At 47.6% G+C, this 57,671-nt stretch carries 52 protein-coding genes (1 of these 52 cut by a window edge); 34 read left to right on the forward strand and 18 right to left on the reverse strand.

From position 1 onward, the window contains the following. Positions 1-80 carry the beginning of an AzlC family ABC transporter permease gene (locus ACJJI8_RS02530; RefSeq protein WP_444934162.1) on the reverse strand. It extends 643 nt beyond the left edge of the window, so 80 of the gene's 723 nt are visible here — the first part of the coding sequence; it begins with the start codon at positions 78-80; the stop codon falls past the left edge of the window. A 598-nt stretch (positions 81-678) separates the two neighbouring features. Between ACJJI8_RS02530 and ACJJI8_RS02535 the strand changes: the two genes are divergently transcribed. Continuing rightward, positions 679-3,696, forward strand: a complete 3,018-nt coding sequence (locus ACJJI8_RS02535; protein WP_444934163.1) for a DUF2339 domain-containing protein — start codon at positions 679-681, stop codon at positions 3,694-3,696. 145 nt (positions 3,697-3,841) lie between these two features. After that, positions 3,842-7,042 (forward strand): DEAD/DEAH box helicase, encoded by a 3,201-nt coding sequence (locus tag ACJJI8_RS02540; protein WP_444934164.1) that lies wholly within the window; start codon positions 3,842-3,844, stop codon positions 7,040-7,042. Positions 7,043-7,246: 204 nt separating this feature from the next. On the opposite strand, the gene ACJJI8_RS02545 is transcribed toward ACJJI8_RS02540, so the two are convergent. After that, a complete protein-coding gene (locus ACJJI8_RS02545; protein WP_444934165.1) occupies positions 7,247-8,116 on the reverse strand; it encodes an alpha/beta fold hydrolase in 870 nt (289 codons plus the stop codon). 373 nt (positions 8,117-8,489) lie between these two features. Here ACJJI8_RS02545 and ACJJI8_RS02550 point away from each other — a divergent pair, with 373 nt between their 5' ends. The 12 genes from ACJJI8_RS02550 to mnhG all read left to right on the forward strand — a co-directional run bounded on the left by ACJJI8_RS02550 (position 8,490) and on the right by mnhG (position 18,614). After that, complete coding sequence (locus ACJJI8_RS02550) at positions 8,490-9,227, forward strand: OmpW/AlkL family protein (RefSeq protein WP_444934166.1); 738 nt, start codon at positions 8,490-8,492, stop codon at positions 9,225-9,227. 172 nt (positions 9,228-9,399) lie between these two features. After that, positions 9,400-9,834, forward strand: coding sequence for a DoxX family protein (locus ACJJI8_RS02555; protein ID WP_444896104.1), 435 nt, complete (start codon positions 9,400-9,402; stop codon positions 9,832-9,834). A 39-nt stretch (positions 9,835-9,873) separates the two neighbouring features. Next, complete coding sequence (locus ACJJI8_RS02560; RefSeq protein WP_444934167.1) at positions 9,874-10,845, forward strand: glutathione S-transferase family protein; 972 nt, start codon at positions 9,874-9,876, stop codon at positions 10,843-10,845. Positions 10,846-10,946: 101 nt separating this feature from the next. Further along, complete coding sequence (locus tag ACJJI8_RS02565; protein WP_444934168.1) at positions 10,947-11,849, forward strand: LysR family transcriptional regulator; 903 nt, start codon at positions 10,947-10,949, stop codon at positions 11,847-11,849. Positions 11,850-11,958: 109 nt separating this feature from the next. Then, the gene (locus ACJJI8_RS02570; protein WP_444934169.1) at positions 11,959-12,651 is read left to right on the forward strand and encodes a pirin family protein; all 693 of its coding nucleotides are present in this window, start codon (positions 11,959-11,961) and stop codon (positions 12,649-12,651) included. Positions 12,652-12,870: 219 nt separating this feature from the next. Further along, positions 12,871-15,156 carry a hydrogen gas-evolving membrane-bound hydrogenase subunit E gene (gene mbhE, locus ACJJI8_RS02575; RefSeq protein ID WP_444934170.1) on the forward strand — a complete coding sequence of 762 codons (2,286 nt, stop codon included), beginning with the start codon at positions 12,871-12,873 and terminating at the stop codon, positions 15,154-15,156. Further along, on the forward strand, positions 15,153-15,572 hold the full coding sequence (locus ACJJI8_RS02580) for a Na+/H+ antiporter subunit B (protein WP_444915528.1): 420 nt from the start codon (positions 15,153-15,155) through the stop codon (positions 15,570-15,572). Before mbhE ends, ACJJI8_RS02580 begins: the two co-directional genes overlap by 4 nt. A 1-nt stretch (position 15,573) precedes the next feature. Beyond that, positions 15,574-15,948: a Na+/H+ antiporter subunit C gene (locus tag ACJJI8_RS02585; RefSeq protein ID WP_444907269.1), complete on the forward strand. Its 375-nt coding sequence runs from the start codon at positions 15,574-15,576 to the stop codon at positions 15,946-15,948. Continuing rightward, positions 15,945-17,450 carry a Na+/H+ antiporter subunit D gene (locus tag ACJJI8_RS02590; RefSeq protein WP_444934171.1) on the forward strand — a complete coding sequence of 502 codons (1,506 nt, stop codon included), beginning with the start codon at positions 15,945-15,947 and terminating at the stop codon, positions 17,448-17,450. The genes ACJJI8_RS02585 and ACJJI8_RS02590 overlap by 4 nt, the downstream gene beginning before the upstream one ends. 21 nt (positions 17,451-17,471) lie before the next feature. Next, a complete protein-coding gene (locus ACJJI8_RS02595) occupies positions 17,472-17,945 on the forward strand; it encodes a Na+/H+ antiporter subunit E (protein ID WP_413663317.1) in 474 nt (157 codons plus the stop codon). Beyond that, positions 17,945-18,280: a cation:proton antiporter gene (locus tag ACJJI8_RS02600; protein ID WP_413663318.1), complete on the forward strand. Its 336-nt coding sequence runs from the start codon at positions 17,945-17,947 to the stop codon at positions 18,278-18,280. The genes ACJJI8_RS02595 and ACJJI8_RS02600 overlap by 1 nt, the downstream gene beginning before the upstream one ends. Further along, a complete protein-coding gene (gene mnhG / locus ACJJI8_RS02605; protein WP_444896096.1) occupies positions 18,267-18,614 on the forward strand; it encodes a monovalent cation/H(+) antiporter subunit G in 348 nt (115 codons plus the stop codon). The genes ACJJI8_RS02600 and mnhG overlap by 14 nt, the downstream gene beginning before the upstream one ends. 3 nt (positions 18,615-18,617) lie before the next feature. On the opposite strand, the gene ACJJI8_RS02610 is transcribed toward mnhG, so the two are convergent. The 4 genes from ACJJI8_RS02610 to ACJJI8_RS02625 are packed head-to-tail and all read right to left on the reverse strand — an operon-like array spanning position 18,618 to position 21,379. Next, positions 18,618-19,718, reverse strand: a complete 1,101-nt coding sequence (locus tag ACJJI8_RS02610; RefSeq protein WP_444934172.1) for a 5-(carboxyamino)imidazole ribonucleotide synthase — start codon at positions 19,716-19,718, stop codon at positions 18,618-18,620. Between the two features lie 12 nt (positions 19,719-19,730). After that, positions 19,731-20,222, reverse strand: a complete 492-nt coding sequence (gene purE, locus ACJJI8_RS02615) for a 5-(carboxyamino)imidazole ribonucleotide mutase (RefSeq protein ID WP_282931253.1) — start codon at positions 20,220-20,222, stop codon at positions 19,731-19,733. 6 nt (positions 20,223-20,228) lie between these two features. Beyond that, positions 20,229-21,158 carry a sodium-dependent bicarbonate transport family permease gene (locus ACJJI8_RS02620; protein ID WP_444934173.1) on the reverse strand — a complete coding sequence of 310 codons (930 nt, stop codon included), beginning with the start codon at positions 21,156-21,158 and terminating at the stop codon, positions 20,229-20,231. Between the two features lie 2 nt (positions 21,159-21,160). Continuing rightward, positions 21,161-21,379 (reverse strand): hypothetical protein, encoded by a 219-nt coding sequence (locus ACJJI8_RS02625; protein ID WP_444934174.1) that lies wholly within the window; start codon positions 21,377-21,379, stop codon positions 21,161-21,163. 113 nt (positions 21,380-21,492) lie between these two features. Between ACJJI8_RS02625 and ACJJI8_RS02630 the strand changes: the two genes are divergently transcribed. The 3 genes from ACJJI8_RS02630 (at position 21,493) to ACJJI8_RS02640 (ending at position 26,022) form a co-directional block, all read left to right on the forward strand. Next, positions 21,493-22,422, forward strand: coding sequence for a LysR family transcriptional regulator (locus ACJJI8_RS02630; RefSeq protein ID WP_444896093.1), 930 nt, complete (start codon positions 21,493-21,495; stop codon positions 22,420-22,422). Between the two features lie 323 nt (positions 22,423-22,745). Further along, positions 22,746-23,510 carry an OmpW/AlkL family protein gene (locus ACJJI8_RS02635; protein ID WP_444934175.1) on the forward strand — a complete coding sequence of 255 codons (765 nt, stop codon included), beginning with the start codon at positions 22,746-22,748 and terminating at the stop codon, positions 23,508-23,510. A 151-nt stretch (positions 23,511-23,661) separates the two neighbouring features. Beyond that, complete coding sequence (locus ACJJI8_RS02640; protein ID WP_444934176.1) at positions 23,662-26,022, forward strand: autotransporter family protein; 2,361 nt, start codon at positions 23,662-23,664, stop codon at positions 26,020-26,022. Positions 26,023-26,102: 80 nt separating this feature from the next. Here the strand turns inward: ACJJI8_RS02640 and ACJJI8_RS02645 are convergent, their stop codons facing one another. Beyond that, positions 26,103-27,020, reverse strand: a complete 918-nt coding sequence (locus ACJJI8_RS02645) for a glycosyltransferase family A protein (protein ID WP_444934177.1) — start codon at positions 27,018-27,020, stop codon at positions 26,103-26,105. Positions 27,021-27,231: 211 nt separating this feature from the next. Further along, positions 27,232-28,134: a bile acid:sodium symporter family protein gene (locus tag ACJJI8_RS02650; RefSeq protein WP_444892036.1), complete on the reverse strand. Its 903-nt coding sequence runs from the start codon at positions 28,132-28,134 to the stop codon at positions 27,232-27,234. Positions 28,135-28,397: 263 nt separating this feature from the next. Between ACJJI8_RS02650 and ACJJI8_RS02655 the strand changes: the two genes are divergently transcribed. The 11 genes from ACJJI8_RS02655 to katG all read left to right on the forward strand — a co-directional run bounded on the left by ACJJI8_RS02655 (position 28,398) and on the right by katG (position 42,507). Next, positions 28,398-29,351 (forward strand): DUF1853 family protein, encoded by a 954-nt coding sequence (locus ACJJI8_RS02655; protein WP_444934178.1) that lies wholly within the window; start codon positions 28,398-28,400, stop codon positions 29,349-29,351. 125 nt (positions 29,352-29,476) lie between these two features. Next, positions 29,477-30,034 carry a GbsR/MarR family transcriptional regulator gene (locus ACJJI8_RS02660; RefSeq protein WP_282931244.1) on the forward strand — a complete coding sequence of 186 codons (558 nt, stop codon included), beginning with the start codon at positions 29,477-29,479 and terminating at the stop codon, positions 30,032-30,034. Positions 30,035-30,351: 317 nt separating this feature from the next. Continuing rightward, the gene (locus tag ACJJI8_RS02665) at positions 30,352-31,740 is read left to right on the forward strand and encodes a cytochrome ubiquinol oxidase subunit I (RefSeq protein WP_444934179.1); all 1,389 of its coding nucleotides are present in this window, start codon (positions 30,352-30,354) and stop codon (positions 31,738-31,740) included. Next, positions 31,737-32,756: a cytochrome d ubiquinol oxidase subunit II gene (gene cydB, locus ACJJI8_RS02670; RefSeq protein WP_444918195.1), complete on the forward strand. Its 1,020-nt coding sequence runs from the start codon at positions 31,737-31,739 to the stop codon at positions 32,754-32,756. Before ACJJI8_RS02665 ends, cydB begins: the two co-directional genes overlap by 4 nt. Before the next feature lie 205 nt (positions 32,757-32,961). Then, positions 32,962-33,654 (forward strand): TetR/AcrR family transcriptional regulator, encoded by a 693-nt coding sequence (locus ACJJI8_RS02675; protein ID WP_444934180.1) that lies wholly within the window; start codon positions 32,962-32,964, stop codon positions 33,652-33,654. 314 nt (positions 33,655-33,968) lie between these two features. Then, positions 33,969-34,220: an HP1242/YdcH family protein gene (locus tag ACJJI8_RS02680; RefSeq protein WP_282931240.1), complete on the forward strand. Its 252-nt coding sequence runs from the start codon at positions 33,969-33,971 to the stop codon at positions 34,218-34,220. Positions 34,221-34,303: 83 nt separating this feature from the next. Beyond that, on the forward strand, positions 34,304-34,906 hold the full coding sequence (locus ACJJI8_RS02685) for a glutathione S-transferase N-terminal domain-containing protein (protein WP_444934181.1): 603 nt from the start codon (positions 34,304-34,306) through the stop codon (positions 34,904-34,906). A 291-nt stretch (positions 34,907-35,197) separates the two neighbouring features. Further along, positions 35,198-36,781: an ethylbenzene dehydrogenase-related protein gene (locus tag ACJJI8_RS02690; protein WP_444934182.1), complete on the forward strand. Its 1,584-nt coding sequence runs from the start codon at positions 35,198-35,200 to the stop codon at positions 36,779-36,781. Then, a complete protein-coding gene (locus ACJJI8_RS02695) occupies positions 36,781-37,422 on the forward strand; it encodes an Lcl C-terminal domain-containing protein (RefSeq protein WP_444934183.1) in 642 nt (213 codons plus the stop codon). The genes ACJJI8_RS02690 and ACJJI8_RS02695 overlap by 1 nt, the downstream gene beginning before the upstream one ends. An 87-nt stretch (positions 37,423-37,509) precedes the next feature. After that, a complete protein-coding gene (locus ACJJI8_RS02700) occupies positions 37,510-39,858 on the forward strand; it encodes a DNRLRE domain-containing protein (RefSeq protein WP_444934184.1) in 2,349 nt (782 codons plus the stop codon). Positions 39,859-40,233: 375 nt separating this feature from the next. Further along, on the forward strand, positions 40,234-42,507 hold the full coding sequence (gene katG / locus ACJJI8_RS02705; RefSeq protein ID WP_444934185.1) for a catalase/peroxidase HPI: 2,274 nt from the start codon (positions 40,234-40,236) through the stop codon (positions 42,505-42,507). 71 nt (positions 42,508-42,578) lie between these two features. On the opposite strand, the gene ACJJI8_RS02710 is transcribed toward katG, so the two are convergent. Next, on the reverse strand, positions 42,579-44,786 hold the full coding sequence (locus tag ACJJI8_RS02710) for a S9 family peptidase (RefSeq protein ID WP_444934186.1): 2,208 nt from the start codon (positions 44,784-44,786) through the stop codon (positions 42,579-42,581). Positions 44,787-45,198: 412 nt separating this feature from the next. Between ACJJI8_RS02710 and ACJJI8_RS02715 the strand changes: the two genes are divergently transcribed. After that, entirely contained in the window at positions 45,199-45,636 is a 438-nt protein-coding gene (locus tag ACJJI8_RS02715; protein WP_444934187.1) for a hypothetical protein, read from the forward strand. Between the two features lie 135 nt (positions 45,637-45,771). Here the strand turns inward: ACJJI8_RS02715 and fghA are convergent, their stop codons facing one another. From fghA to ACJJI8_RS02735, 4 genes are all read right to left on the reverse strand, one after another. Next, positions 45,772-46,629, reverse strand: coding sequence for an S-formylglutathione hydrolase (gene fghA, locus ACJJI8_RS02720; protein ID WP_444934188.1), 858 nt, complete (start codon positions 46,627-46,629; stop codon positions 45,772-45,774). 14 nt (positions 46,630-46,643) lie between these two features. Continuing rightward, complete coding sequence (locus ACJJI8_RS02725) at positions 46,644-47,777, reverse strand: S-(hydroxymethyl)glutathione dehydrogenase/class III alcohol dehydrogenase (RefSeq protein ID WP_413663342.1); 1,134 nt, start codon at positions 47,775-47,777, stop codon at positions 46,644-46,646. A 174-nt stretch (positions 47,778-47,951) separates the two neighbouring features. Continuing rightward, on the reverse strand, positions 47,952-48,326 hold the full coding sequence (locus ACJJI8_RS02730; protein ID WP_444934189.1) for a helix-turn-helix domain-containing protein: 375 nt from the start codon (positions 48,324-48,326) through the stop codon (positions 47,952-47,954). 35 nt (positions 48,327-48,361) lie between these two features. After that, positions 48,362-48,964, reverse strand: coding sequence for an AraC family transcriptional regulator ligand-binding domain-containing protein (locus ACJJI8_RS02735; protein ID WP_444934190.1), 603 nt, complete (start codon positions 48,962-48,964; stop codon positions 48,362-48,364). Positions 48,965-49,197: 233 nt separating this feature from the next. Here ACJJI8_RS02735 and ACJJI8_RS02740 point away from each other — a divergent pair, with 233 nt between their 5' ends. Continuing rightward, positions 49,198-49,440: a DUF6868 family protein gene (locus ACJJI8_RS02740; RefSeq protein WP_444911533.1), complete on the forward strand. Its 243-nt coding sequence runs from the start codon at positions 49,198-49,200 to the stop codon at positions 49,438-49,440. Between the two features lie 144 nt (positions 49,441-49,584). On the opposite strand, the gene ACJJI8_RS02745 is transcribed toward ACJJI8_RS02740, so the two are convergent. The 3 genes from ACJJI8_RS02745 to ACJJI8_RS02755 all read right to left on the reverse strand — a co-directional run bounded on the left by ACJJI8_RS02745 (position 49,585) and on the right by ACJJI8_RS02755 (position 51,352). Next, positions 49,585-50,160 carry a PhnA domain-containing protein gene (locus ACJJI8_RS02745; RefSeq protein ID WP_282931227.1) on the reverse strand — a complete coding sequence of 192 codons (576 nt, stop codon included), beginning with the start codon at positions 50,158-50,160 and terminating at the stop codon, positions 49,585-49,587. Between the two features lie 272 nt (positions 50,161-50,432). Beyond that, complete coding sequence (locus tag ACJJI8_RS02750; RefSeq protein WP_108734525.1) at positions 50,433-50,849, reverse strand: CBS domain-containing protein; 417 nt, start codon at positions 50,847-50,849, stop codon at positions 50,433-50,435. A 74-nt stretch (positions 50,850-50,923) separates the two neighbouring features. Then, the gene (locus ACJJI8_RS02755; protein ID WP_282931225.1) at positions 50,924-51,352 is read right to left on the reverse strand and encodes an Hsp20/alpha crystallin family protein; all 429 of its coding nucleotides are present in this window, start codon (positions 51,350-51,352) and stop codon (positions 50,924-50,926) included. 315 nt (positions 51,353-51,667) lie between these two features. On the opposite strand from ACJJI8_RS02755, the gene ACJJI8_RS02760 reads away from it, so the two are divergent. Further along, complete coding sequence (locus ACJJI8_RS02760) at positions 51,668-52,105, forward strand: host attachment protein (RefSeq protein WP_413663346.1); 438 nt, start codon at positions 51,668-51,670, stop codon at positions 52,103-52,105. 52 nt (positions 52,106-52,157) lie between these two features. Here ACJJI8_RS02760 and yihG read toward each other — a convergent pair whose 3' ends face one another. Further along, complete coding sequence (gene yihG, locus ACJJI8_RS02765; RefSeq protein WP_444934191.1) at positions 52,158-53,060, reverse strand: 1-acylglycerol-3-phosphate O-acyltransferase, YihG family; 903 nt, start codon at positions 53,058-53,060, stop codon at positions 52,158-52,160. A 570-nt stretch (positions 53,061-53,630) separates the two neighbouring features. On the opposite strand from yihG, the gene ACJJI8_RS02770 reads away from it, so the two are divergent. The 3 genes from ACJJI8_RS02770 (at position 53,631) to ACJJI8_RS02780 (ending at position 55,615) form a co-directional block, all read left to right on the forward strand. Next, the gene (locus tag ACJJI8_RS02770; protein WP_444934192.1) at positions 53,631-54,299 is read left to right on the forward strand and encodes a hypothetical protein; all 669 of its coding nucleotides are present in this window, start codon (positions 53,631-53,633) and stop codon (positions 54,297-54,299) included. A 134-nt stretch (positions 54,300-54,433) separates the two neighbouring features. Further along, positions 54,434-55,039, forward strand: coding sequence for a cytochrome b (locus ACJJI8_RS02775; protein ID WP_444934193.1), 606 nt, complete (start codon positions 54,434-54,436; stop codon positions 55,037-55,039). A 12-nt stretch (positions 55,040-55,051) separates the two neighbouring features. Continuing rightward, positions 55,052-55,615: a YceI family protein gene (locus tag ACJJI8_RS02780; protein ID WP_444934194.1), complete on the forward strand. Its 564-nt coding sequence runs from the start codon at positions 55,052-55,054 to the stop codon at positions 55,613-55,615. A gap of 49 nt (positions 55,616-55,664) precedes the next feature. On the opposite strand, the gene ACJJI8_RS02785 is transcribed toward ACJJI8_RS02780, so the two are convergent. Further along, the gene (locus tag ACJJI8_RS02785) at positions 55,665-57,059 is read right to left on the reverse strand and encodes a cytosine permease (protein WP_444934195.1); all 1,395 of its coding nucleotides are present in this window, start codon (positions 57,057-57,059) and stop codon (positions 55,665-55,667) included. Positions 57,060-57,671: the final 612 nt, after the last annotated feature.

Here is a 57,671-nt window from a genome sequence, read left to right on the forward strand (position 1 = left end):
GCTAATGGCAAAGTATCAAGTATTGCTGCCATTACAAGTGAATGCGGTCTTTCTGTGGGAATGGCTCTTTGAACATCCATAATAATTACTGACAACTTTTACAATTTGGGAATATCTACTGTTCTACCTGATACAAAATCACAAAGTTACTTGAGGGATACACAATCGAGCATATGAAATTGACAACAACAAATGATTAACAACATGCGATATCTAGATCTTTGAAACCTAGCTTTCATATTTTCCGTGAAATATTTAAAGATGTTTAATCTTTTATCTGGTGGAACTTATATATTTTGAATTACAGGGGGTCAAATGATTTTTCCACATTGAAATATTAAGTGCAAAAAAGTAAAAATATAGAAAAAGTAGTTTTGGTAAGCGCTATACAGTGAAAGAACTATCTTATCGAGACCTATCAAGTTTCTTGGTTGAGTGACAACAAACGATCTCCCCTGCCCCAATCACCGTAAAACAGACAGAACAAAAATAGCAATCTTCACTGTACTTAATCTTCCTACGATTTTACTAGTTGCCAATAAGGCAGTTAGCGAACACTTACCTTAAAAACAGTGATACATTTATCAAAACTAATTGAATAGATAGCCACAAACCTATAAATACTTGTTCCCTCAGTCAGGCCCAGGTAGCCTCGGAAAAAAGCATTTAGAGCAAGTTATGGAAAGTGAACTGCAATCACTTCGCGCGGAACTAGCCCTGCTGGAGAGAGACAATCGCCGTCGCATTGAGATATTCGAACAGCGGTTATCGGCTCTAGAAGCGCAGATACAGCAAGATACTGTGGATCAGTTGGCAAGTCAGCTCCCGACAGTGGATGAGCCAGAAGATGAGCTATCCCAATTGATGGGTACTCATCCCTCCAGATCCCCGTCGATAGAGCAACCTACTCCCCCTCCTCCTGAAACTCCAACCCAGCCAGCAAGCACTATTACCACTGCTTCTGACACAGCCAGGAAGCCTAGTAGACAGGCTAAATGGCTATCTGAGGAGCTACCGAGTCTATTGGAACCTGCTCTGGAACCCATTAGCCGAGTATGGGGCTCCCTGATGAGTTTCTACCGGCACTATCAAAGCCAAGGGAAGGCTCCTGTCTTCTTTATGACCGCTGCCGGCATCCTGGCGCTGGTGTTTGGCTTTGCTTACCTGCTGCAGTTTTCCTTCAATGCCTATTTGGGGCCTGTGGGTAAAGTGACTTTGGGCTTCCTGGTAGCAGCGGCGACTACTACTGGTGGGGTAATGTTCAGGCGGCGCATGCCCAACATGGCAGATTACGGCTCAGGACTGATCGCTCTCGGGGTCATACTGCTTTACTTATGTGGTTACTTTGCTGGGCCTTACTATCAGCTGGTTCCGATTCCTATCGGTGTGGGGCTGCTTATAGTAACTACCGGAGTTGCTTATTTACTCGCCCTACTATTCGAGACCCGGGTTGTTTCCATGGTGACTCTGCTGGGTGGAGCCACGATGCCCTTGGTGGCCAATCATTTTGATCCATCCGCAGTTATTTATCTCAGCTACTTGTTGGTACTCGCGCTCGCAATGCTGCGTTTGTCCAAGTTGATTCAATGGCCTCAGCTGGCAGTGGTCACCATGGTGCTCAGCGCAGGGATGTTCGAGTTTTCAGTCGCAAACTTGGGCGAGTCTAGCTCAAACTGGGGTCTGTTACTGATACTGCATGGTTTCTTCTACGGGTTTGCCCATTACATACTGGGTGGGCTTAGTGGCAAGGAAATGGATAGGAGGCGCCTCGGTTTGCTGGTAGCAACTCTGGTGCTATTTATTCATCTTAGCTGGTCTCTAGCACCCACTGCTAATGCACTAGGTGTGGTTTGGTTACTCAATCTAATACCCTGGGCCGCGCTCGCCATCTACTCACGCCACCTGTTCGGCTACGATGTTAATAGTGCTTCGGCCCGCAGTATCCTCGCAATAGCTTTACTCCATGGGGGCTTGTTAACAGGTCTGGCAATTCTGGCACTTTGCAGCCCTGAATTTTTGGGCATTGTGTGGTGCCTGGAAGGCCTCCTGCTGATTTACCTTGGAATACATTTTGGTTTTGTCAGCGTGCGAACTGAGGGCTATATCGCTCTAGCCCTCGCCGGCGTAACCATATTCTTGCAAGCTCTCATATGGGTGGCTGAGAGCTTGGTTCCTGCTCCACTACTATTATCCTTAGAGGTGAGTGCAGGCTGGACTAACTGGCTGACCCTCAGTGCTGGGGCCTTTGCGCTCACCCAGCTATTACGCCGTAGTGCCGGTAAAATCACTTCAGCAGAACAACGTTTCACTTATATCGCAGATAATGCTTTCGGACTGCTTTTATCTGCGAGCTTCCTGCTATCGGTGGGTATTATCTGGCCGCAAGGGATGTGGTTGCTGGCACCACTGCCAATGACTTTCCTGATCTGGCGAAGCCAGCGCATGAATTCAGCATTTAGCGAGTGGCTCGGTCTCTGGCATTACCTTCTGTTGTTTGTCCCACTGTTAGCCAGTGCATCGGTTGTAGGCAACCTTCATTTCTACGATCAAATCCCCTACGGAAAAATCGCCAGTATTGAAGCTTTCCTGGGACTTTGGTTGCTTGCGGAGCTTTATCACCAGCTGAAAATACAATCACCAGGGCAGAAGCTGGCATTGGCACTGCGTAAACTCTTTTACGCTTTACTACCCATTATTGCCTTACCTACCATACTGTATAAAGCCAGTGACTACTTCACTGTTGCTATGTGGTTCTCGTGTGGTATTGCCTTATTCCTCTACACATGGCTGCGGATGGAACATCTAAAACAAGAAGTTCGCATTTTGATTTCTGCTGCAAGCCTTATCACTATCGGCGGTTGTCTCCTACAGGAGTTTGTCGGCTGGCAGGGCAAGGCGATGGAGGGGCTATTACTGGGAGTCGCCAGCTTCATAGGGCTCATATGGCTTGGCCAGGGCTTAAAGCGATACCCCGCAGGTAGAGAGTGGCAGCATGCTATTCACTGGGCGCTGAAGCCTGTATTCCCGATGGCCTTCTACTATTTTGCGGCAGTGCTGATAGCTGTCAGTTACACTTTAACTCATGACTTTGTCCTGTCATTACTACTCACCCAGCTCTATTTTGGAAGCCTCTTTTTCAGCCAACCCAAGCTGGCACCAGTACGCAACCAGCTTACGCCCTTCTACATGCTGACACTGGGTATTTTTGAATTAATCACACTGATTCAAGTCGGAGCTGTCATTGTGAAATCGCACAATGCAGAGTGGATTGGAGCCTATAACCTGGTCTCTCTTGGCATCGCTGTCCTGCTGGTTTACCACAAAACCCTGCCTACAAGAGCCGTTTGGTCTGGTCATCGAATGGCAAATATGTGGCTGGTGCATGTTACCGCGATTATTGTTTACGTAGCTCTACTAGCACAGCTATTTGATGCCATGTGGCTACCAGCAGTTTCCTTCGCTCTCGTTGTCCATGCAACCCTACTATTGTTCCAGACATTAAAGCCCGAAACCCAGAAACTACTTAAGTTGTCACTAATTATCTACAGCATAGCTGCACTGAAGATTGTGCTCTGGGACATGCAAGACTTCTCACTAATACAGAAGATAGTCGTATGTATGTTAGTGGGATTGTGTATGCTGGGGGCGGCCTATCAATACCAGAGATTCCTACCAAATAAAAGGCTGCCTGAATAGGCAGCCTTTTTTCCTTATCGACATAAATTTATTCAGAAATCCCTTAGCTATTAGCAAATTAAGCTCCTTAAAAGAGGGTATTATTAGAGCAAAGAATATTCTTCAAACCTCAACCGCCAGCCAGTAGTCATTACACAACCCAAAAATGAACAACCCTATCGATTTCAGTAGTATTTCCAATCAACTTCCCACTAATAGCCTGTCTAGAGGGAAAAATTACTTCCGGAATGGTTTTGTCGAAAGATTCAATATTTCTCAGGATGGCAAAACGATCACCGGGAAAGTGAAAGGCTCCTACTCTAGTCACTACCATCAGTATATATCGCTAACTGAAAATCCAATTTCGGGAACCTTTGAAATTGATGGAGAATGCTCCTGTCCAGTAGGGTACAACTGTAAACATGTAGCTGCAGTGCTAATAGCGGTAATTGCTGAGCATAAACGTCCATTAGGGCAACCATCAGTCAGTCGTACTTGGGACAACTGGCAACAAGGTGTAAAAGAAAAATATCGTGACTCCGAGCAGGACACATCATCTAATCGCGACCTGCTATACACCTTGGACTGGAGTGATCAATATACCCCAGCTCATGCCCGAATTAGCGTATATTCAGCTCGACGCCTCAAGAAAGGCGGCTATGGAGCGCCTCAGCGAGAATACTTCCATATCAACAGTAGCCTCGCCACTTCAAAAGTCGACCAAAAAATATTCGGCCTTCAACAGCTGCTCTCCCAGTCCTCGTTCAAAAAGAGTATTTCAGGAGAAGAAGGCGCAATGCTGTTGAAAAACCTACTAGCCAGTCAGCGTTTCTTCAGCGATATCGATTCCCTAACCCCGATTCATTGGGGAGAGGCAGTTAAATTGGAACTAAGTTGGAAGGAAAGTAAGAGTAGTGCACAGTTGCAATTAGATGTACCTGACCTCCCCGATGATTGGAAGCTCATACCTACCGAACCACCTTGCTATTATTCACCACAGGAAGACATCATTGGTCCCATCATCAGCCCGGTGGATGGGGAAGCGCTTAATGACTTTACAACCATGCCCGCCATTTCTAAAGATGAAATAGGCAATGCTATTACTTTCCTCAATAAACAATATGGCAGTGAACAATTACCCACGCCAAAGTCGGTGCCCATCATACCTGTAGATGATTTGTTACGGCCGGTATTAACCCTTAACTCAATTTCTATTCGAGAAGGGGCTGAAAGTCTCCATACAGCAAGTTTTCTTATTAAATATGGTCCGGTAGTAATCCGCGCGGAAGAAATTCTTACAGAGAATCGTCCTGAGACTAATATCTACCCCCAAAAAGATAAACTATATAAAGTAGAGCGAGACTTCAAACATGAAGCCGCCGTACTGAAGGATCTCTTGCAGTGGCAATTTAGCTTGGGGGCGGACGAAACTGGTGAACCCGTTTTATTCTTCTCCGATAGTGGGCCAGGCCAAACTCCTATTGAGCGCTGGCATGAATTCCTCAATGAGGGTATCCCAAGACTTGAGGAATCTGGCTGGATAGTTGAATTCGAGGATAACTTTTCTTTAAAAGTACACGAGATTGAAGATTGGGAATGGCAAACAAAGCAATCTTCCAGCGACTGGTTTTCCCTTTGTGCAACTGTAGATATTGAAGGGCAGTCTATTCATTTAGCACCATTATTATTGCAATATTTGGAATCGGGGTATGTGGCTACAGACGAAGAAGACATATTGGTTCCTCTTGGTTCAGACCAGTATATCCGCCTACCCAGTGCTCTATTCCACAACTTATACGCAATTTTAGAAGAGTGGTATGACAGCGAATCCCAAAGCCTCAAGGTACCCAGATTTGCTATGCCGGAGCTGCCGAATGCCGATTCAGCCTGGCAGGGCAATAAAGATCTAAAAGCCCTGGCCAAGAATCTACAAAAGGGTCCGCAAAGTGTAAAACCCCCCAGGGCACTGAAAGCACAATTACGCCCCTACCAGCAAGCGGGTTTTGAATGGCTGCAACACCTGCGCAAGCTCGATATGAATGGTATTTTGGCCGACGACATGGGCCTGGGTAAAACCTTGCAGGGATTGGCTCATATTCTCAAAGAAAAAGAGAGCCGCCGCTTAACCGCCCCCGCCCTGGTGGTTGTACCCACCAGCTTGGTGGGTAACTGGCTCAACGAAGCCCTGCGCTTTACTCCAACATTAAAAGCACTACTACTTCACGGCAGTGACCGGCATGAGAATTTCTCACTCATTCCCGAGTCTGATCTGGTCATAACCACCTACCCGTTGATTGTGCGGGATAGTGAAATATTAAAAGAGTATGATTTTCATCTATTGATTCTCGATGAAGCCCAGGTGATTAAAAATCCCAAATCAAAAGCGGCACAATTACTCCGTACTCTAAGTGCAAAGCACAAAATGTGCATGACAGGTACGCCACTGGAAAACCACTTGGGCGAGTTGTGGGCACTATTTGACTACCTGATGCCCGGTTTTCTGCACAGCCAGAAAAGGTTTAATGGTCTTTATCGCACCCCCATTGAGAAGCAGGCTAATGAGCACAAGCAACAGATTCTGAACCAGAGAATCTCCCCATTTATTTTACGCCGCAGCAAACAAGAAGTGGCCACTGAACTGCCGCCGAAAACAGAAATTATCCAACGGGTGACTTTCGATACCGCCCAAGCCGCGCTTTACGAAACCGTACGCTCGGTGATGGAGAAGCGGGTTAGGGACCTGATGAAGAAGAAAGGTCTAAATCGCTCTCATATTGAAATCTTGGATGCCCTATTAAAGCTGCGACAAATCTGCTGCGACCCCGCACTGGTCAAACTGGACAAGGCAAAAAAGGTTAAGCAATCGGCCAAGCTGGAAGCGCTGATGGATATGCTCCCGGAGATGGTGGAGGAAGGCCGCAAGATACTTTTATTCTCCCAATTTACCGAAATGCTGGGCAAGATTGAAACCGCCCTTGAAGAACAGGCAATACCCTATGTAAAACTGACCGGGCGCACGCGCAAACGTCAGGAAGCGATTGACGCTTTCCAGAATGGCGATGTTCCTGTATTCCTGATTAGCCTAAAAGCCGGCGGTGTAGGCCTAAACCTTACCGCTGCCGATACGGTAATACACTACGATCCCTGGTGGAACCCTGCAGTAGAAAACCAGGCTACCGACCGCGCATACCGAATCGGCCAAGACAAGCCAGTCTTTGTATATAAATTTATCTGTGAGAATACCGTAGAAGAAAAAATAGTCGATATGCAGGCCCACAAGCAAGCCCTGGCTGATGCGATTTACAGTAAAGATGGGAAAGATATAACTATGGATTCAGAGCATTGGTTATCATTGTTTGAGGGGTGATTTACGCGATAAAAAAATGAGTGGCAAGGTATGTCGTAGATAGAACCCCATCAGTCATATAATTTCGGTTTTATTGTCGGCGTCCATAAGCTTATTTATAACCAGCCCTCACAATAGGGTAGCCTACAGCAGCTTTGAAAAAAATATTCAAGCGGAATTAGGGTAACCTAATCCCGCTATGCCTACTAATTTACAGTAAATTCGCTAGCTTACAAGTTTGGCTAAACCAGCTTCTTTTGTGCTTTCTTTACTCTTCTCGTAGTCCAAAAAATCCGTCACAGACTCTACTACCGAGGTATCCCAGACTATTTTCCGGTGTCCCACACCACTAATTTTGATCATCTCCGCTGCTGGCCAGGTTTTGTGAATTCTCTCTCCGTGAAAGATCGGCACTTCATCATCTTCAGTATCGTAAATCATCAGAAGCGGAGTCTCTTCCGGGGTATACATTTTACACTGTAACAATTCCTGCCAAGAGTATCCTATCTGGTCGGCAATCTTGTCTTGGCATATCTCTATAGTTTCAGAGCTTACCTTCAACAAATTTTTCATAATTTCAAGAATCGGCAGAGGTGCACTCGGTGAGCCGAGTACAGCATAACATTGAGCTTTAAGCCCAAATTCCCGTGCTCTCATCGTCATCATTCCACCCATCGAGTGGCCGACGACGGCAAATATTTCCGAAAACTGACTGGCCAGAGAATAAATATCTTTCGCCATAATATCGAAATTACAAACCTTTCCCTCGGAGTGACCATGAGCAGTAGCATCTATGGCCACCGCTTGGAAGCCTTGCTCGGCAATTGCCATCGCCATAGTGGCCATTTTTGCGGCTTTGGCCTCCCAGCCGTGGCAAAGAATCACTACAGGGCCCTCACCCCAGGACCAGGCCGTATTTTCTGTACCTAAAGCACCCCGGTAGGTAATCTTCCTGGCTTGGGCTAACTGCGCTTTCTCGCGTTCTGAATCTGGATAGTGCCTGGGCCGGGAGGCCATATACATCGCTATATTTGCTGATAATTTGGGGGATAGTCGCCCTGTGAGTTGCATTATTCCCTGTATTATCTTAAGCATATTATTAAATCTCTGATATCCCGTTTTATATGATCATTGATGGTGTTTAATACGCAATAGGAAAATTACACTGATCAATGGTCTCTGATGAGATTTCAACCTAAAAACATCCAATAATACAGGGCAATTTCATCCAACAGATTAACCGATTCGATGATTACTCTTCTTCTGAAATTTTTTCCTAACGAAATAGGAAGTTTTTCCCAGAAAAGATCTTTAGAGTTATATCAATAAAATATTGCGCCACCGCTTTTGTCATCTACATGCCCAATCCCCCAAGACATCTACACTAATAATCTGGCAGTAGATTAGGGTTCTCCTACCCCTATCAGTTCTCCTACTTATATTCCATCGAATCTCTGGAAAGTTGGACATGAAAGGGATCAATCTGACATTAGTTTTCTGCACGGTACTATTGCTTACCGGCCAGTCGGTTGCGGACTATAAAAAGGGAGATTTTATCGTTCGCGTTGGCGCTGCTGCGGTCGATCCAAACGACGACTCTGGCAGACTCCGCCTAAATGGCACCCCCTTGGACTACACCCGGGTCTACGTGGATACAGGCTACTCCGCTAGCATCACTGGTACCTGGTTATTTGCAGACCATTGGGGGCTGGAATTACTGGCAGCTGTACCTTTCCGACACGATCTTGATGTTCGCGGTTTACCGGACCCGGATACCGGTGATCCACTGGGTCGGGTATCCCTGGGTGACATCAAGCACCTTCCCCCAACCCTCAGCGTACAGTGGTATCCGGTATGCACCGAGTCCTGGGTACAGCCTTATATTGGTGTGGGAATTAACTACACCCATTTCTTCGATGAAGATATCAGCCGCACGGCACAAAACTACTTCGAGACGGCCCTGGGTGCAGACTCAAGAGCATCCCTGAGCCTGAGCAATTCCTGGGGCCTGGCAGGGGAAGTGGGCATAGATATTGCCTTTGGACGAGAGAGCAACTGGCTGTTTAATGCGGCCATCTGGTACTTGAGCATCGATACCAAGGCCAAAATTCGCTTCCGTACAGAAGATAACGACTACGACCGCATCAATGTCGATGTGGATATCGACCCTTGGGTTTACTCGGTGGGCATCGGTTACCATTTCTGAACTAAGGCCCTATTGCGCCTAATGATAAGATAGGCTCAACAACCATTCTATTTTTTCGAATGGTTTGGTCGAATTTAACCAATTTTCATTCTATCGATCCTCTGTAAACTGCCTCTTACTCACAGCAGCGACTACTGAGTAGCGCAAAATTCACAGTTTTAGGAGCGATACCATGAGCACATCCACTTTATCCACAAGCGCCAATATCGACGGCAGCTCCCTGTTTTCCGCAAGTGCTGACTTGGCTGGCCGTATCAGCTTGGCGGCGATCTTCCTGTTGGCGGGAATGAACAAGATCCAAAATTATGAGGGCAGTGCACAGTACCTAGCCTATGGCGGTCTGCCAGAATTTCTGCTGCCCCTTGTTATTCTGTTTGAAATAGGTGGTGCGCTCGCACTAGTCGCCGGCTTCCAGGTTCGCCTGACCGCCTTGGCGTTTGCTGGCTTTAGCTTAGTTACTGCCGCCTTGTTCCATAACAATCTGGGCGATCAGATGCAGTTTTTGATGTTTTTCAAAAACCTGGCGATTGCCGGCGGCTTTTTGGTAGTGGCAGCCCATGGCGCCGGGCGTTTCAGCTTGGATCACCGCAAAAGCACCAAGCAATAAATTCCTCTGGACCAGAAAATACCGATTGTGGAGTAAAAAATGGGACTGTTAGTCAATGGCCAGTGGCACGACCAGTGGTACGACACCGAGAATTCCGGTGGGAGCTTCAAGCGCGAAGCGGCGCAACTGCGCAATTGGGTGACTGCTGATGGCAGTGCAGGTCCCAGTGGTGACAGCGGCTTTAAAGCGGAATCTGGCCGCTATCACCTATATGTTTCACTGGCTTGCCCTTGGGCCCATCGCACCCTTATTTTCCGCAAGCTGAAGAAACTGGAAGAGCATATCGATGTTTCGGTAGTAAGCCCCGATATGCTCGATCAGGGATGGAACTTTAACGTCGGTGAAGGTAGCAGCGGGGACACTCTGTTTAGCTATCAGTTTATGCACCAAGTATACACTCGTAACAAGTCTGACTACTCGGGCCGGGTGACGGTACCAGTACTCTGGGATAAACAAAAAAACTGTATCGTTAGCAATGAGTCCTCTGAAATTATCCGCATGTTCAACAGCGCGTTTAATACCATTACCGGCGATACACAGGACTTTTTCCCCGAAGAGAAGCAGCAGGATATAGATACCATTAATCAACTGGTCTATGAGAACATAAACAATGGAGTTTATCGCTGCGGCTTTGCCACAACCCAGGAAGCCTACGAGAGTGCTTACTATAATTTATTCTCTGCTTTAGACCAGGTTGAGAAAATTTTAGGGGAACAGCGTTTTCTGGTCGGAACAGAAATTACCGAGGCAGATTGGCGACTGTTCACTACCCTTATTCGCTTTGATGCTGTCTATCATGGACACTTCAAGTGCAACCGCCAGCGACTGGAGGACTTTCCTAATCTGCGTAACTATGTACGCGAGCTATACCAGTGGCCGAAAGTTGCTGAAACAGTAAATTTCCACCATATTAAACGTCATTACTACTTTAGCCATACATCGATCAACCCAACCCAGGTTGTACCTGTAGGGCCGGAAATCGATTACAACAGCTCTCACAACCGCAGCTAAAAACCCTTGCCTATCCAGCCTGGGCCAGTCAGGATATTCAGGGCTGCCCCAGGCTCCTTAAACCTTGGAACAGCCCTTCGCAGCCTTCAAAGAGTACCCAGATGCAAAAAACCACTCTGGAACAGTGGCGAATGTTTAAAGCTGTCGCAGATGCCGGCGGCTTTAGTCAGGCCTCTTCCCACGTTCACAAAAGCCAGTCCAGTATTCACAATGCAGTTAGCAATCTGGAAGCTGCACTCGGCGTAAAATTGTTTGAAGTCTCGGGTAGAAAAGTGGTAATTACTGAAGCCGGTAATTTAATGCTACGCCGGGGCCAATACCTGCTGGATGAAGTCTCACGTATTGAGGATATTGCCGGCTCCCTTAACCAGGGAGTGGAATCCGAGCTGCGTATTGCCGTAGATGGCGCCTTTCCCCAAAGTGTCGTTTTTCAGGCTCTGGAGAGAGTTTCCGCAATTTATCCACAAGTGAATATTGATATCGTTGATACCGTACTATCCGGCACTAATGAGTTGATTCAGGAGGGGCTGGTAGATCTGGGACTTTCCGCCTTCCGCATGAAGAATGCCCTCAACGATGAGATTTGTCGTATCGAATTTGTGGCTGTAGCCCATAAGAACCATCCACTACATCAGCTGGGATACGAGCTGAGCTATGAAGACTTGAAGTCCTATCGCCAGATTATTGTGCGGGACTCCGCACTGCAGACCAATAGGGATTCCGGCTGGCTGGGGGCAGAGCAACGCTGGAAAGTGGGCAGTTTACGGGCATCCGTGGATTTAATTGTACAGGGGCTGGGGTTCGCCTGGCTGCCTTTGCCAATGGTCTCAACACTACTCGAGAATGGCACTTTAAATCGACTCCCCTTGAAAAATGGCGGAGTGCGCTCCAGCAGTTTTTACCTGAACTTTAAAGACCAGGATAAATTAGGCCCCGTGGCGAGGGAGTTTATTGGCGAGCTTCGATTACTTACTTTAGATATGCCCACCTCTGAGGAAGGCTGAGTATTCTATTGATACGAATAATAAGCTTCTTTTTATCCAATATTTCTTTATATCGCAGAAGACTATCATAGCCCTAACATTCTACTTACTGCACTAATAGGGGCTTGCTATGTATTACTTCAGACCATCACATGAACGCGGTCAAGCCCGCTTTGGCTGGCTGGACAGCAAACATACCTTTTCATTCGGACACTATTACGACCCAAAACACATGGGTTTTTCTGCACTGCGCGTTATCAACGATGACACAGTAAAAGCAGGAGCCGGGTTTGACGCCCATGGACATCGGGATATGGAAATTATTTCCTATATTTTGGAAGGTGCTATCGAGCATCGGGATAGTGAGGGTAATCACTTTGTCGTTCCCGCTGGCGAAATTCAAAGAATGAGTGCGGGTAAAGGTATTACTCATTCAGAATATAACCACTCAAAGACTAAAAACCTTAAATTCCTACAAATCTGGATTCAACCTAACCGGAAAAATATTCAGCCCAGCTATGAACAAAGGGCAATCACTCAAACTGGAGCATTAACTCCATTGGTAACGCCCAATGGACGCGATAATTCACTAACTATTCATCAGAATGCCAGCTTATTTCGTCTCCAATTACGCGCTGGTGAACGTTTAAAATTGGATACTCTAAAGCGACCAGGGTATCTGCATATCATCACTGGTAATGCCGAACTCAATGGCAGCCACCGGCTAGTGGCGGGAGATGGCTTGGGAGTTTATCGGGAAAAAATAGAATTAACCGCTTCAGAAAATGATCTTATCGCACTGTGGTTCGACTTGCCTCGATAATAGGTGATCTATCAACAGACTAATTCTTTTTGGGCTGTAAACCTGCTCTAAGATACCGCTTCTCGTAATAGGCATTAAACTCTATCTAACCGGCATGTTCATATTCACAAGCACAAGACTACTCACCCTAAAAGCGACAATCTCTGGTTTACACCTAAACTACTAACTTGGCAGTGAATAACTGCTGTATATAGGCATCGAGTCACCAGGGATAAAATAATGGAATCAGAAGGCGACATGGAAAGTCGCAATGGCGATAAAAAAACGCCAGGAAGATGGATCTCCCTGCTTTCTCCGATCCCTCCGGCCATTATCGCCTTGTCACTGCTTTTTCATCTGCCCGATATTTCCGCTGGTAGAGAGTTTTCTTTTGGCATTAGCTGGGTTCCAGAACTTGGCGTATCCCTACGCTTCTATATTGATGGCCTCAGCTTTTTATTTGCCTTATTAATCAGCGGTATCGGATTTTTTATCACCATTTACGCCGCTGCGTATTTACGCGGCAATCCACTATTGCGGCGTTTCTTCCTCTATCTCTATCTCTTTATGGTCGGAATGCTGGGTTTGGTATTGGCATCCGATCTCATTACTTTATTTGTGTTTTGGGAAGTGACGACGGTCGCAAGTTACCTCCTGATTGGCTTTAACCACTCCAGTGCTGTTGCACGACGCTCAGCTTTACAGGCTTTACTAGTGACCGCCTTAGGGGGGCTTTGCTTACTAACCGCTTTCCTATTAATGGGAGAGATTGTCGATAGCTATGATCTTGAAGAGTTGTTAATAAAAGGAGAACAAATTAAATCCAGTTCACTGTATCTTCCTATCTTGATACTGGTACTTATCGGAGCATTTTCAAAGTCGGCACAATTGCCCTTCCATTTTTGGTTACCCAATGCCATGGCGGCGCCAACACCTGTGAGCGCATATCTACATTCCGCCACTATGGTCAAAGCCGGTATTTACCTTCTTGCGCGCCTACATCCGGTACTGGCTCACACTGAATACTGGGAGTGGATTTTAACCTGCACCGGTATTGCCACTGCCGCAGTAGCGGCATTGGCCGCCCTGCGTCAAACAGACCTTAAACTGGCCCTCGCTTATACCACCGTTATTGCCCTCGGCACTATTACCATGTTTCTGGGTTCTGATGCTTCAGCTGCCGTCGCCGCTGCAATTACTTTCTTGCTGGTTCACTCTTTTTATAAAGCCGCACTGTTTATGGTGGTGGGCATTATCGATCGGCAAACAGGTACCCGGGATTTAACCAGGCTGCACGGTCTGGCAAAATTATTGCCCTTTGCTTTTATAGCTGCACTGGCTTCAGCCCTATCCATGGCAGGATTCCCGCCGTTCCTTGGATTTATTGGTAAAGAGCTTAAATATGAAGGTGCACTGGCGGTAGCTTCAGAGCCCGCACTGGTGGGCACAGCAGCAATTTTTGCCAATGCAGTAACGGTGACAGTAGCCGGCATGGTGGCCATCAAACCATTCTTTGGCCCTCCCCCCAAAGATGCCAGCCGTATTCGCCGGGCAGCTCCCGGTTTGTGGATAAGCCCAATAGTTTTAAGCGCCTTCGGCCTCACATTTGGCTTAGCCCCGGACTTAGTAGGAGGCGGACTGGTGGAACCGGCACTAACGGCGATACTCGGACTTCCGGAAACCATCGACCTAAAACTCTGGCACGGTATTAACATTCCGCTCCTGATGAGCATTCTTACTTTTGTGCTCGGGGTGATTATGTATGTCAATTTAAAACGTATGCGTGCCTGGTTAAACTGGGACTTTACCCATGCGCCAACTAGCGCCGATCTGCTGTGGGATAAATCCTTAGAGCTATTAAAAGCTTTTGCCGCACTGCAAACACGCATATTGCAAAATGGAATTATGCGTCGTTATCTCACAGTCATTTTTGTTACGCTCTCGATGGCCCTTTTTTATGCCTTTGTTCATACCGGCCACTTCTCACTGGAATACACTGCGCCACGACTTAATTTAAAAGAGTGGGCAGCCATACTGCTGACGGTAGGAGGTACATTTACTGCGGGTTTTGCGCGTAAACCTCTGACCGCCATTTGCGCTCTCGGCGCTCTCGGTGTGGGTATCGCTCTAATTTATCTCTTCTTTGGTGCACCGGATGTGGCAATTACACAGATTCTGGTGGAAACACTCTACCTGGTATTAATTGCTGCGATTCTTCCGCGTCTGCCCGTATTTACTCCCGGCAAGAAGGAAGGCTTTCGTCCCAGGGATGCACTGCTGGGTGCCACAGTTGGCCTTTTATTTACCATTAGCATTCTGGTGGTTCTGCAAACCCCATTCGAGAGCCCTGTGAGTGAATTTTACAAAGAAGCTGCTGTACCCGAGGCTCATGGGCGCAATATCGTCAATGTCATTCTGGTGGACTTCCGGGCCCTGGATACTTTCGGGGAGATTATTGTGGTGTTTACCGCGGCTGTCGCTGCGGTGACCTTACTCGGTCATCATTTAAGACGGGGCAAGCAGTGAATTCTATTATCCTACAGACAGCGACCCGTGTGTTGGTAGCCCTGATCTTGGTCTTCTCCATTTATATGCTGTTGCGTGGACACAATTATCCCGGAGGCGGATTTATTGCTGGATTAATTGCCGCTTCTGCTTTTGCCTTATTTGCCATGGCTTGGGGTATGGAGGCGGCACAAAGTGCTCTGCGCATACCTCCAGGGACTCTCGCCGCCTGGGGGGTTGTCATCGCCGGATTATCTGGATTGATGGCTCTATTTTGGGGAGACGGTCCCTTTTCCGGACAGTGGTTTGCCATAGTAGGCAGCAAGGAAGATGGCGGAATCATTATCAGCAATCTTTTGTTTTTTGATATTGGGGTTTACCTGACGGTACTCGGAGCCGTTCTCACACTCATTTTTGCCTTGGAAGAGGCCAGTTGATATGGAGTCTCCCCTCGCCGTTGTCGTCGGTATTCTGATTGCTACCGGCGTATATTTGATGCTTGCCCGCCATCTCTTGCACTATCTATTTGGCTTGGTACTAATTAGCAATGCCGCCAACCTGGCAATTTTTATCGCCGGGCGGTTGACTCGCGCCTCACCACCCCTGGTACCCGAGGGCCAGGAAGCCCCACAAATTATCGTTGCCAACCCCCTACCCCAGGCCCTGATCCTAACTGCGATCGTAATTGGCTTCGGCCTGCTGGCCTTTGCCCTGGCCCTGATCGCCCAGGCTTACCGTGAGCTGGGTACATTGGATGTGGATAGCATGCGTATTGCCGAGCCTGTGAAACCCAAGAGGAAGAAGACCACTTGAGTTGGTTATTGGCCCTGCCATTCCTAATCCCTATCGCCACGGCGTTAATCACATTTCCCGCTCGAGGCCGTAGATACCTTTGCTCTGGTATTTCGATATTGGGGTGCCTTACCGCCCTTTGCATTAACCTTTATATTCTTGTCCTGGTAGAAAGCCAGGGCCCTCAAGCTGGGCAAATGGGAGACTGGCAGGCTCCCTTCGGAATCACATTGGTCGCCGATCGGCTCAGTGCGGTAATGCTGTTGATCAGTGCCATCGTGGGTTTGTGTGTCTCTCTATTTGCCATTTCAGATATCAGTGAGAAACGGGTGAAACTTGGCTTTCACAGTTTCTTTCAACTGTTATTGGCCGGTGTTAGCGGTAGCTTTATCACCGGCGACCTATTTAATTTGTATGTGTGGTTTGAGGTGATGCTGATTGCCTCTTTCGCACTGCTGGTACTGGGGGGGGAAAAAATACAGCTGGACGGTGGCATCAAGTATGTAGCATTAAACCTTGTATCCACGCTGTTGATGCTGACCTCTATCGGGTTGCTTTATGGACTCACCGGCACCCTTAATATGGCGCAGCTGCATATTTCTTTGGCCGAGGTACAAAACCCCGTCGCGATTTCGACATTGGCAGTTATTTTTATCTGCGCTTTTGGAATTAAGGCGGCAATATTTCCACTATTTTTCTGGTTGCCCGCTTCATACCATGTTCCACCGGTCGCTGTAACCGCTGTATTTGCCGGTATTCTGACCAAAGTCGGCGTCTATGCGCTAATTCGCACCTTTACTTTAATATTTCCCAATGATTTGGAATTCACCCGGGATATTTTGTTGGGGGCTGCATTACTTACTATGCTGACGGGAGTTTTGGGTGCAGCGGCACAGTACGAGTTCCGCAAGATACTCGCATTCCATATCATCAGCCAGATTGGATTCCTGGTATTGGGATTAGCGCTGAACAGCCCTTTAGCATTGGCCGGATCGGTGTTCTACATGGTCCACAATATTGTGGCAAAGACAAATTTATTCCTGATCAGCGGTACTGCCCAACGCCTTACGGGTAGTTATGAGCTCAATGAAATTGGTGGTTTATATCGCGCCAGCCCACTTCTCTCTACTTTCTTTTTTATCGCCGCATTTAGTTTAGCGGGTTTCCCACCATTATCTGGATTCTGGGCGAAACTGCTATTAGTCAAAGCAAGCCTCGACCAGGCCGCCTATATCGTCGCTGCCGTCGCACTGATTACCGGGGCGCTCACCCTGTTTTCAATGAGTAAAATATGGGCAGAGGCATTCTGGAAGCCACACCCCCAGGAGCACTGCAAAAATTTATATAGCCTCAGCGGCGCAGAGCGCTTCCAGCGGCTGTTGCCAGTCGCGTTATTGGCATTAATCACTTTGGCTTTGGGATTGGTTCCCGAGCCTTTCATCGAATACTCTCTGGGGGCTGCCGGAGAGTTATTGGAGCCTGATGATTACCTGAATGCCGTGTTACCAGGTACCACTCATTAACTTTGGAATGGATAAATAGAAATGCGTATTTTTCTATTAAATTTATTGCTCGCGATCAGTTGGTCAGCCCTGACCGGCAATGCTTCCATGGCAAATTTTTTCTTTGGTTTTCTGATCGGGTTTTTGGCACTGCGAGTCTCACCTATATTACCCGGGGCACAGACTTACTTTACCCGCTTGCCCCGTTTGGCTCATTTATTCTTTTTCTTTATCGAGGAGCTTGTTTTATCCAGCCTGCGTGCCGCCTACGAAGTCTTTTCGCCCCGCTTGCAAAGCCGGCCCCTGGTAGTACGACTACCCATGGAGAGGCTCGATAGAAACCAGATTTTTATTCTCACTAACTTAATTTCGCTGACACCGGGCACTATGGTATTGGATGTCACGCCCAACAATGATGCCTTAATCGTACATACTATGTTTGTCAGTGATCCAGAAACCTTTCGCGAGGAGATTAGGGAGGGATTTGAGAAACGGGTTAAGGAGGCTGTTTCCTGATGTTTCTCACAATTATCGATATTCATTCGCCACTGGTCACAGTAGCAATCAATATTGCTTCCTTTCTATTATTACTCGCCCTGGTGATGTGCTTCCTGCGTATCGCTTTGGGCCCCACCTTAGCAGACAGGGTTGTCGCCCTGGATGTTCTCAATATTTTGGCGGTAGCCTACTGTGCACTACTGGCAATCGCCTCGGGACAACCCGTGTATCTGGACGCTGCCATCGCCCTGGCCCTGGTCGCATTTTTAGTGAGTGTGGCCTTTGCCCGTTTTATTGAAAAAAGCGGCTCGCGCACAGTCACCCACAGCCATAGGGATCATGATGACATTTGATGAAATTTTTATCGCTCTGATAATTCTGGTGGGCAGTTTTTTTGGGTTCAGCGCCGCTTTGGGCTTGCTGCGAATGCCGGACTTTTACACTCGAATGAGTACATCGGGAAAAGGGGCTACGGTGTGTTGCGGATTATTGCTGGCGGGCGTAGCAATTCTTTTTAGTGACGCTCAGGTAACAGCCAGGGCCATAGCCGCTATTTTATTCTTATTACTTACAGTGCCAATTGGTGTCCATATGATTGCCCGGGCGGCTTATCGAGCCGGCACTCCCATGTGGCGGGGTACCGGCTACAAACTCAAGTTCAAGAACCCGATGCGCAATATTCAGTAAGCACTAAATCTTTTCGCCGTAAAGTTCTTCAATCATATTTTCGCTGCGCTGGCGCAGGTGCTCCATATCCGGGTCCTGTAAAATGACATGCCCCATTTTGCGCCCAGGGCGAAGTGCTTTGCCGTACAGCCAAACACCATCGTTATCCTGCTTCGGAGCTACATCAACCCCCAACATATTGACCATCGCAACCGGCACCGGGCAGGCAGTATCGCCCAGGGGCATATCCAGTATCGCGCGGATATGATTGGCAAATTGGCTGGCCTCAGGGCCGACAAAGGTCCAATGACCGCTGTTGTGAACTCGCGGTGCCACTTCGTTGACAATCAGGCCGCTCTCACTGACAAAACACTCAACGGCCAATACACCCACATAGTCCCAGTCCTTCAGCAGGGTCGCCAGGTAACCCTCTGCGGCCTTGAGCAGCTCCGGGTTGTCGTAGGGAGCGGTGGACAGCAGTAAGGTGCCGTTGCGGTGGCGGTTTTCCGTCAGCGGATAAGCTTTGATTTCACCGGATGCCGAACGAGCACCGATAATGGAGACTTCACAGGCGAAATTCACCCCAGCCTCAACCACACACTCCTGATCTCCAGCTTGGGGAATGGCAGCATCCAAGTCTGCAGCACTCTTCACACACCATTGGTTCTTGCCGTCGTAGCCATTTTCACAGCTCTTAATAAACGCCGGATATCCCAGTTGGTCGACCGCTTCCCGCAGCTCTTTTTCACCCTGTGCTGCTGCGAAAGGTGCAACAGGCAGGCCAGAGTCTGTGAGTGCTCGCTTCTCACGCAAGCGGTGCTGGGCCTTCTCTGTAATATGCGGGTCCGGATATACCGGACAAAAGGGCTGAAAAGAGCGCAGCAAGTCCACACTCACTTGCTCCCTCTCACTGGTGATCACTTCCGGGCGTCCCAGTGCCTGATACAAGGCCTCAGGGTCCTGTCCCGGTTCCATCTTCACGATAGTCCCCAGCCCCTTCACACAGTCGGTGTTTTCACCGGTCTCAGCCAGGAAACTGAACTCCACTCCGAGGGGTTGCCCCTCTTGAGCCATCATCTGTGCCAACTGCCCACAGCCAATAATGGCAACTCGTCTCTTACTCACAACGATCTCCTATCACTCAACCGTGATCGGGACTTGCTCGGTCTGACGCTCACGCCATGCGATCAGGCGCTTCTGCAATTCCGCATCAGCCAAAGACAACATCTGCGCAGCCATCAAACCTGCATTGTAGGCACCGGAAGCACCGACCGCCTGGGTTGCTACCGCCACACCGCGAGGCATCTGCACAATGGATAACAAGCTGTCCATACCCGTCATAAAACGGCTCTCAACCGGCACTGCGATCACAGGCAGGGGAGTCAAAGCAGCGATCATACCCGGTAAGTGGGCGGAGCCGCCGGCGCCGGCAATAATCACTTCGGTACCGGATTCGTGGGCACGGCTGGCAAATTCAACCATACGCTGGGGAGTTCTGTGGGCCGAAACCACAGCAGTAGCAAAGGGAACTTCGAGCTCTTCCAGAGGCTTAGTCGCGTTGCTCATGGTGGCCCAATCTGAGCGGGAACCCATTACGATAGTGACTTTTTCAAAGGGAATCGGCTTCACTTGCGATTAACTCCAATATTGAACGAGCGCCAGATAGACGGGAATCGCCACCAGCACATTGAAAGGAAAGGTAACTGCCAGGGACAAAGTGATGGACACACTAGCATTGGCCTGCGGCAGGGCAACGGACATAGCCGCAGGCACAGCGATATAAGAGGCACTGCTACCGAGCACCGCGAGCAGAAAGATACCACCAGGCGACAAACCCAACAAACTCCCCAAGATACCGCCAGCGGCACCGCCAATCAGCGGCATAAAAATGCCGAAGCTGAGCAGGAAAGCACCCTGCCCTCTAACATCGGCCAACCGCGCCGCAGCGACACGCCCCATTTCCAGCAGAAAGAGCGCCAATATGCCATGAAACAGGGTCCCAAACAAAGGCATTACTGAAGCGGTGCGCTCTCCAGCCCAGGCTCCGATAACGATTCCCCCCAGGAGCAACAGTACTCCCTGGTTGCAGGTGACCTCGTGAAACACCCGGCGCTTGCTCGAACTGCCCATCGATTGCCGTGCCAACAGCATGCCGACAATGATTGCCGGGACTTCAAGAAGCGCTACAAATAGAGGGAAATATGCTTCGTATTCAATATTCTGTGACTGTAGCAGGGCCACCGCTACCGCGTAGGTGGCAACACTGACAGACCCATAGTGCGCCGCCGTTGCCGCCGCATCCACACGTGACCACTTGCCAATCCAGCGCAAGATAGGGAAAGCCACCAGGGGTAACAGAGCACCAAAAGCCACCACCGCCAGGGACTGGGGAACCAGGGTAGCAGCGGAATACGTACTTAAAGCAGCACCACCTTTCAAACCAATCGCGATTAGCAGGAAGATAACGCAACTCTGGTAAAGACCTTGGGGTAAACGCAGGTCACTGCGAACCAGCTGGGCAAAGGCGCCCAGCAGAAAGAAACCAACAACAATATCCAACTGCATCTCTATCGCTGTCCCCGGCGCTGTCTGGAGCGATTATTGGAGATACGTATGCGTTTCGGGGTTTGCTGCGCCATCATCCAGTAAGCAGCATTGGCCAGAACCACCACTAGGCCTACAGCCATCAAGGGAACCCCGTTCATACCGGCAAGATTTACTGATAAGCCTGCGCATAAAACTAACAAGCCGACAACCGCGCCAAAGAAGAGTTGTGATCTCTGCATTGATAATGCCCCCACTGGTTATTGAAATTGACGCATTATCGGAATTGCTATTGATAGATAAAAATAGATATTTATTATGTAAACTATAAACCAAAACCTATATAGGTGATTTTGTGCCCCTAACTCGTGCCCATGCCCGCATTGGAACCGTTCGACAACTGGAGATCCTGCTCTGTGTCTATGAGTTGGGCAATATCAGCGCCGCAGCCAGAAAACTGCACCTAACCCAGCCGAGCGTATCGATGCAACTGGCCAAACTCTCCGATGCGGTGGGTTTACCTCTGTATTACTCGGTGGGCAGGCAACTGCAATTTACGGAGGCCGGGCAAACCCTGGTAGAAAGTGCCCGGGAAATCCTGAAGAGTTACGAGTATCTGGACCTGAAACTGGCCCAATTGCGAGGGTTGGATACCGGCAGCTTACAACTGGCAGTAGTGACCACCGCCAAATACTTTATCCCCCACCTGATCGGGGAGTTTTATCAGCAGCATCCGCGACTGGATATCCACTTCAGGGTGGGCAACCGCCAACAGATCATTGATTACACCGGTGAGGATGAAGATGACTTCTACGTATTCAGCCACCCTCCAAAGAGCCAGGACCTGGAGCTGGTGGAGTTTCTACCTAACCGCTTACTGGCTATAGCGCCTGAGAAGCACCCACTGGCCTCCCGCAAGAAAATCTCCCTGCAAGAATTTGCAGGATGTCAGTTCCTACATCGGGAAGAGGGCTCCGGTACACGCCATGCCATTGAACAGTTCCTGCGCAAACGCAATGTAGACCTCAAGCTCCGCATGACCATTGAGAGCAATGAAGCCATTAAGCACGCGGTTATGTCCGGTCTGGGGGTCTCTATATTGTCGGAGCATACCCTGGCATTTGGCGGACGTGCAGGTTTGTCAATTCTCGATGTCGAAGAGCTTCCCATTGTCACCCACTGGTATTTAGCTCGACGCAAATCACGTCCACTATCACCAGCAGCACAGAAGTTCCTGGAATACGCCCGCAATCTGGAAAAAGTGCCCCTGGGTAATCTCCCGTAGCCCAGCCTTATCACTGGAAAAGAGGGAAAAAATACACTGCACCCAAGACTCGCAGTGGAAATTTCCCTGTAAACCCGAATAGACACTTATACCCCCAAAGGCACCAAGCGCATTATTCTTTCTCTCCTTATAAATTCCCTTCTCCCTGTAAACCTGGCTAGATAATTTAGGCCTCAAATTTTGAAAAATTCCCTGCGGCCTTTTTCAGTCCTGCTACTTTTTGGGGTACTTGGCCCATGCACTGCCAATAATTATCAACCAAAGCCACCTATGGCAGATAAGCTGTTTTGCCTGTGTCCGGATTTTCAAAGATGGATATCGAGATGACCGCAAAAGGAATTAATAAAGGAATTATTACTCTACTTCTCACTCTCTCAGCACTATCGACCCATGCCCAGGATGATTGGCGTGATATCGAATGGGGTGAATTTATTGTTCGTTTTGGCCTGACTTATGTCCAGCCAAACGATGAGGGCACAGCGCTTAAATATAGAGTTTTACAGCAATGGGATTTATACAACAGCAGTTGGCAAATCGACTCGACCCATGCATGGCAAATATCTGGAGTGTGGCGGCCCAGCGATCGCTGGGGCATAGAATTAATGCATATTAATGGCGCCAGCTATGGTACAAAACTGGATAATTTCACCGGCAACCCTGGGCGAAACCAAATCCAGCTCGGCGACTTTAGCACTACAACGACAATGGTCTTCGGCAACTGGTATTTCTTAGACCCATCCTATCGCGCTCGCCCCTATATCGGTGCAGGAATCAATTACACCAATTTCCACACCGTTGAAATCAGCCGCCAGTTTAACGAATACCTGATAGATTCAGAGCTCTCGGTCGCACCGGGATCATTTAATATGGGGCACTCGTGGGATTGGGGGCTGCAGGCCGGCCTGGATTATATCTTTGATTTCCGCGACTGGAGATATCCTCTACTACTTAACGCATCCGCGATTTATTACCTGGCAGACACCGATGCCACTATCGACTTCCCCACTGAATTGGGAAGGGATCGCCTCTATGCCCATTTTGACTACAACCCCTGGATCATAAATTTCGGGGTGGGTATTAAATTTTAGTTATCGGAGAAATTTCATACAGTTGGGCGACAGCGAATACGCTTAAAATTTGAAGTTATTTCACACACGAGCTGCGTTGTCCCCAACTATAACTTTGCCGCTAAAAACCTAATCGGTATTGCAACTATCTGGCACAATAAAAGGAATAACTGTGTCCCCCAAAAAAACTGGTTTCCAGCTTTCTTCTGTAGGATTCGTAAAAATATTCCTACTCATTATGACGCTTTCTGCACTGCTTATTTTTAGCCGCAACTCTCCAGCACAATGCAACCCCGGCAATAGTGGCACCTCTGCCGCAGATGAAATCACCTGTGACGAAGACAATGACCCCGATGGTGTGGACATAGAAACTTATGCCGGCAACGATACCATCATTCTTAACGGTGGAACGGCGGAAAATGTACTTGCGGGAGAGGGAGATGACGAAATTACTATCACGGGAGGAATTGTTACCTTATTTGCCGACGGTGGTGCTGGCAACGATACGATTACCCTTGATGAACGCTCCAGTGATGTAGGGAATTACCTGGGGGGAGGAGGCATTCATGGGGGCGATGGAGATGACACCCTGATTCTACTCGATGGACTGTCCTTTCACGTCTGGGGAGGAGAAGGCAACGATACCATCACCTTGGATGGAGGGTTCATTTTTAACTATCTGGATGGCGGAAACGGCGACGACTACATCTATTGGGATGAGGGCATCAGCAACGAAATTCGAGGCGGCTCCGGATCGGACACCCTCCTGATAGATTCACACTCTTTCGATGGAGACGTGATACTGGATGGTGGTGATGATCTAAGTGCAAATGATGGAGAAATCGACAATTTAATATTTAAACTGGATTATTCCGTTGACGGGACTCTTCTAAACAACTGGGAAAGAGTCGTTATCTGGGGTAGCTCCAAAATGACATTCACTGGGAGTTTAGCTGTCGGAGGAGGTCTCGATTCGGAAGGAAATTCCCTCGGCCTGGATATTCGCTGGGGTGGACAGGCATTTTTTGATAGCGACAGTTATGTAATTTCAGGAGATGTATCCAATAGTGGAACCATTGATCTATCCAACAATAGGTTCAACACCCTCACCATAGCCAAAGACGATAATGGAAATTATGGGCAATACCGCTCTAATAATGGGCGCCTATGGGTAGACGCCGTCCTTGAAGATGATTTTTCACAGAGCGATCAACTAATTGTGGAAGGAGACAGCTCTGGCACCACCACTATCTCTGTCTTTAACCGCTCAGGTAAAGGAAAGCGGACAGAGGGCAATGGTATTAAGGTGGTTTCCGTCAAAGGCGAATCAAATGCACAATTCACTCTGGCAGGGGACTTTGTCAGTAAAGATGATCAGCAGGCAGTGATAGGTGGAGCCTATGCTTACACATTGCACCAGAACGGCGCAGGAGGAAGTGATGATGGCAGCTGGTATTTGCGTTCAACTGTGGATAACTCTTCAGTATTTCCTGAAGGCGGAATGATCCGCTGGCAACCTACTGCAGTACTCTACGAAGCCCTCCCGCAAATTCTCAGAACACTCAATATTCCCTCTTCACTGCGCAGCCGCCTGGGTAATCGCTATTGGGTAGGTACAAGCTATTTGGACCTGGCCAGTAGCGAGTATAGCGATGCCCAAGAGCAGGCAATTGATAATCGTGGACTTTGGATCAGGAACTCTGCCCGGCATATTACCCTTGACCCCAATGAGTCCAGTACCCGTGCAAACTGGAAACAGACTTACTATCAAGTACAAGTGGGCTTTGATTTACCAATACAAGTCTCCGTATTTGGAAGCCAACTTATTGGCAGCGCCGCTTTGCACTACGGCGATTCAAATAACGATGTGAGTTCATTTTTTGGTGATGGCTCAATCGATGCGAGTAACTACGGCGTCAGCGCATTTGTCACCTGGTATGGATTGGATGGCATTTTTATTGATAGTCAACTTAAGCTAAATTGGTTTGACTTTGAAATGGATGCCAAATCACTGCGCGAACTCAATAATAGCGATGAAGCATTTGGTTACGCCTTGTCTATCGAGGGCGGCAAGAGTTTTAAACTGCATGATTACTATTCCTGGACACCCCATGCGCAATTGATTTACACCTCGGAGGAAGCCAATAACTTGCAGGATATCTATGCAGTACAAGCTACAGATATCAATAACAATGGCTTCCTCTTACGCTTGGGAACCATCTTTGAAAAGCGCAAGAGCCAGCGTAAGAGCAGTCGCAATATGTATGGCTCAATTCCCCTGGAAAGGTTCTCTCTGTTCGCAACTCCGAGCCTTATTTACAATATCGACCAGAGGACTAATTTACTCGTATCGGAAACCCGACTCAGTCAAAAACCTGATACCTGGTACGGTGAATTGCGCCTGGGCGCGAGCTACGATGAGTGCGGTGATCACTGTTCTATCTATTCAGAAATTTATTACAGCAGCAGTTTGGAAAACCTGGGGAATAGTTTTTCCGGAGGCTTGGAATTAGGATTTCGTTATAAGTGGTAGCAGTTTGAGATTAAACTGAAAGCCAAATATCAACCTTAGAGTGCGACAACTACATTACCTCTAGATAAAGCAGTGCCTATTCACTCTAACAGTAACTGAGATAAATTATATTCGGAGAATACTCTGTGTATTTTCTTATCGTTACCACACTTTCCCTTTAAATTTTGTTTCTTCAAGCCGCTAGCCTGACACCCAGGGATTGTTAAAAACCTATCCCTCCAGAAACGAACATCTGGCACTCTTGCACAACGGACTCCTTGCCTCATACTCATGGCTTTAAGCCAGATATCATCCGCACTAGGACATAACTCCAAAAACTTATCTTTATTCAGAACATCGGGATGTAAAGAGCCGGGATAATATAAAACACCACCAACTCCAGTAGGAAAAACGCGATAAGAAGGTTTGATATTCATATTGCACTTCCAAGTTTCCCGCGTTGTCCTCCATTTATTGTAAGGCAATATATTGCCTTTTTTATCAACACCTATCCTGTGAGCTCGATGACAGAAAATATGTGACGGGAACTTTAAATATGACTGATACAGCATATCGATGGTATCCATCGGGTAGAGGATATCGTCATCCACCGTGACTATCAGGCTATCAGGAAATTTTTGAAGCGCGTAATAATACTTTGTGTAAGGTCCTAAATCTTCATCAACAAATTCAACTCTCAACCCACGATCCACCTGCCTCATTAAAATATTGGGCAACATATAATCTGGAAATTCTTTGGTCGACAGCCAAAGTACAATTAAATCCGCTTTTAGCGACTGCTGAAATAAACTCTCGATACACAAATGGATATCATGGATTCGCTTTCCATAGCTAGTCAGAGAAACAACAATACTGTGTTTAGCCGCATTACCTACCCCAGAATCATTACCACTGAGAGTCGACTGCTCCAATATTCTCTTCCAAACCAGAGCATCTAATTTTAGGTTGTTATTGATTGTATTTTTCTTGCTGCGCTTCGCCGTAAAACCCTTGAACATATTGACTTTACAATCTGAGTTTGAGACAACTCAATACCTGGTTTAAGACATATACCTAAAAAGGACATTCCGTAATCCGTGGCCGCACATTAGAATTATTGAAATTCATAGTGCAGTAACAGAAATTGGTATAGGCGAGCACAATTTTCCGAGATCGACCACACCCTCATTAGTAAAGGTATGGTCTAATTTTCGGTAAATGCAACATTTACTACCCTACTTCACCTGCTCCTTCCGTCTCAGAGGCCAGTTTTTTCGTTGCGCCACGGCGGCCATATAACGCCAAAAGAACGCCAGATGGGAACATCAATACGCCGTAAACTGCTGAGGGCACGGACATCTCACTCGAGTGTAAGAGCGTGAGGGTTACCATCATTCCGATGGTACTGTTTTTAATACCGAGTTCCGTTGCAACCGCAACCCCTTCCCGCTTTGGCAGGCCAGCAACCCGGCTGATAAGAAGCCCCAATAGCACACCACAGAGATTCAATAGAATGACCGAGGGTCCAGCTTGAACCATCAAGTCTGCAAGGCGATCGCGAATTCCCCAGATAAGGCCTGCTACCAGTGCAAGCAATACAACCCCGCCAAAAATACTGACTATTCCCTCTGCGCGGCGAGCCAGGTGCGGTCTCCAGGCGCGAAATAGCATCCCTATCACAACAGGCAAGAGGACAATACTGGATAACATCACCACTGTACTGGCGAATGGCAGAGTTATAGTCTGGTCAGCGCCGAAATAAGTTCGAAGCGCATAATTTGCGAAAAGCGGTAAACTGGCAATAGTAATCAGGCTGGCAGAAACTGTTAATACAATAGAAAGCGCCACGTTACCGCGAGCCATCAAGGTAAACAGGTTCGATGTTGTGCCTCCCGGACAGGCGGCAATAATGACTAGGCCAACAGCAATGGCCGGTGGTAGATTTAATCCCCAGCAGAGGCCAATTGCTATAGCTGGCATCAGGAGAATTTGGGTAAAAGTTCCGATAATAAGGCCAATGGGCTTTACCGTTACCTGATGGAAATCCCTGGCAGTTAGGGTCATCCCTATTCCCACCATGATGATAAACAGCGAGATAGGCAAGCCGATCGAAATAAGGGGACCTGATTCCATGATTTTCTCCAGTATCAGTCACTGTAAGAAAAATACCCGACCAAAATCAACTCCCAGAATAAAGCTGGCACTGGAGATGGATAACGAAATCAAGGCAGAAACTTCACTGCCAGGGGACTTATTTCGACATCGGTAATTCGCTGATTTTTTTGGTGCTCGGATCGATTCTTATAAGTGTAATTATTATTTTTAGTTCAGATGGTAAAGCAATCATAGATGACTTCACCAATCTGTCTTGTATTTTAGCAATATACAGAAGTTTAATGACTCAGGAAACGATACAGAAGGCCATGATTTCCTCCCTGAAAAGCGGACAGGTAGATAATTGGGACAACTTAATGTGGTCCGTGGGAAGTTCGGATATTCCCACTAGCGAGGACTCCGTTACAGCTTTTAGTGCAGCTAACCAACTCCCCTGGCTTCTACCCACGCGACGAAAGTCCCTACTGGAATACTTTTCCTGCCCGAAAGTAAAAAATGCACTTTCCCCTGAACTGGATAATTACCTACAGGAACTCAGCCTCAACAAACCCAACAACCGCTTGGGCACTTACTTTGAAAGGCTCTGGTCATTTGCCTTTGACAAACATCCCGACTACCAGCTGCTCTACCAAAACCTCCCTCTAAGGTCCGGCGGCAAGACACTGGGGGAACTCGACTTCGTCGTGCAACACCTGCCCAGCAACCAGTGTGAACACTGGGAAATTGCCGTAAAATTTTATCTCCAGGTTACCGATATCCATTGGGTGGGGCCTGGAATCAAGGACCGACTGGATATCAAACTGGCAAGAATGGCAGATCATCAACTGCCACTGATTGAAATGCCGGCAGTTCAATCAATGCTGAAAGAGTACGGCCTAGAGATAGATCGCCAGTGGGCGCTAATGCCCGGGAGACTATTCAAACCGCTGGATACACTTCACCGGCCCTCCAGTCATGATCTTTGGTGGGTATCGTTATCTGAGTTTCGGTCATTCTCCTTGAGCCAGGCAAACCGCAGTGCTCTCGAGTGGCTAGCGCTCCCCAAGCAAGCTTGGCTGGCGCCTCAGAGCAGCACCACCGGCATGACTGCCGATCAATTGCTAGAGGCACTGCTGCCCGAAAGTTTTACCCACCCCCTGTGCATCGCCGCCGTCGATAAAAATGGCGAAGCCAGCAGAGGCTTTATCGTGCCCGACAACTGGTACAAAAGAGCCAAAAGTAGCTTAAGCATATAACCAGCCTCTCCCCAGATCAGAATCAGGGAGCCTTTCGCTGGCCTCACATTATTTTCTAAATTGGTGATTGACATAGATCAATTTACATTTACAATTTTCAGAAATTTCTGAAACTTAAGAAGTAAATGAAACTATCGAGTCAAGCCCAGGCATTCGTACTGCACTTTGGTGAAATGGGTAGCCGCTGGGGATTCAATCGCACGGTCGGGCAAATGTTTGCCCTACTCACCATTCATCCCACGCCACTCAATGCCGAGCAATTGGCCCAGGCCCTGAAGATCAGTCGTGGCAATGTCAGTATGGGGCTCAAAGAGCTACAGGCCTGGCGCTTGGTTGAGCTGCATCATCAACCGGGCGATCGCAAAGATTATTTCACTGCAGCTGGGTCAATCTGGGACCTCGCTCGCACTGTCTTCGAGGAGCGCCGCAAGCGAGAGCTCGACCCTACATTAAGTCTGCTTCGCCAGCTGCTGCTCAATGAACCCCAAGATGAGCTGGATGCCCAGGCACAGGAAAAAATCCAGGAAGTTTACAGCTTGCTGGAGCTACTCGAAGAATTTGCCAACACACTCAGCAAACTAGAACACCAGGACCTGCTTAAATTGATGAAGCTAGGCTCCGGTATCGTCAAGCTACTGGAACTCAAAAGTAAGATGACAGGTGGACAGAACACCTCAAACTAGCGAAAAAAACGCTAGTACGAGGAATATACCGCTGCACTCAAAGCGAAATAACACCTTCATCTGAAGCACTTATTCCGGGGAGAAACCCATAGGGCCAAATCCATGGCTAAAAGCCCCGGCATATTTTTAATCCAGCAGCCCATAGTGCTGGATTAAAAACGGCACAAGGCTGTGCCGCTGCCGATCCAAAGTCGGCTCCTGCAGGATTGTATACGCGGGAACACACACCTGCCTCTATATTTTCTTGCAGTGCCGATTAGCACAGGAGGTGCTAATCGGCTCACTGGTTCAAAGATCTCAGACCAGCAGAGGCTCTCATGCTAGATACCCTGATCCTTTCCAGGATACAGTTTGCCGCAAATATCAGCTTTCATATTCTATTTCCAACAATCACCATCGCACTCGCGTGGATCGTTTTCTTTTTTAAATTACGCTACGACCAAACTAATAATCCGGTCTGGATGCGCGCATATCGTTTTTGGGTAAAAGTCTTTGCCCTGACATTTGCTCTCGGCGTAGTGAGTGGCATCACTATGTCATTCCAGTTCGGAACAAACTGGCCCGGCTTTATGGCCCAGGTCGGCAATATCGCCGGCCCGCTTCTCGGATACGAAGTACTTACTGCATTCTTTCTCGAAGCAACCTTTCTCGGCATTATGTTGTTTGGCATTAATAAGGTGCCAAGCAAAATACATACTTTATCTGCCTTTATTGTGGCAACAGGGACCACTCTATCCGCTTTTTGGATTATCGCTCTCAACTCCTGGATGCAAACACCTGCCGGATTCGATTTACAGGATGGGGTCGCCTACCCGGCAAGCTGGATGGAAATTATCTTTAACGCCTCTTTCCCCTACCGACTTACACATATGCTGCTGGCTTCGGGTCTGACGGCATCTTTCTTTGTCGCGGGGATTTCCGCTTATCGGATTCTTAAAGGAGACCCCAAACGCGCGCCCCGGCTCGCCCTTAAAACAGGACTGATTCTCGCTGCCATCTTTATTCCGATTCAAATCTATGTGGGTGACTTACACGGACTCAACACTTTTGAGCACCAGCCGCAAAAAGTCGCCGCAATGGAGGGGGTCTGGGAAACAGAGCGCGGCGCACCCCTACTGTTATTTGCGATACCTGACGGAGAAGAGAAAACCAACCATTTGGCGATCGGCATTCCCAAGATGGCCAGTCTTATCCTTACCCATGAGTGGGATGGTGAGATCAAAGGAATTAATGAGTTCCCCGATAATCACCCACCGGTAGCCCCCGTATTTTTCGCCTTCCGCATTATGGTCGGCATAGGCATATTGATGCTGCTAACCGCTTGGGGTGGGGTCTATCTATTGCGTAAAGGTGAGCTGCCTCGCTGGATGCTTAAAACCCTGGTCGCGATGACATTCTCCGGCTGGATAGCCACCTTGGCCGGTTGGTATGTCACAGAAATTGGACGCCAACCCTGGCTCGTTACAGGAGTACTGAAAACCGCCGATGCTGTTACTCCAGTGCCACCTTCCCATGTCGGTTTTTCCCTAACCCTATATCTGGTTGTCTATGTGATATTGCTCTATGCGTACATAAGAACCCTGAAAGTGATGGCCCTGAAGTCTGTAAAAGTCGAGGAGTTTGAAACTCAGGAACTATTCGCTGGCACTAGCTTAACCAACCGTCCAAAAGATACCGAGAAAAATGACAAGGGAGAGGGCAAATGACCGGTAGCGCTTCTGCAGCGGCCTATTGGCTGCCTGTCGCCTTTGTCGCCCTTATGGGCCTGGCGGTAATAGTCTACGCAATTCTGGATGGCTACGATCTTGGTGTGGGCATTTTGCTCCCCATGGGAGAAGAGGAGGAATCGCAGCGGGATACCATGATCGCATCCATTGGCCCCTTTTGGGATGCCAACGAAACTTGGCTGGTGCTGGCAATCGGTTTGCTCCTGATTGCATTCCCAATCGCACACAACCTGGTGTTAATGCATCTATATATACCAGCTGCCATTATGCTGGTCGGGCTAATCATGCGAGGAGTGGCATTCGACTTTCGTGCAAAAGCTGCCATCGACAAAAAGCTAACCTGGGATCGAACCTTTAAAGCGGGGTCTATTATTACCAGCCTTGCGCAGGGGTACATGCTGGGGCAGTACGTGATTGGCTTTAAGCCCGACTGGTCTGCACAGCTTTTTTCAGCGCTCAGCGCTCTGGGAGTTACCGCCGCATACGCCTATATTGGCGGCGCCTGGCTGGTTCTTAAAACCGAGTCGGAGCTGCAAAAACGAGCGACCACATGGACCCGTTACGCAGGGCGGGCCACCCTGCTTGGGGTGGTTGCGGTATCGGCCATCAATCCACTGGTAAACCCAACCGTATTCGACCGATGGTTTACCTACCCTCTGGTTATGTTTGTACTACTCGTCCCCACCCTGTGCTTTATTGCCTTTGTCTCCAATGATGTTCTGTTGGCGAGAATGCCTAAGCCTGCAGATAGACATAAAGCGGTTCCTTTTTTTACAGTCGTCGTTATTTTCCTGATGTGCTTTATCGGCCTGGCCTTCAGCTTTTTCCCTGATATTGTTCCCGGCGAACTAAATATTTGGCAGGCAGCCAGTGCCACCGCCTCATTAAAATTTATTCTTGTGGGTGCGGTAATAGTAGTTCCCGTCATCCTCGCCTATACCGTTTTCTCTTATTACGTCTTCCGAGGAAAGGCGACAGAGCTACATTATCACTAGCTGCATTTCCATTCGGCTGGCAGAAATACCTGCTAGCCGAATTTAATTAATTAAGGTGGAACTACCCCACAAATCAAACAAGTTCTTCTTGCTCGCCCGAATTTGGTACGATTATAATAATCAATTCCAAAAGACAATTTTTTACATGGAAGTAAAGCGTATGCTAGCCCATGGCCAGTACCGCTTGTCTAAAGGGGGAGGTAGTTTGAACCAAATCGATCGACGAGCAATCAGCCGGCGCGACACCGCCAGTCCGCGCAAACCACAACGCAAAAATGGTCGGGAGAAGTATGAAAAGCTTCTTGACGCCCTTGAAGTATTAATTACTGAACAAGACTCTACGGATATTAGCCTCGCAAACCTTAGTCAGGTTGCAGGTGTTCCAGCAGCGTCTGTTTATCATTTCTTTCCAAGTGTAGATGCCAGCTTAACCGCCCTGGCCGAGCGTCACTATAAGTCTTTCGGTGACGTAGTATTGGGCCATTCGGATTTTTCTCCGTCAGAAAGCTGGCAGGATATGCTGAATCAGCTGTGCGACCTTGTGCGCAGCTACTATGAAGAGAATCTCGCGGCACTAAAAGTACATTTTGGACCTCAGTCCAGTTGGGCATTACGCCAACTACAAATGGAAAACAATTGGCGCCTGGCAGATACTCTGATCAAGAACCTGTCTCGGGAGTTTGAGTTACCACCCTCTCAGGATTGGCGAGACCGGTTTATGTGTGCTATCAACATTAATGACTCTTTCTGCTCCCAGTCTTATTCCCGCTTTGGGAAAATAACAGAAGACTCCGCAGCAGAGGGGAAACGGGCCGCTGCAGCCTACTTAAAGCTCTACCTCGGTGAGCTTTTACAGCGGCGCCAATTGCGCTTTGCCCCACTGGAGGCTTCGGCCTAAGCCCAGTAGCAGAACCGCAACAAAAAAGCCCGACAAGTAATTGTCGGGCTTTTTTGTGCCCGTCACTTCCACCCAGCCCTCTGTTTAAGCCTCACCTGACTAACAATTACCGATAATCAAAAAAAAGAGGGTAAAAAATATTTGCTAATAAAATAGCTTCAACTTTTATATATATCAAATGGCTATATAAAGGCTTATATTAACTTCACTTTATAACTATGTTGATTAAGGGAAGCAGCGCTAGAATTGCATTTTTGTGACTGGCAAGACTGAACCTACACTTCATTAACTAATATCGATTGTGGAGGTCCCTTATGCCCATTGCTTCACACGAGCTCTCGGTGGATTTCCCAGAATATGCAGACACAATCAAGCAGCTCATCGAAGACGATATTCAATTCAAACTTGAAAACGACATCTACAGCAAACTGGATAAACAAATAAGAGGCCTTCAGGATAGTGGTATTGGCACCGACGACGATCACTATTCCAGCCTCAAAAAACAGAGAGCCTACTTAAAACAGCACCTCTATAACCGCATTACTTCAGTGATTACCCATCACTAAAGTACGCGTTAACAGTTGCTCGTAGCAGCACTGGCGGTCACTGCAGTTGCTGAAAGGGCACGCAGCCTAAAAGAGCTTGGCCTATGCAACTGTACTTGACCTTTTCCTCCCCCTTTGCGCGCAAGGCGCGCATTGTTGTGCAAGAACAGCGTCTGCACTCTGTGGTAACAGAGCATTTCTCTCACCCCTTTCACAATGACGACGAACTTATTTCCAGCAACCCCTTGGGAAAAGTCCCCTGCCTAACCCTGGATAATGGCTCCTCGATCATTGATAGCGAAGTCATCTGTGCGTTTCTGGATAAAAGCTTGGGGGATGGTCACTTATCTGCGCCACTGGATAACAATTGGGATCTGTATACTTTTCACAGTATCAGCTCTGGATTAATGGACGCAGCAGTGCATCTGCAAATGGAAAAGCTGCGCGCACGGGAAGAACTTAGGTCTGATTTTTGGTGGCAGCGCTATTTCAGTGCTATTGAGAGATCTCTAGATTACCTGGAAAAGCACCTGGATCGATTACCCGCCAGTCTTAGCTTGCCACATATTAACTTGTGCTCAGCACTATCCTATCTTGATTTTCGCCATGAAGATTTTGACTGGAGAAGTGACCACCCGAAACTTATGGCCATATCGGAAGATTTGGAGAAAAGTGAAAGCCTGAGTAAGTGTCAGCTGCATGAATAGTTACAAAATGCGGAATACCAACAAGAATAAGTTATCCCGCTATTTGTTCTGAACAGGTCAAAATACTGAGTAGTAAACTATTGTGTCAGGTGGAAAGGACACTCTACAACTGAGACTCGCTGTGATTACATCTCGGTAAGCTCGGAATCGGCATTCATTCTTAATGCGTTACTACAGCGCAGCGCATTCCTCATTTTAAGGCACCGTGACTCCATCAGCAGAATGTAGTCTATTTTAATTAATATAAATGCCACACTTTTTTACTAGCCTAAACCCTTTTGGAATACTCCCATGGCCAAACAACCGAAGAGTACTCTTTGGATAATTCTGCACAGTGTAGCCATTGTTGCAGTTTTATGTAGCCTGCTAACGGGGCTCCGTATCTCCACATTAACAAAGCCAAGTATTGGAAATATAGAAGAACTGTTACCCCAGGGACAGATTCATGATATTCACTTCTTTGTAGCAATTGTTACTTCGGCCATCCTTATCTGCTACTTATCCTATAAAGTAACAATTAAAATAAAAAATACAACCTCACAAAATAAACCTTATAAAACATCAATTAGCTACCATAGGGTAGTAACATGCATTGGCTCATTTTTTTTAGTGCTCATGGTCTTAAGTGGCTGGATTTTATTTATTGGTTCCGACAATGCTTCTATCTTTCGCCAGGCACACTTTTATAGTGCTTTTGCGATCTTACTCTATATATTCTTTCACGCTGGCGTTTACCTAATAACCTATGGTCTGAAGACTTCGGGCTATTTGCTTCCCAATACTCGATCGGGCTATCGAACTTCAATTTTTACCTACTTATCTGCCGGCTGTGTCACTTTATTACTTTGGATTATTGTTACAAATAACAGTTACCACGATCTTACAATTGAGAAAATAAGGCCGGAAACCTTTATAAACATAGATGGAATCCCCAAAGAATCCGCATGGTCCTCAGCCACACCACTTAAAATACATACTGACGGAGGTGCTAACTTTATTGATGGTAGCTCAACCGTCAACTTAAGAGCCTTGCATAACCAACAGGAAATATTTTTTCATATCACTTGGGAAGATCCCACTGAAAGCCTGAAACACCTACCACTGAAAAAAGTGGATTCTGGCTGGGAAATACAACAGCAAGGTTTTCAAAATTTTAATGAAACCCGTCACTATGAAGATAAGTTTGCCATCCTGCTCTCCAATTCCTGTGATTTCGGTGCTTCGGGAACCTCTCACCTGGGCCGCAAACCATCAGCACAGTTGCCCGCAAATTGGCATGGCAAGGGCTACCACTACAGCTCATCCGATGAAATACACGATCTCTGGCACTGGAAAGCAGTAAGAACCAATAAAATGCACCTGGCAGATGACAATTATGTTGGCAAGCCTGATATTGTAAGGCCAGGAGCACGCCGCTATACCGCAGGATATCTCCAGGATGGCAAAGAGTCCGGGGCATACTTAATGAACTGGAAGTGGTACTCCTCAAAAAACGTTACCCCAAAACGACTACCCAAAAGTCCCTCCAGCCTGACGCCATATCAAAACGAGGATACAAAGAGCGATTGGACTATTTCCTGGTTTGATTACCAACCATACACGGCTGAAGATGACAACTATCCTATCAATACGATTATGCCTTCAGTCCTCTATACCTCAAATCGCTTTGAAGGAGATCGTGCCGATGTAAGGGCCTATGCTGTTTGGCAGGACGGCCAATGGTCTATGGAGATGGTACGTAAATTAAATACTGGGTCAGCGTTAGATGTAGCAATAAAAGACGGTATTTGCTTCTGGGTTTCTGCCTTTGATCACTCGCAAATAGCCCACACTCGCCATGCCCTCCCCGTCAAAATCAAGTTGGCAGATCAATAATGTTTGTGCGTATATTTTGGGTATTCATTTTTCCTGCAATCACGGTCTGTGCAGTCATACTGCACCAACCATCACAACCTCTGCCAAGTGAATACCACTTAGTTAAAATTGATAAAAATGGGGAGACTATCGAGGCTTGGGCAGGCCCCTGGTCCTGTATCTGCGACACCGATACAGGGCTTCTTTGGGAAGTAAAAACCGACGACGAAGGAATTCACGATGGAAGGTGGACCTATTCATGGTATCAATATGAAGAGGGTATAGAAAATAATGGAGATTGTTATTTTGAAGAAGAGCGGTGTGATACCGAGGATCTGATTCGCAATACCAATCAACAGAAATTGTGTGCAACGCAAAATTGGAGGCTCCCCGATATTACAGAGTTACGATCCATTATCCTGCAGGAGAGTAAATCTGGCAGACCTCTAATTGCGACTGAATATTTCCCGAAAACTCAAAGGGGAGATTACTGGACCCGTAATTTTGACAGGCCTTTATATGGCATCTACCAATACCTGGGAACAGGTGCTGGCGCAATTAATTTTATGAATGCAAAAACCGTCACAATTCCCTACCGAAACGCCGCTTTCGTTCGTTTAGTCTCCAATCATTCAACGGCCTGTAATAAAGATCCACAATAATTCCGGCGCGCCGCACAAGTTTTTTGCGACTAATCTCTATAGCTGCTGCGCCTGAAAATAATAACCACTACTTACAGGAAATCCCCGATGAGACGGTTCTTAAGCACTGCTTTTGCTATCTCGACTCTATGTTTGGCAATTGATGCCAGTTCAGCAACTAAACACCACAGATTGGCCTGGGATGGTGATGCATCCACCAGTGCCGTTATCGGTTTTTCGCCAGACGGCCACACTAGTAATCCTTACATTAATTTTGGCTATTCAACCAATGAAACTAGCTGGAGCAGTCAAGGGGTTGATTCAACATCTACCTTCGATGGCAGCTTAGATAGCTACTTTGTCAGGTTGGAAAACCTAACACCGGATTCAGCAGTTTACTATCGTGTGTGTGATCAGGACGGCTGTGGCGACCGGTTCTGGTTTAAAACGGCTCCTGCGGAGGAATCTCCCTTCGTCATAGTCGCTGGGGGAGATACCCGCACGGGGCATACAACACGGCGCGAAGGCAATGCTTTACTAGCCAAAATTCGCCCACTGGCCGTTATGCATGGCGGTGATTTTACCAACGCCAACAGTGCGTCGGAAATGGATGACTTTTTACAAGACTGGACGCTGACCTACTCCAACGACGAAATTGATGGCTATAGCTATCAACGTATTTACCCTCTAATACCTACCCATGGAAATCATGAGGATGACAACTATTCAACCACCTGCCAGGTCTTTGGTGTGGACTTCAATGCGGATGGTAGTTGTAGCCCCAGTGATACCTACGGCGCAGTACAAATTTCCCCCCTATTGCGTGTCTATACACTAAACAGCCAGTTTCAAGAAAGCGGCTGGTCATCTTATGCTACCGCCATGAACAATTGGCTTGAGAGTGATTTAGCAGGGACTGGCGCCTACAGTCACTGGCGCTTTGCCCAGTACCACAAACCCATGTTCCCCCACTACAGCGGTAAATCTGACAACCCCACATTATTTAATTGGTGGGCACAACCCTTTTATGACTACGCCATGAATATGGTGGTCGAATCAGATACCCATCTCACCAAAGTCACCGAAGTCGTTGCCCCCAGTAATAGCGATTTTTCAACCAACGAAACCGGCGGCACCGTTTACGTTGGTGAGGGAAGCTGGGGAGCACCAGCTCGCTCAGCAAATGATGCCAAGTTTTGGACCATAGATATGGCCAGCATCCAGCAGTTCAAAGTTATCCAGGTCAGCTTTGACCAACTCACTGTACGCACAGCACAGTTCGATAACAGCGCAAGTACTCTAACACGAGAAGATCGAGCCAATAATCCTCTTGTATTACCGGAAAATATCAATTGGTGGAGCGCCAACCGAATTGGTGAAGCTATGGTTCTCGCACAAAATAACGTTGGCAGGAGCGTTATGCTTGAGGACGACAGTGGTAATGGCGAGTTATCACTACCAGTGACTGATGACACATTTATTTCATCGCGCTACTCTTCCAGTAATTTTGACAATGACTCAGATGGACTTCTCGCAGATGGCAGTGATAGCACCTATGGAACGCTTTACTCACTGATTAAATTTGATCTCTCCAATTTATCTCACTGCTCGACGATAAATTCAGTTGAAATCGAATTTAATATCACCAACCGGTCCAGTAATAGTTACGGTATTTACTTGGCTGAATCCAACTGGAGTGAGGAATCAGCCACCTGGGATTCTGTCGGTGGATCAACGGTGCTTTCACAGTTGTTCGCCAGCTTTACCCCGTCGTCTACTGGTACCCAAGTGGTGAACTTGAGTTCATCAGGTCTTCTGGATAGTTGGCTGGACAATGAAAATACTGGCTTGGTCATTGCCTCACTGAGTGGCAGTGATGGGGTAGATATCTCTTCACAAGAAACCGGTATTGCCCCAGCCCTCAGGGTAACCGCCGATTGCAGCGATTCTATTAGTGAAGAGGTATCTCAAGTTGCTTCAGACGATGTGTTTATTTCATCCAGAAAAGAGGATGATAATTTCGATGGTGATAGCGATGGACTCCTCGCCGACGGCAGCGATCTAACCTATGGAACTCTCTATAGCCTCATTCGCTTTGACTTATCAGATTTAAGCTGTCGCCAGTATATTGATGCGACACTCGAATTGAATGTAACCAATACTTCCAGCAATAGCTACGGCATTTACATGGCAACACAAAGTTGGCGGGAAGAGTCGGCCACTTGGGATTCTGTCGGGGGTAGTTCTATTCTCGGACTCCAGGTGGGCAGCTTTATCCCCTCCTCTACCGGCCGACATCTCATTGACCTGGGAGCCTCAGGAATCGTCGACAGCTGGTTAAACGATAATAATAACGGCCTGGTCATCGCATCGGAACGGGGCATTAACGGTCTGGATTTAAGCTCCAAAGAGAGCGGGCAGAGCCCTCTTCTTACCTTACAGACACTCTGCAATTAATTGCCTTCAGGGCTCTCTGTCCGGAGAGCCTTATTTATCCCGTTCTGTGTATCTTATTTCTCCAACAGTGGTTTAGATTTACAATCCAAATTTTTTGGCACGAACTTCTTCAAAATATAAAAATATCAACGTCGCCCTACCCCAAAACCATAATTCCTTTAAATAAAAGAACCAGTAATTAAGTTTACCAATCTACCTTATTAATTCCTTTTAAACCTGACGCTATAAAATTTATATACTATTAACCCCATATCCAAGACTACGCTTCAGCCAAAGGGCAAAAGAAATCAGCGGTAAGGAATAGAGTCAGGTATTTCATCATCAAATAAATAATGAGCCAAAGGATGTACCAACGATCGTACGGAGATACTGTAAATGTTAATGAAATATAATCGTAGTTATGTCGCTTTATTAATCTCAATATTTATAGTCGCGCCATTTAGTGTCGCAGATACCCATGAGGAAGTCGTCACTGATCCAGTAATTCTTGAGGGTGCAGTAGAAGGACAGCCAAAGTCCAATCGGTTTTGGTGGCCTGATCAGCTGGATCTGCGTCCCCTCAGGCAGCACTCTCCAAGATCCAATCCAATGGGTGACAGCTTTGATTACGCTGCCGAATTCCAAACCCTGGATCTTAAAGCGGTAAAACAGGACATCGAAACTCAGCTCAAAACTTCACAGGACTGGTGGCCCGCAGACTACGGTCATTACGGCCCATTTATGATCCGAATGGCCTGGCACAGCGCTGGCACCTACCGGATCGGTGATGGTCGCGGTGGTGCCCGTGGCGGCCAACAGCGTTTCGATCCCCTCAACAGCTGGCCTGATAATGCCAACCTGGATAAAGCCCGCCGTCTACTCTGGCCCATCAAACAAAAATATGGGCGCAAATTGTCCTGGGCTGATCTTATGGTGCTAACCGGCAATGTAGCCCTGGAGTCCATGGGATTCCCCACTTACGGATTTGCCGGGGGGCGACAGGATGACTGGGAGCCCGACCTGGTTTATTGGGGGCCCGAAACCAAGATGCTGGCGGATGAGCGTTACACCGGCAATCGGGAGCTGGACAAACCCCTGGGTGCTGTGCAAATGGGGCTTATTTATGTCAACCCGGAGGGCCCCAACGGCAATCCCGACCCGGTGGCTGCCGCCACAGATATCCGCGAAACCTTTGCCCGCATGGCGATGAATGACGAAGAGACAGTAGCCTTGATTGCCGGAGGCCATACTTTTGGTAAGGCTCACGGTGCAGTGAAAGCTGATTGCCTCGGCCCAGAACCCGCCGCCGCCCCAATTGAGCAGCAGGGGCTTGGCTGGAAAAATAAGTGTGGGAAAGGAAATGCCGACGACACAATGACATCCGGCCTGGAAGGGGCCTGGTCTGCCGCCCCGATCAATTGGAGCCAGCAGTATCTGGACAACCTGTTTAAATTCAATTGGGTGAAGACAAAAAGTCCAGCTGGTGCCGTTCAGTGGATTCCCGATGATCAGAGCGCGGCAAATCTGGTGCCCGATGCATTCGACAAGAACAAGCGCCATGCCCCCATCATGTTTACCACGGATTTATCCCTTAAGTTCGATCCCAGCTACAAAGAAATTGCCAAGCGGTTTCAGGAAAATCCGGAAGAATTTCAACGCGCCTTTGCCAAAGCCTGGTTCAAGCTGACTCATCGGGATATGGGCCCTCGCGCGCGCTATTTGGGAGCGGAGGTGCCCGAAGAAGATTTAATTTGGCAAGACCCTATCCCCAAAGTTGATCACCCTCTGATTGACAGCCGGGATATAAATTCTCTCAAAGCAAAAATACTGGCGGCAGGCATTAGCGTTCCCGATCTGGTGAGGACTGCCTGGGCCTCTGCTTCTACCTTCCGTGGTTCAGATTTTCGCGGTGGCGCCAATGGTGGCCGTCTTCGCCTGGAACCCCAAAAGGACTGGTCGGTAAACGATCCCACTGAACTATCACAAGTCCTGGCATCGCTGGAAAAAGTCCAGCAGGAATTTAACAGTTCCCAATCCGGGGGCAAAAAAATCTCAATGGCAGATATCATTGTACTTGGGGGCGCAGCAGCCATTGAAAAAGCTGCAGAGCAGGGCGGGCATAAAATTCAGGTCCCCTTCAAGCCTGGACGCACCGATGCTTCCCAGGAACAAACAGATGTTAATTCTTTTGCGGTACTACAACCTCTGGCCGATGGCTTCCGCAACTACTTTGGCGATGGTTATGGGAGAACCCCTACAGAGTTATTAGTTGATAAAGCCAGCCTGTTAACCCTGAGTGTGCCTGAAATGACTGTTCTGGTTGGTGGAATGCGCGCACTTAATGCAAATACCGACTCCTCACAGAATGGTGTACTTACTCAGCGCCCCGGCACACTGACGAATGATTTCTTTGTGAACCTGCTCGATATGTCTACTGTCTGGTCCAAGTCGGCAAAATCAGAGGGTATCTATGAAGGAAAAGATCGCAAAAGTGGCCAGGCAAAGTGGACAGCCACACCTGTAGATCTGATTTTTGGTTCAAACTCTGAATTAAGGGCAGTCGCAGAGGTTTATGCTTCCAGTGATGGCGCTGACAAGTTTGTAAATGATTTTGTGCAGGCCTGGACCAAGGTAATGAATTTGGATCGGGTTGATCAGCCTCAGTCTTAAGAATCATATACCTCAATAAAGAAAAAACCGAGGCTAGCCTCGGTTTTTTCTTCTGGGAGATTATTTAAGTTTTAATCCTTCCCCTTTAAATGCCGATCAAAAAATCGCTTGATCATGCTGTATTGGTGGATGCGAGTCTGCTTACCGCGCAAGCTATGCTTCTTGCCTGGATAAGTCATCAGCTCAAATTGTTGGCCGTTGTCCTGCATCTGTTTTATGAGTTTAGTGGTATTGGTAAACAACACATTGTCATCCGCCATGCCATGATAAATCAGCAGATCACCTCGTAAGCCCTTCGCATAGGGAAACACAGAAGATGCCTCATAGGCATCCATATCCTTGGTTGGATTGCCCATATAACGCTCAGTGTAATGGGTATCATACAGCGTCCAGTCCGTAACCGGCGCACCCGATACCCCCGCCTTAAAGTAGTCTCCGGCTTTGAACATACTCATCAGTGCCATGTAACCACCGTAGCTGTGGCCGAAGATACCTACTTTATTTTTATCAACGTAAGGCAGGGTACGCAGGAATTCAACGCCGGTAATTTGATCTTCCACTTCAGGAGATCCCATATTCTTAAAGATAGGATTCTCAAAAGTGGTACCGCGGTTTGCTGAACCACGATTATCTAGGGAAAAAACAATATAACCCTGTTGGGCCATATACTGGTTGAATAGTTTATCCCAGCTATTGGTAACCACCTGAGCGTGTGGACCACCATAGACAAACACCATTACCGGATAACTTTTCTTCGCATCAAAATTAGCAGGTTTATACAAGCGGTAGAAAAGCTCCTGGCCATGGGGCGCTTCAATACTGCCAAATTCCGGAGTGATCCATTGATCTTTATAAGGATAGATAGGGTGATCACGATTTACAGCGTTCTGCTCAAGCCAGGTGATTCTGGTCCCTGAGCTGCTGTGCAGACTCACCTGAGGGGGCGTGGTAACGCTGGAAAATTTATCAATATATCCAGAGGCATCCTCAGAAAATTCGATAGAGTGCATACCACTACGCTGTGAAATTCTCTTAATGTCGCTCTCCCCTTGCAGGGAGACTGTATAGAGGTGCCTCTCGATTGGAGTATCTTTCCGTGCGGTAAAATACAAACGGTTAGCCTGCTCATCAACAGCCTCTAACTCGTCAACCACCCAATCTCCCTTAGTCAATTGTGCCTGTAATCTGCCGCCAAAATCATATTTATACAGGTGTTTGAAGCCATCCCTCTCCGATGACCAAATAAAAGCATCTCTATTTTCCAAAAAGTGGAGATCATGGCTCAGGTTAACCCAGGTATCGCTGGACTCGGTAAGGAGCGTTCGGGTTTTTCCTGTATTGAGATTGTAAGCACGAAGCTCTAACTTTTGCTGGTCTCGAGATTGCCACTGGAAAGTTAACAGGTGATCACGGGCCCATTTTACTCGGGGAATATAAATATCCTGATTGTCTCCCAGGTTGATCCAACGGATATCCCCCGAATCAATATCTATAAGGCCAAGTCGGATTTTTGCATTCGCACGCCCAGCGGCGGGGTAACGCTGCTGTATCATTTCGATACGATCCGCATAGATTTCGCTACGGGTTACCTGATCAACTGGCGACTCATCAACTTGCAGGAAAGCAATATGCTGATCATCTGGAGACCACCAATAACCGGTCATCCGGTCCATTTCCTCCTGGGCAACAAACTCAGCCATTCCATTTTTAATATGATCTTTGCCGTCGCTGGTTAGCTGCTTTTCCCTACCGGTTTTCAGATCGACAATATAGATATTTTGGTCGCGAATAAACGAAACAAAGTGCCCCTCGGGAGAAACCTTTACATCGGTTTCAAAGGTTTCCGTTTCAGTCAGTCGACGCGAAGAACGGTCTTTGAGATCGTAATAGTAAATATCGCCGGCCAAAGGGAACAACAGAGACCGACCATCCTCTGACCAGCTGTACTCCATTATTCCACTACCATAAATTCGCTGGCGCTCCCGTCTTGCCTTTTCCTCATCCGAAAGAGTTTCACTACCGCTGTGCAGACTATCGGAATTGACTAAAATTCGGGACTGACCGTCTTTCAGGTTGTACTCCCAAAGATCGTAACGGTTGTAATCTTCAACTCTACCTTTGAGGAAAGTTACGCGCTGCCCATCAGGTGAATATTCCAGCGCTCGGGGAGCGGTACCACTCAGAGCCGGGTCGGAGAATAACCGTTCAATGCTGAGTGACTCTGCAGAACATATTCCTGCAAAAGTACATCCAAGTAATGCAAGCAGTGCTTGTTTCATAGGAAAACTCTTTATATTAAGTATTGTTGGCAATTCACGTACCACTTTGCTAGCAGGGGGATTATTTAGAAAATTCTGATTAATTCCATGTTATCTCCGGCTTCCTTAGGAGCCGGCCTAAATGGCATCCAGGTAAGCCATAGCTTCTCTTTGGGACTTGTTCTGATCACCAGAAGTATCTCAAATTTATCGGAAATCCTCTAAAAAATGCAGCTATATTGTGGATAGAGCAAACCGGTGAAGGATTCTACAACGGAACCTTCCGGGACATGCAGTACCTTACAGTTTTGGGTTTGCGCACAAACAATCCTGCTGCAATAGCCCCCCTTTACAAATGTTTACTCTGCTTAACCAACATTTGTGGTTAGCTAATGTCGGACTAAAGCTTTTATCAAAATATGGGGTAACAATAATGAAGGTTCATCTCTTTGCATCTGCAGCTGTGATTTTGATCGCTGCTGGCTGTAGCTCTACACCAGAGATCCCCACCACTGAATCGTTTGTCACTGACATCACCGAACTGGGCCATCGTCGCTTTACCTACAAGGCAACCATTGGAGCTGGCCCCAAGGGCCAAGGCGGTAAGCGTGGTGGTCCGGGTGGTGGAGGTCCAGGTGGCGGTGGTCCCGGTGGTGGTGGTCCCGGCGGCAGTGGTAAGGGTAGTGGTGGCCCAGGAGGTGGCGGTCCCGGCGGCGCCAATTCTGGAGATGTGAAGAAAGTTGCCCGGCAGAGAATGGAACTCTTGCTAGCCGAAAGTGGCTTCTGTCCCAATGGCTGGTTCCTGATCGAACAAACTTTTGACCAGAACAGAGCTGAAATTATTGGCGAGTGTCGGGCGGTTGCACGATAAGCTTACGCCTCTCACTTTGGCTCTATGTATTCTGCTCGTATCGCTTTATACATAGCAACTTGCCAGGGCAAAGCCCTTTGCCCAAACAGCCCCTCAACTGAGGGGCTAACTTCACTAGTCCGCAATTTACACTGCCTAATACCTATGTCTGCTCAACAATGAGTCTGCATGGAACCTTAAGTGCTCCTCAATAAATGAAGCGATGAAATAGTAACTGTGATCGTAACCTGCATGGTGCTCTATCCGAAGAGGATAATCACTGGCTTCAGCAGCTGTTTGCAGGGAATGTGGTCTCAGCTGTTCCTCAAGAAACTCATCCTGTTCCCCCTGAGAAACCAAAACCGGAGTTTTCTCTACAGCGCGCCCCATTAGCACTGTTGCGTCATATGGTTCCCAGCTCTTGGGATCAGCTCCCAAGTAAGTTCCCAGCGCCTTTTCTCCCCAAGGACAAGCAATAGGATTGCAAATTGGACTAAAAGCAGAAATTGATTGATATCGCTTGGGGTTTCGCAGGCCGATTACTAGGGCACCATGGCCGCCCATGGAGTGCCCGCAAATCCCGCGTCGACCATTGGTGGGGAAATGAAGTTCTACCAGGCTTGGAAGTTCATCCACGACATAGTCATACATTTGATAATGCTGCTTCCAAGGTTCTTGAGTCGCGTTCACATAAAAACCAGCCCCCTGCCCCAGATCATAACCCGGGTCATCCGCCACATCGTCTCCTCTGGGGCTGGTATCGGGTATCACTAAGATAATCCCTAACTCTGCAGCGACTCTCTGAGCACCAGCCTTTTGACTGAAGTTTTCATCCGTGCACGTCAAGCCCGAAAGCCAATAAACAACAGGATATTTCCTCTGTGTATTTCCCTCTGCATCCTGTGGTAAAAAAATGGAGAAGACCATAGAACAGTTGAGCGTGCTGGATTTATGTCGGTAACGCTGCTGAAAACCGTCAAAAGATTTAGTACTGCTAACCAATTCAATCGACATTTTAAGTGGTCCTATCAAGCCTGCTGGAAATGAATAACACTGCGAATACTTTTACCTTCGTGCATTAAATCGAAGGCATCATTTATTTGCTCAAGGGGCATTGAGTGAGTAATAAAGTCATTCAATTTAAATTCTCCAGCCAGGTAACGCTCTACGAAAGAAGGCAATTCAGAGCGCCCCTTTACACCGCCGAATGCTGATCCCTTCCAAACCCGCCCTGTAACCAACTGGAATGGGCGTGTACTGATTTCCTGTCCCGCACCTGCCACTCCAATAATAATGGATTCCCCCCATCCTTTGTGGCAAGACTCCAAGGCAGCTCTCATCAGGTTAACATTGCCCACACACTCAAAAGAATAATCCACTCCGCCATCGGTAAGCTCTACGATAACCTCTTGGATAGGCTTATCGTAAGCCTTGGGGTTAATACACTCAGTGGCCCCCAGTTTCTTCGCCAGCGCAAATTTGTCCTCATTAATATCGACACCAATAATTCGTGAGGCGCCAGCCATCTTGGCTCCGATCACTGCGGATAAACCAATTCCGCCCAAACCAAAAATTGCCACACAGGAGCCCGGCTCAACCTTGGCGGTATTGGTAACGGCTCCCATTCCCGTAGTAACACCACAACCCAGCAGACAAACCTCATTTGAGGGGGCTTCGGGATTAATTTTGGCCACAGATATCTCAGGAAGGACTGTGTACTCAGAAAAAGTAGAGCATCCCATATAATGGAAAATGGGTTTCCCATTCACCGAAAAACGTGTCGAACCGTCAGGCATTAATCCTTTGCCCTGGGTGCCCCTGATTTTTTGGCACAAATTAGTCTTTCCAGAGAGACAAAACTTACATTCGCCACATTCAGGGGTATACAAAGGAATTACATGATCCCCGACAGAGACACTGGTCACCCCCTCACCAACGGATTCAACAACACCCGCACCTTCGTGACCGAGGATTGCCGGGAATACCCCTTCAGGATCATCTCCTGACAAAGTGAACGCATCTGTGTGACAAACGCCGGTGGCGTGTAATTTCACGCGAACTTCACCCCGTTGGGGAGGCATAACATCGACATCCTCAATAACCAAACGCTCCCCAGGCCCCCAAGCTACAGCTGCTTTACAACGGATTGTCTCTGCACTCATTTTCAATTCTGCCTTTCATCATTCGTTCCAGTGGCGCCCAGCATAGTCCCCTAAGATTATTGGTGCAAAGCCAAGCGCCGCTGCTGAAGTAAAATCAGGAAAAATCTAAAAGCTCACCCTTATAGTAATAATTGGTAGCGCCGAACAATTATTCAAAATAATTCCTTTAATTGATTAACAATTAATAGCTTGTCGCTTCCTCCACTGCAGTGGGGAGCTTCCATGAATGGCTCGAAATGCTTTTGAGAAAGCACTGATATCGGTGTAGCCCAAACTTGCTGATAGTAATCCCACATCAATACTTGAGGCCCGTAGATGCCAGCGAGCAGTCTTCATTCGCGCCCCCTGTACCAACTGCTTAAAGGAGGTTCCCGCTTCATTTAAACGGCGCTGAAGCGTTCTCATTGGCATACCGAGTAAGCGAGAAATTTGCTCCAGGGAGTGCTGCTGGGCCCCGAGAGTTTGAAGGATTAAGACTTGAACCTGTCGGCTGATATCACCCTTGTGCTCTGCCAATAAGCACTTGGAAAACTCCTCAAAATATCTCATAAGACCGCTGCTGGGTTTAGCGAGGGGATAGTTCATCAATGATCCATCAAAAACCAAGCGATCTCGATCTTGCTCAAAACTAGCCTCAATGCCAAAAAATTTTGGTAACTACTCAGCGGAGATTGGGGCTTATGCCGAAATGAAACAGAGCGGGGAGATACTTTAGAGCCAACCATCTCCTGTATCAGGCGATAGGCAGCGCCTACTGAAAGTTCAGTATACTGTTGCGCGGGAATTGCGTCGGGGAAGTGATTAACTCTCTCTGCAATCAAGCAGTCATCGGTTTGGTAAATTTTCCAGTGGTCCGCCTGGTTGTGTAACACCATATACCGATGAGTTACTGTCAAAGCACTGGATAGATTCTCACTTTCCAGTATCAGCTTACCAAGGACGCCCAGCATACGTAGCCCTTGCTTCCCCGCCAATCGCAAGCCAAAGTCACTACAGGACAAGTCCCGTGAACACAAATTAAGGAGGTCCACCAGCGTTGCAATGGGGATCAAGATATTTGGACGACGTGTACAATCCGCAGGAAGCCCCACTTGCGCTAAAAAATCTGATGACTGACCACCGAGCTGTGGCACCAATAGATTAAACCCAGCCAGCGCACCACTGCGAATTTCATAGATAGGCTTCATGTTTTATAGCTACCATATTGCCAACCTCTCATTTGCACTATCACACAGTGTCTAGGAATAATGAGCATCGGACAATAGCTATATCATATAACATAGCTCTTCAACTAACTGGGACTACCCCTATCCACAAACGCAACTTATTTGAAGGCTAGTGCCTGACTATTGTGGCACTTTCCACTATCTACTCATAAAACTATCGGTTTATACGAGAAAGAACTGCAAGGAAATTTCACATGGAAACTGAAAATCTAACACTATTTTTAGGCTGGGCTTCGATTATAAACATATTGATACTACTGCTATCAACTATTGGACTTGTCTGCCTGAGGAAGTCGATCACCAGGATTCACGCACGAATATTTGAGCTTAATGAACAAGATTTAGGCCGTGCATATTTTCAATATCTAGCACAATACAAAATTGCTATTATCGTCTTCAATATTACACCGTATTTTGCTCTAAAAATTATCAGTTAATTGATAAAAGCGGAAATATTTTGCAAAAAATAAGAAAGGTAAACTATACCTTTCTTATTTTCATAATTAAGACGGACAGGGGAGTATTTCGGGTCCGCCGGCAGATACCCTTTTCAGAAAATGAAGTTATTTCTGAAATATTTATCAGCCACTCTTTTTCACAAACTTTGTCAGAATAACAATTCTCTGACCCTCGACCCGTCCTTCGATATGCTCAGGATTATCGCTTAAGCTGATACCGCGAACTGCCGTTCCCCGTTTTGCAACCAAACTGCTTCCTTTTACATCCAAGTCTTTGATAATAACTACATTATCTCCAGCTTGTAACTGGGCACCATTACTATCCCGATGAATCACCAACTCACCAGCCTCTGGTATTGCCCCGGCCTCTGCCCAGGCCAGCAAATCGCCATCCAAATACAACATGTCAAACAAGTCTTGGGCCCAGGTCTCGCCAGATAAGCGCTTTAGAATACGCCATGCCAACACTTGAATTGCCGGCTCGGTACTCCACATAGACTCCGACAGACACTGCCAGTGCGCACTTTCCAGCTGTGCAGGATTTTCCAGCTGGTCCCTACAGGTTTGACACAATAATACTGCCGCATCTGGATAGCCCTCTGACTGGGGTACGTCATAAACCGCCAAGCCATTTTCTGCTTTACAGAGCTCGCACTGATTTCCACTGCGTTGTGCCAACTGCTCCTGAGTCACAGCCATAAGTAACCTCAAAAAAAGTAGGGATTATACGACTGATTCTTCCTTCACGCCTCCCAAATAATCACATTTAACGGACATCGGGGTCGACCGTGAACATGATCAAGCTCAGGCAGGAAGTAAATAAGACTATCAACAGCCCATTAGTAGATGGAGCCATTAGGTTGCCGAGGGATTCACAGGCTTCAGACAAGACACTCTAGAGCACTAAAACTTCCAACAGCCGCCAATATAGATTGACGACTGTAAAGAGCATTATGCGTTAAGTCCCACACTCAGTGGTGCGAGGAGACCGCTGCTGCGAACTGCCCACCCTGCTTGCTGGCGATGGCACTGGTAATATCCCCTAAACTGAGAATACCGACCATACGCTTTTCACTATTGAGTACCGGCATTCGCCGTAACAACTGTTGCTCCATTTTGTGGACAGCAGACAGCAGATCATCCTCTTCCCAGCACCATTCAATCCCCTCTGTCATAACATCTCGGGCAGACAGAGAGCTGAGATTACCCCCCTGAACCACACCGCGACATACAATATCTCTATCAGTCACTATTCCTACAAGCCTGTCATTTTCTCCAATCGGCACTGCACCAATATCTTCATCTCGTAAAATTTTTGCCAACTCCTGTAATGGAGTATCCGGGGTGCACCAGGTAGCCCCCTCATGCATTGCGTGTTTAACTTTCATAGGTACCTCAAAACTCTTTAGACAAATGCCAAAGAGAGTGACGGGTAAAACCCATCACCCTTAACCCCTATAGATCAGTGCACTTCAATCCGCTTTCTTTGCGGGGGATGCCCCTCATGTTTTGGTACCGTGAGCGTGAGAATCCCATCTTTGAAATTTGCATCAATCTCACTTTCGCGAACATCTTCACCAAGATTGAAACTGCGCAAGAACTTGCCGTAACGTCGCTCCTGACGAAGCACGCGGCCATCCTTCTTCTCCTTAACCTCGCGGTGCACCTCAGCTTCAAGGGTCAAAACCCCATTTTCTAGGGTTACACTGATATCGTCCTTACCCACTCCCGGCAGCTCAGCGCTAATTTCATACATATTCTTGCGCTCACTCACATCGATACGCGGAGAAAAAAATCCCTCGCGTTCAGAGCCGATTGCACGGGTCGGTGAGAGCATTTGTTCAAACATATTATCAAGGTCCAATAGGGACCCTCTGGGGATCAGACTCATATCTACAACCTCTTTTTACGCTAAGCCGCAAAAGGCGCCAGAAAACTCAAGAGTCCGTCTTGCGCCTGTTACATCTTGAGTACAGTCTAGGAAATACTGCGACAAACGAAGGGATTAAGTGCCGATAAAAGCCATTACAAATTGAATATGAGAGCTGTCGTATATTTCTTTTGTACATATAAATATTAAAAACTTCCTTTCCAATTGAACCTAAAGAGAATTTCCACCTCCATATCCATCAATAAGCAACCAGGGCTCGTGGCCAATATGGCTATTTACTAGGATTAAATAAGGCAGTTAAACGAGGATATGTTCATGGCCTTAGCATGGGTCCTTGTGGCTAACCAGTCCCAAGCGCGAATTTTTGAAGCCAACAAACGCGCGGGAAATCTCAATGAAATCCAGGCACTACTCCACCCAGAATCACGGCTCTCTGGCAGAGACCAAGAGAGTGATGCACCCGGACGCACTTTCGACAGCTATGGTCAAGGAAGGCACTCAGTAGGTAATTCTGCAGGATTACATCGCCGTGAAGGTGAGAATTTTGCCAGAGAAATTGCACATACCCTGGAGAGGGGAAGACAGGAGGGCCAGTACGAAAAACTGTATATTGTTGCAGAACCCTACATGGTTGGCAGCTTGAGGGATGCCTTGAAAACTCCAACCCGCGCAACAATAGCGGGAGAAACAGGAAAAAATCTGGTGGCTTGTGAACCCGAGGAGATCCGGGCTCAGCTTCCTATTTGGCTATAATGACGTTCGGCCAGTAGAGAGGGTCACGAGTGAACCTCTCTACGAACCCCGCTCAAGCCCTGCTTTCCATTAAAAGCTTATCAATCAGGGCATCCTTTTCAGTCCATAACTCATTTACCCACTGATTAAACTCCACCCGAAACTCCTGATCGGTTGCGTAGTCTCTCTCAAAAAACCGGCTCGGCAACTGGACTTTCTCAATGCGAACAATCACTTTCTTTAACTTACCGGAAAGGAAATCTTTAAAAGTAGGTATACCATCAGGGTAAACAATGGTGACATTCAGTAACTGGTTCAGCTGCTCACCCATACAGTGCATTGCAAAAGCAATCCCTCCGGACTTGGGCTTTAGAAGATGTTTGAAAGGCGATTGCTGTCTTTGATGCTTCTCTTTGCTAAACCTTGTTCCTTCAAGGAAGTTCATAATACTGGTGGGTATTAGCTTAAATTTTTCACAAGATTTTTTCGTCGCTTCAAGATCCTTACCGCGCATCTCTGGATGTTTTTTCAAAAATTCTTTGCTGTAACGCTTCATAAATGGAAAGTCGAGTGCCCACCAGCACATTCCAATCACAGGAACTTTGATCAACTCTTGCTTCACAAAAAATTTCAGGAATGGAATTCTTCGATTAAAAATCGACTGCATAATAAAGATATCAACCCAGCTTTGATGGTTCGCTGTGACCAGATACCATCCATGTTTATCGAGATGCTCTATCCCCTGTACATCCACCTGGGTTCTTTGGGTCAGCTTCATCCAGCCTTTATTTAGGGTTATCCACATTTCTGCCCAAGAAATAAAAAAACCCATGAAAAGTTTTTGCAGAAAGGCAAAAGGGAGAATAAACCTAAAAACTGAAAACAAGAGTATAGGGGCTGCACAAACCAATGTGCTAACGGCCAGTAACACCGAAGATATGACCAAAAGTAAAAACGAGGGGAGAAAGTTAAACATCTAAAGGCTCTTTTAATTTTCCGGGTTTACAGGTCAGGCTGTCACGCCATATTTACAGGTTACCCGTTTCTTTCTTAATATCTTGAAATCCACTTATCACAAACTAAGCGGACTCTGCTCTCATCAGTGTATTTACATAATCCGGGCTACAGGCTGCCTATCGCAACTAACATGGCGGTGTATATTTATGGCTCATGCGAAACTGCTCCACTGCAATAAATTCATGCGCCGAGCACCTAGGCTAAAGCCGCGCCAGAGGCAATATCAAACCGCAGCAACTCTGCGAGAGTAACACGCATTTCAACCCCATATTTTTTGACTGAATAGTCTGAGTCTATCGGCGATACATCAGCGCAAACTGCACGGATAAACCCAGTGACAGTAGCCCGGTGAGCGGCCTCATTTTTTCAGCATGCCCTGGATATGAAAAGGCGCCATTGTACCCTTTCTATAACCATGAATTAGTAACTTTTATCTTCCCACGCCGCAAAGGCACGATAGTAACTGGAGCAGCGTTGCACCCTGCTAAACTTGAGGCTCCAGGTCGTAGAATTGCGCCGGGAGAATAGAATGGGAATTACAGGTAATAAGCAACACTTCCACCGCAAGCAATGGCTCAGCGTACAGCAAGCCGTTGACCACCTGAGTGCATTGTCTGAAGAGCCACTAACCAGTGCGCATCTTGCAGACCTGGCCGATGAGCAGCTTCTTAACCTGTACTGGTACCGTCCAGGCCAAAAACTGTCTTTGGAAGATCGCAAGGGGGTCCGTGAGCTGGTAGAGCCTGTCAGGCTCTGCTATGAAAGTGCCAGTGACTGGCACGCCATCGTGGATATTTTGCGGAACAATCCAGCGCTGCCTGCCTACGAACATGACACTCCGCTTCTGGAAGATGCCGACGGAAACCGGCTGCGAATCACCTTCGACTACCACCAGCGACCAGAACCGTTTAGCAGCCGCTGGTACCCTACCTATGCGGAGTTAGTGCTCAAGCGCAACGACTTGGAACAACTGGAACCCCACCTGTTTACCAGCCAGGCGGTTGAGACCGGGTTTGAGCGTGAGACCCTACTGAATGTTATCTGGCAGCTGGAACAACTAGCCCTTGGGGATGAAGAGCACTCCACCAGCTGGCTGGCAGACCAACTGGCACAGCGCTCTTCCGCGCTGGATCGGCTATCTTGTGAGCGCATCCTTCAGGCGGCCGAGCGCGAAAGCTCTCCGGGGCGCTCGATATAGCACGGCATTTCCTACTAACACCTTTGACTCCTTCCCCATACTCAGGAACTCCCCATTGGTGGTAGAGCCCAAAGGCTGTACCCTAGTGGCACTTAGCAAATCTAAGTGTGACGTACTACCAATAGGAGAGAGAAGTGCAGGCCAAAAACAGCTCCTCCAGCTACGGCTGGGTAGCCATCGCCCTCCATTGGATAATGGCCCCTGCGATCATAGGGACTTTTATTCTCGGTTGGTGGATGCGCCAGCTATCCTACTACGACCCCTGGTATCAGCGAGCCCCTGAAATTCACAAAGGGGTCGGCATCATCCTGCTTGTGTTTCTACTCTTCAGGCTGGCTTGGCGCTTTGCCAACCCATCTCCGGCGAGCAACCCCCAAACACCCAACTGGCAGAAATTTGCCGCCACCGCCACACATGGGCTGATTTACCTGTTACTACTGGCAATCATGGTTTCCGGCTATCTAATTTCTACTGCCGATGGCCGTCCTATCGATGTCTTCGGCATAGTGAGTATCCCTGCAACCTTACAAGGGATTCCCAATCAGGAAGACATTGCGGGATCTATCCACGAAATCCTTGCCTGGGGCCTAATTGGACTCGTAGCAGCACATGTCTTGGCAGCCCTCAAGCATCACTTTATTGACCGTGACGGCACACTGCGCAGAATCATCGGCATCCGTGCAAAGGGCTCTACAGACGATCACTCACACGTACAAACAACACTCTCAACCACCAAATAAGGAAAAAATGACATGAAGAAGCTCTCTGTATTTCTTATTGCAGCTCTGATGGGGACTGTAGCTCAAGCAGCGGAATACAAAATCGACACCAAAGGAGCTCACGCTTTTGTGCAGTTTCGTATCAAGCACCTTGGATACAGCTGGCTGTACGGCCGTTTCGATGACTTCAACGGCTCCTTCTTTTACGATGAAGAGCAGCCAGAAAAATCTTCTATCAATGTCGACATCGATGTAACCAGCCTCAACAGCAATCACGCTGAGCGAGACAAGCACCTGCGCAGTGATGACTTCCTTGATACCGCAAAATTCCCCACTGCTACTTTCAAGAGCACTAGCTTTGAACCTTTGGAAGACGGCAAAGCCCGTCTAAATGGCGAACTGACCCTGCGCGGTATCACTAAACCAATCACAATTGACGTTACCAATATCGGTGGCGGTAAAGACCCTTGGGGCGGCTACCGCCAGGGCTTCAGTGGAACCACTGAGTTCGAGCTGAAAGAATTCGGTATCAAATCCCTAGGCCCAGCCTCGCAGAAAGTTGAGATGATCCTGGATATCGAAGGTATCCGTATCTAACAACAAAAAAGTACACCCCCTGAGCCCGGAAATTCCTCCGGGCTCCCCCCTAACTGCGCTTCGCAACACTCCAATAAACAACGCAAGCAGCAGCTGCAGCCAATAGCCAGTCGACGCCTGCCATCAACCCTCTCGATAAGAAAAAAGCTAGCATTGTGATGACAATACATGTCCCCAATAAAGTCAGCAGTGCTCGCGGGTTCCAGCCACAGAAATAGTAATAACGCCCATCACTTTCGCTGTAATACAACTGCCCTACATCCATCTGGCGCTTCTCTACTAAGTAGTAGTGAGACAATATGACACCATAGGCAGGCGCCAGAAAAACCCCCATCCAGTTTACGAACGCCACTAAACCGAATTGTTTGATAACAGCGGGCCACAAAGTACTAATCAGAAAGGCCAGAAACAGCGTTATCAATGCCGCCCTGCGAAACCCCAGGTACTTTGGCAGAAGATTTGAAATATCGTTAACTGGAGCCACAAAGTTCGCCACCACATTGATGCCGGCCGTTGCTGTAAAAAAAACAACCGCGGCGATCAATGACAGTTCCAGATTCCCAAGCTTCTGCACAATATCAGTGGGATTTGCCAGGTTCTGGTGGAAAACTGACTGGGCGGCGATAGTGGTGAACAGAACAATTATCGCAAAGCCAGTCATATTTATAGTGATTCCCAGCCAATTTCCCCTTCGCATAACAGACACGTTCTTACAGAAGCGAGCAAAATCTCCATAACTTAGGATTATCGGCGCATAGAGAGCCAACATAGTACCTGTGACTTTGATGAGCTGGACCAAGCCATCGCCCCAGGATGCTATAGACCGATCAAAGAAAGTAGCAACAGCAAATGAAAACTGTCCGTCACTGCGAACCACTAGCATCCACAACAGCGCTAGCATCACTCCATAGACACAGGGTGCAGCCAGGTTGATAAACCAACGGATCGTATTGATACCTTTGAAAAATAGAAGAGCTTGAAATAATGAGACAAGTACGAGGGAAGCCCAATCGATCCGGTCCATTGCCAGCCACTGCCCTCCGACAGCTTGTGGCCACCACTCTCTCAGTAATAAAGACATGGCATGGGCAGCAAACCAGGTCTGCGCACCGTACCAAAATATTGCCACGCTCCCCCGAAGCAGCGCAGGGACGTTAGCACCTCGGATCCCCATACTCGCCCTGGCCAATACGGGAAACGGTATACCGCATTTAACACTCGGTTCACCGATTAAATTTAACAAGATGATAATTAAAATTGCTGCAATAGCGATCCCAGCGAGAACCAGCCAAGCATTCGTATTGGGACCGAGGAATAGGGTTGCCGCCAGGGTATAGCCAGCGAGACTTTGTGCAGCGTTGGCCCAAAGGTTAAATATCGTCAGAGTGCCCCAGCGTTTAGCTTCGGGCTTCACCACCGCTAAATTTTCATTCTTTAGCTGCAAAGTGTCACCTAAGTGCATCTGATAAATAGCGCGCCAAAGCAGCTACTTCAAATCAGCCTTTTCAACAATGACATACAAGCCGTCAAAAGTGCCAAATTTAACAGTTAATAATATATATTCTCTTTTACAATTGAGACTTATTTTCAATAACAGCAAAAGTGGTATCCATTTACCAAATTAGCATTAATGCCGCTAGCACTGGCGCACAACTGTGAAATATATTGTGTAGCCATCGATTAAAGAAGATCCGGTCGACAAAGATACAGGCAAGTATCCATTAAACTAGTGTGCAGCCGTGTATTTGGAGAACATTAACCAAGTCACAAGTAAAAGTATGAAAAGGTCTTTAAGATTTTTGACGGCGGCACAACTTTTCAGCGAAAATGGAAGCAATTACTGACAATTATTGCACTCCCTCTAGAGACAGTTATCAAGGGAGCGCAAAAATAGAACAATTTCCAAAAATCGTAGTGACTAAATCATTCAGAACTGGGGCAATCCTCTCCGAGACTATCAGTGAGACAGCGGCGCAGAGCAGCGCCAATCACAACAAGTAGTGTCTCAGCTCAAGGGAAATGATCGCCGCAGATGGTAAGCCAAGACTCCGTACTG

The sequence above is a fragment of the Microbulbifer maximicatervae (SeqCode) genome, assembly GCF_052467695.1.

Coding starts and splice junctions, on each gene's coding strand:
- ACJJI8_RS02770 (WP_444934192.1), top strand. CDS start 53,631: ATGGGAATTACAGGTAATAAGCAACACTTCCACCGCAAGCAATGGCTC.
- ACJJI8_RS02690 (WP_444934182.1), top strand. CDS start 35,198: ATGGCCAAACAACCGAAGAGTACTCTTTGGATAATTCTGCACAGTGTA.
- ACJJI8_RS02565 (WP_444934168.1), top strand. CDS start 10,947: ATGCAAAAAACCACTCTGGAACAGTGGCGAATGTTTAAAGCTGTCGCA.
- yihG (WP_444934191.1), bottom strand. CDS start 53,060: ATGTTTAACTTTCTCCCCTCGTTTTTACTTTTGGTCATATCTTCGGTG.
- ACJJI8_RS02555 (WP_444896104.1), top strand. CDS start 9,400: ATGAGCACATCCACTTTATCCACAAGCGCCAATATCGACGGCAGCTCC.
- ACJJI8_RS02745 (WP_282931227.1), bottom strand. CDS start 50,160: ATGGCTGTGACTCAGGAGCAGTTGGCACAACGCAGTGGAAATCAGTGC.
- ACJJI8_RS02725 (WP_413663342.1), bottom strand. CDS start 47,777: ATGAGTGCAGAGACAATCCGTTGTAAAGCAGCTGTAGCTTGGGGGCCT.
- ACJJI8_RS02660 (WP_282931244.1), top strand. CDS start 29,477: ATGAAACTATCGAGTCAAGCCCAGGCATTCGTACTGCACTTTGGTGAA.
- cydB (WP_444918195.1), top strand. CDS start 31,737: ATGACCGGTAGCGCTTCTGCAGCGGCCTATTGGCTGCCTGTCGCCTTT.
- ACJJI8_RS02545 (WP_444934165.1), bottom strand. CDS start 8,116: ATGCTTAAGATAATACAGGGAATAATGCAACTCACAGGGCGACTATCC.
- ACJJI8_RS02750 (WP_108734525.1), bottom strand. CDS start 50,849: ATGAAAGTTAAACACGCAATGCATGAGGGGGCTACCTGGTGCACCCCG.
- ACJJI8_RS02635 (WP_444934175.1), top strand. CDS start 22,746: ATGACCGCAAAAGGAATTAATAAAGGAATTATTACTCTACTTCTCACT.
- ACJJI8_RS02570 (WP_444934169.1), top strand. CDS start 11,959: ATGTATTACTTCAGACCATCACATGAACGCGGTCAAGCCCGCTTTGGC.
- ACJJI8_RS02730 (WP_444934189.1), bottom strand. CDS start 48,326: ATGAGATATTTTGAGGAGTTTTCCAAGTGCTTATTGGCAGAGCACAAG.
- ACJJI8_RS02695 (WP_444934183.1), top strand. CDS start 36,781: ATGTTTGTGCGTATATTTTGGGTATTCATTTTTCCTGCAATCACGGTC.
- ACJJI8_RS02560 (WP_444934167.1), top strand. CDS start 9,874: ATGGGACTGTTAGTCAATGGCCAGTGGCACGACCAGTGGTACGACACC.
- ACJJI8_RS02685 (WP_444934181.1), top strand. CDS start 34,304: ATGCAACTGTACTTGACCTTTTCCTCCCCCTTTGCGCGCAAGGCGCGC.
- ACJJI8_RS02700 (WP_444934184.1), top strand. CDS start 37,510: ATGAGACGGTTCTTAAGCACTGCTTTTGCTATCTCGACTCTATGTTTG.
- ACJJI8_RS02540 (WP_444934164.1), top strand. CDS start 3,842: ATGAACAACCCTATCGATTTCAGTAGTATTTCCAATCAACTTCCCACT.
- mnhG (WP_444896096.1), top strand. CDS start 18,267: ATGATGACATTTGATGAAATTTTTATCGCTCTGATAATTCTGGTGGGC.
- ACJJI8_RS02645 (WP_444934177.1), bottom strand. CDS start 27,020: ATGTTCAAGGGTTTTACGGCGAAGCGCAGCAAGAAAAATACAATCAAT.
- ACJJI8_RS02655 (WP_444934178.1), top strand. CDS start 28,398: ATGACTCAGGAAACGATACAGAAGGCCATGATTTCCTCCCTGAAAAGC.
- ACJJI8_RS02755 (WP_282931225.1), bottom strand. CDS start 51,352: ATGAGTCTGATCCCCAGAGGGTCCCTATTGGACCTTGATAATATGTTT.
- ACJJI8_RS02550 (WP_444934166.1), top strand. CDS start 8,490: ATGAAAGGGATCAATCTGACATTAGTTTTCTGCACGGTACTATTGCTT.
- ACJJI8_RS02740 (WP_444911533.1), top strand. CDS start 49,198: ATGGAAACTGAAAATCTAACACTATTTTTAGGCTGGGCTTCGATTATA.
- ACJJI8_RS02735 (WP_444934190.1), bottom strand. CDS start 48,964: ATGAAGCCTATCTATGAAATTCGCAGTGGTGCGCTGGCTGGGTTTAAT.
- ACJJI8_RS02780 (WP_444934194.1), top strand. CDS start 55,052: ATGAAGAAGCTCTCTGTATTTCTTATTGCAGCTCTGATGGGGACTGTA.
- mbhE (WP_444934170.1), top strand. CDS start 12,871: ATGGAATCAGAAGGCGACATGGAAAGTCGCAATGGCGATAAAAAAACG.
- ACJJI8_RS02710 (WP_444934186.1), bottom strand. CDS start 44,786: ATGAAACAAGCACTGCTTGCATTACTTGGATGTACTTTTGCAGGAATA.
- ACJJI8_RS02665 (WP_444934179.1), top strand. CDS start 30,352: ATGCTAGATACCCTGATCCTTTCCAGGATACAGTTTGCCGCAAATATC.
- ACJJI8_RS02760 (WP_413663346.1), top strand. CDS start 51,668: ATGGCCTTAGCATGGGTCCTTGTGGCTAACCAGTCCCAAGCGCGAATT.
- ACJJI8_RS02535 (WP_444934163.1), top strand. CDS start 679: ATGGAAAGTGAACTGCAATCACTTCGCGCGGAACTAGCCCTGCTGGAG.
- ACJJI8_RS02595 (WP_413663317.1), top strand. CDS start 17,472: ATGCGTATTTTTCTATTAAATTTATTGCTCGCGATCAGTTGGTCAGCC.
- ACJJI8_RS02620 (WP_444934173.1), bottom strand. CDS start 21,158: ATGCAGTTGGATATTGTTGTTGGTTTCTTTCTGCTGGGCGCCTTTGCC.
- ACJJI8_RS02680 (WP_282931240.1), top strand. CDS start 33,969: ATGCCCATTGCTTCACACGAGCTCTCGGTGGATTTCCCAGAATATGCA.
- ACJJI8_RS02650 (WP_444892036.1), bottom strand. CDS start 28,134: ATGGAATCAGGTCCCCTTATTTCGATCGGCTTGCCTATCTCGCTGTTT.
- katG (WP_444934185.1), top strand. CDS start 40,234: ATGTTAATGAAATATAATCGTAGTTATGTCGCTTTATTAATCTCAATA.
- fghA (WP_444934188.1), bottom strand. CDS start 46,629: ATGTCGATTGAATTGGTTAGCAGTACTAAATCTTTTGACGGTTTTCAG.
- ACJJI8_RS02600 (WP_413663318.1), top strand. CDS start 17,945: ATGTTTCTCACAATTATCGATATTCATTCGCCACTGGTCACAGTAGCA.
- ACJJI8_RS02625 (WP_444934174.1), bottom strand. CDS start 21,379: ATGCAGAGATCACAACTCTTCTTTGGCGCGGTTGTCGGCTTGTTAGTT.
- ACJJI8_RS02585 (WP_444907269.1), top strand. CDS start 15,574: ATGGAGTCTCCCCTCGCCGTTGTCGTCGGTATTCTGATTGCTACCGGC.
- ACJJI8_RS02715 (WP_444934187.1), top strand. CDS start 45,199: ATGAAGGTTCATCTCTTTGCATCTGCAGCTGTGATTTTGATCGCTGCT.